Raw genomic sequence first — 54,023 nt, 5'->3', positions numbered from 1 at the left:
TCCCAGTGTGGCCGTTCACCCTCTCAGGTCGGCTACGCATCGTCGCCTTGGTGAGCCATTACCCCACCAACTAGCTAATGCGCCGCAGGCCCATCTCTCAGTGACAGCTTGCGCCGTCTTTCCTCATTCTCCGATGCCAGAAAATGATGTATCCGGTATTAGCATCCGTTTCCGGAAGTTATCCCAGGNNNGGTGCAACCTCTGTTGCACCCGCGACTCCGATTNGGATGGTCTTGAAGTTGACTTGTCAAGAAAGCACCATGTGCTCGTTAAAACGTGGCGGGAATTTACATTCCCTATATTCACTCTAAACCGTCTTGTGCTCCAAGATTCAGATCCGAAGATCAAAACCCTTCGCTAAGCGCGGTTCCTCGAATCACTTGGCCCGGCTGGGTTCCGTAATTCTCGTTACTCACTGTTCAGTTTTCAAAGAACAAACTCGTTAATCTCATGCGTGTTACTCTGTCTTACTCGTGTGCCCCGCTCGCTTGTTTCGCTCGCAGCAGCAACTCTTATATATTAGCATGTCCGTTTCCGTTTTGCAAGCCTTTTTTTGAAATCTTTTTTTCAACTTCTTGCGAAGCGTCTATTTCGATTTCAACTTTGTCCTGCTCACTTGTTCGAACCGCTCGGTCACTCTCTCAAGGCCATTCCTAGAATATATCACGCTGGAACAAGGAAGGCAAGCACTTTTTTCAAAAAACGATTATTCCTTGTATTCGCGCCGCTGATCCTCTTATAATCCGGCATTCTAAGCCCGTTTCCCCTCGGGTCTGGGCCACAGCGTATAGCTGAAGCTGATGACGAAGTCGATGCCCAGCACAATCGCCCAGCGCACGATCCACTGCTGCAGCGCTTCCGATCGCTGTGCATCCCCGATCAACAGAATCATGAGGGCAAGCAGGCCGCTGCCGATCGTCCAGGCCAACAGATGCCGATACCATCTCTGTCTCTCCATGGATGCATGAGCCGTCCCTCGCTTGGGCTTGTCTTCCGGTGCCGGACCGTTCGCGAACTTGTGCGCAAAGCGCTCGTCCGCCCATCGGATCATGCTGTGCCCGAACGCGACCGTGCACCCGAGGTAGACAGCCGCAAGCCCGTGCACGAAGCCGGCTTCGCCTCCCTGCCGGATATCGAGGATCGTAGCCGTAAGCAGCACCAGATCGACGACCGGCGTGAGCATCAGCAGCAGCGCACCCGCTTTCTTCTTCTTCAGTACGTAGCGGGTGACCAGCCCCGCCAGGATGATCACCCAAAATCCGATCTCGCACGCCACGATCAACCAACCGATCATCCTTTTTCCTCCTCTTTTTTAACACAATCGTATTATATAAATCATAGTAGCACACGCGTGTCAAAAAAGAAACCGTTAAAATACGTCTGTGTTATAATGGGGCATGCCAAAAATCGTCGATCACGAACAACAAAAAATCAAAGTCGCCGAAGCCGCTTGGAGAGTCATCCGCCGCTCAGGCATCGAACAAGCTTCCGTCCGCAACGTCGCGCAGGAAGCGGGCGTATCGCCGGGGTCGATGCGGCATTACTTCTCCACGCAGGCCGAACTCTTCTCCTTCTCCATGAATCTGGTCTCGGAACGGGTTGCCCAGCGGATCTCGGCTTACTCTTTCGATCGTCCGGTGCCCGAAGTGGCCCGAGACGTGCTGCGCGAACTGGTGCCTTACCATGAAGAAAGCCGTTCCGAAATGGAAGTATGGCTGGCTTTCGCGTCAAAAACGATGTCGGAACCTTCGCTGCGCGAACACGCGGACCGCGTCTACGAGCAGATGAAGCACGCGATAACGCTGATTCTTCAAGCGCTCGTCGATTACGAGTTTGCGTCGCAAACGCTGCGCGTCGAAGAAGAAGCGGTGAAGATGCTGACGTTCGTCGACGGGGTCGCGCTGCACGGACTGCTGTATCCCGAACGCATGCCGCCCCCTCTAATGGAGAAACTGCTGGATGAATACCTGGATGCTTTGTGCAAAAAGACCGATTAATCCGCAAAAGGAGGACAAAAAAAGGAGAAGGCGCCGGGGCGCCTTCTCCTTTTTGGTATATGCTGTTAGGCGTGACGATGCCGATTGCCGCGCCTACAGGTTCCGCATGTGCGGGAACAGAAGGACGTCGCGGATCGACGGAGCGTCGGTCAGCAGCATGACCAGACGGTCGATGCCGATGCCGAGACCGCCCGTAGGCGGCATGCCGTATTCCAGCGCGCGGATAAAGTCTTCGTCCATCTCGTGCGCTTCGTCGTTGCCGTGCTCTTTCTCTACCAGCTGCGCTTCGAAACGCTGGCGCTGGTCGATCGGGTCGTTCAGCTCGCTGAACGCATTGGCGTGCTCACGTGCTACGACGAACAACTCGAACCGGTCGGTAAAGCGCGGATCTTCGTCGTTCTTTTTCGCCAGCGGCGAAATTTCGAGCGGATGTCCGGTTACAAAGGTCGGCTGAATCAGCGTCTCTTCCACGAACTGTTCGAAGAAGGCGTTCAGGACGTGCCCGAATTTCATATGCTTCTCGACCGGAACTTTATGTTCCTTGGCCAGCGCATGCGCTTCTTCGTCGGTCATGTGCGCGCCGAAGTCCACGCCGGTCACTTCCTTGACCGCATCGACCATCGACACCCGGCGCCACTGCGGCTTGAGGTCGATCTCCTGGCCCTGGTACTGGATCGTCGTCGTGCCGAGCACTTCCTGGGCGATATGCGCGACCATGTTCTCCACCAGGCTCATGATGTCCTTGTAGTCAGCATAAGCTTCGTACAGCTCGATCATCGTGAATTCCGGGTTGTGGCGGGTCGACGTGCCTTCGTTCCGGTAGACGCGGCCGATCTCGTATACTTTCTCCAGACCGCCCACGATCAGGCGCTTCAGATGCAGCTCGATCGCGATCCGCATGTACAGTTCCATGTCGAGCGCGTTGTGATGCGTAATGAACGGACGAGCGGCCGCGCCGCCCGCGATGGAATGCAGCGTCGGCGTCTCGACTTCGAGGTAGCCGAGCGAATCCAGGTAGCGGCGCATCGACTGGATGATGCGCGAACGCAGGATAAACGTCTGCTGCACTTCCGGGTTGACGATCATGTCGACGTAACGCTGGCGGTAGCGCAGCTCTACGTCCTTGAGTCCGTGATACTTGTCGGGCAGCGGCTGCAGCGACTTGGTCAGAACGGTCAGTTCCGAGACTTTGACCGTCGTCTCGCCGGTCTTCGTCTTGAACACCGTGCCGCGGATGCCGACGATGNGGCCATGATGCGGCCGGCCAGGCGCACTTCGATCGCTTTTTCTTCCAGCTCGTCTTTGTCCATCGTGTCGTACTTGGCCATGATACCGGCTGCCGTCTCGTCGCGTTCGAACTTGGCGCCGAACGGATCGATGCCGAGCTCTTTCAGTTCACCCAGTTTTTCGCGGCGTACCTTAAGCAGTTCGCTCAATTCGACTTCCTGGTTTTCCTGGTTCGTGTTTTCTTCAGACACTTGTGTTTCAGCTCCTGTCCTTAGCGGCGGCCCGCATTGGAAATGCTTTGCCGGCCTCGCTTATCGTCAACCTATATTATCGTTGCAAATCGTCGCTTTCGTCAACCGCGAAAGCCGCAGCGCCGACGGGAAAAGGCGCCTACTGCGCAAAGCGGCACAAAAAAAGCTCCCGCTTCCGCTTGGGCAAGTGCCAAAACGGAGACGGGAAGCCCGTAGTACCGGAAAAGTGCTGCTTGATTGTCCGGAATTGAATTATTTTCTGATGCCGAGGATCGTGTATTGAAGCACGCCCGCCGGAACGCTGACGTCGACCGTCGCGCCTACGGATTTGCCCAGCAGCGCCATGCCGACCGGACTTTCGTTGGAAATGCGGTTCTCCAACGGATTCGATTCCGCGGAGCCGACGATGGTGTACTCCACTTCGTCGCCGAATTCCAGATCTTTGACCTGCACGGTCGATCCTACGCTCACGACGTCGGTCGCGATCTCGTCGCTGTTGATGATCCGCGCGTTGCGCAGCATTTTCTCCAGCGTGATGACGCGGCCTTCGATGAAAGCCTGTTCGTTTTTGGCGTCTTCGTATTCGGAGTTCTCGCTGATGTCGCCGTAGCCGATCGCCACTTTGATCCGTTCCGCGACTTCGCGGCGTTTCACGGATTTCAGGTGCTCCAATTCATCTTCCAACTTCTTCAGCCCGTCCTGGGTGAGAATGACCTCTTTATCGCTCATCTGTACCGATTCTCCTGTCATGTGAATAGTAGATTTTCGCACTCTCACATCCGGTTAATTACGAAATCCCTGTAAAGACGGCGATGGCAAAATAGAAACGATCACGCCTTTTAAGACATCGACGCACTGCGTTTCTCGACTTAAGAAAGATATTGACGGGCAGCCGGGGCCGAAGCCGTTATATCTCCAAGAACGTCGGCGCGGCACGTTGACCCGGCCCGAAGTTCCTTGCCCGCGGAAGTCCCCGAAAGGATTCGCCGGACTCAATGCCGGCAGCCGGGCAGCCAACGTACGGAGCACCGTTCGTGTCTATACAATACCGCATCCAGGCAAAGCGCGCATATTCCGCATTTTGGAAATTATGTTGGTGAGGCGAATTTATACTGACAAATTATATGGGAAGCACTACGAAAAGTCAATGTGTTTCCGGGCCCAAATGAAAACGTTTTATTTATACAAAAAAGGACCGGATTTCCGGCCCTTTTCGTCGAATGATCGCGGATTTTGACCGAAAATGTTCCACGGGGAGCACTCAGGCTTCGGCGGCGACGAGCTCCGGCAGATTGGCCAGGTATCCGTCGAGGATGTGGACCATCTGATCGCGGGTCGTGCCTTCCATGATCATGTCCTTGATGCTCGCGGAACCTTTCAGCCCTTTGAGGTACCACGACAGATGCTTGCGCATTTCGCGTACGGCGACATTCTCGCCCTTGAGCGCGATAAGGCGGTCCATATGCAGGACGGCGATACGCACCTTGTCTTCCGGCGGCGGGTCGGTAAGCAGCTCGCCGTTTTCCAGATAATGGATGGTGCTGTACAGCATCCACGGGTTGCCGAGCGCGCCGCGGCCGATCATGACGCCGTCGCAGCCCGTCGTGTCGAGCATGCGCTTGGCGTCTTCGGGCGTCAGGACGTCCCCGTTGCCGATGACCGGAATGCTGACAGAAGATTTGGCCAGCTTGATCCAGCTCCAGTCGGCCTGCCCGGTATAGAGCTGCTCGCGTGTACGCCCGTGGACGCTGATCGCGCTCGCGCCGGCCGCCTCGGCCGCTTTGGCGTTCTGCTCGATAAAAATATGCTCGCTGTCCCAGCCGATACGCATCTTGACCGTGACCGGCTTCTGGACGGCGGCGGTCACGGCGGACACCATCTCGTAAATTTTCTCGGGATTGAGCAGCCAACGGGCGCCGGCATCGCATTTGGTCACTTTGGGAACCGGGCAGCCCATGTTGATGTCGATAATGTCCGCATTGGTCTCCTGATCGACAACTTTCGCCGCTTCGACAAGCGAAGCGCGGTCGCCGCCGAAAATTTGCAGGCTGAGCGGTTTCTCGCGTTCGTCGACGAACAGCATCTCGCGCGTGCGCTTGTTGCCGTTGAGAATCGCTTTGTCGCTGACCATCTCCGCGCAGACAAGTCCCGTGCCGAACTCTTTGGCGATCAGACGGAAAGCGGGATTGCAGACGCCGGCCATCGGAGCCAGCACGACACGGTTTTTCAGTTCGATCTCGCCGATTTTCAGCATCGTAAACTCACCTCATTTATCTATTGAAGCCCTTCTTGGCGAAGCGGCGGAACGGCATTAAGGAAACAGGGGTCCGGAAAAACGGGCGATGCCCGAAGCCGGGCCGAGCTCGGCCAACGAGCGGTCGACGAGCGCGCGCAGGCCGGAAGGCTCTTCCGGCGGCACGACGTCGTCGAGCGGCACGAGCACGAAGAAGCGTTCGTGCATGCGCGGATGCGGCAGCGTCAGCTCGGTCGTCTCGACTGCGAGGCCGTTCATCCACAGCAGGTCCAGATCCGCGGTTCGCGGTCCGAAGCGGATATCGCGCACCCGGCCCAGACGGTCTTCGACCGTCTGCATGATCTCAAGCAGCCGGTGCGGCGGCATCGATGTGCCTACCGCCGCGGCCATGTTCAGAAAAGGCGGCTGGTCGGCGTAGCCGACCGGGTCGGTCTCGTACACGTCGGAGACGCGCAGCACTTCGATCTCCGGCTGTTCGTTCAACAACCGCAGCGCTTCGCGCAGCGTCTCTTCACGGCGGCCGAGATTGGCCCCCAAAGCAATATAAGCCTCTGATTGCTCAGAGGTGGAAGTTCGGGCGTGTTCGTTCATCATGCCTGCTCTCTCTTTCGGCTCCGGCGAATCTCCACGGTCACGCCTTCGAAATGGATATCGAACGGAGGATGCGGCTTGGTGACCCGTATGGTCGCCGCTTCCACCCTAGTATAAGTGCGCAGCACCGCGGATGCAATACGTTCGGCGAGCGCCTCGATCAGCTTGACGGACTCGCCTTCAACGACGCTTTTGACCGTCTCGTGCACTTCGGCGTAATTGACGGCCTGTTCCAGATCGTCGGTCTGTCCCGCCGCGGACAGGTCCATTTCAAGTTCCAAGCCTACGTAGAACCGCTGTCCGAGCCGGCGTTCTTCCTCGAATACGCCGTGGCGTCCGTAATATTCCATGCGGGAGATGATCATTTTGTCCATAATAGTTCCGCCTTTCCGCGAAAAAGATTCAGGCTGCGCGCAGAGCCGGGAACGCTTCACAAGAAGACGCCCGCGGCATTCGGTTCGCAGCCTGCCTGAAGTTATGTACGGGGTTCGTAGGAGCGGCCGGACTCCGCGTACAGCATGGCGTCGCACATGGCCACGGTCCGTTTGATCGAAGCGACGTCGTGCACCCGCACGATCTGGCAGCCTTCGGCGATGCCGAAAGCGACGGTCGCGGCGGTGCCTTCGACGACGTCGTCCGCCGGCAGGTCGAGCACTTCGCGGATAAACCGCTTGCGCGACGTGCCGAGCAGCACGGGGAATCCGAGTTCGACCAGCCGGCCGAGCTGCGTCATGATCCGCAGATTCTCTTCGCCGTTCTTGGCGAAGCCGATGCCCGGGTCCAAAATGATGTTCTCGTCCAGCACCCCGGCGGCGCGGGCGATCTGCACGCTCTCCATCAGATCGGCGGCGACGTCGCCCAGCAGGTCGTCGTAATTCGGTTCGGGACGATTATGCGTCAGCACGATCGGACAGCCCGATTCCGCGGCGACCTGCGCCATGCGCGTATCGGCTTTGCCGCCCCATACGTCGTTGATGATATGCGCGCCGGCCGCCAGCGACTGGCGGGCGACTTCGGCTTTGTACGTGTCGACGGACAGCGGAGTGCCCGGCATCTCGCGCCGCAGCGCTTCGATCACCGGCAGGATGCGCGACAGTTCCTCGTCCAGCGAGACGGGATCGGCGCCCGGACGGGTCGACTCCCCGCCGATGTCGATCAGGTCGGCTCCGGCCAGCACCATCTCGCGGGCATGGCGGACGGCCGCTTCGATGTTCACGTAACGGCCCCCGTCGGAAAAAGAATCGGGCGTGGTGTTCAGAATCCCCATGATTCGCGTGGCGCGGCCCAGGTTCAGGCGGACGTCGCCCCAGGCGTAATGACGGATATGAAGAATAGGCTTCATGTGTTAGTTCCCCGTTTCTCTCGTATAGTGGCCATACTCCTCCGTCAGGCGAAGCGTCAGCGGGCCCGGCCTGCCGGCACCGATCGCAAGTTCCGTGCCGTCGGGCTGCCGAAGCAGCCGTACCGGCACGATCCCCTGGACCGAACCGGTCAGGAAAATCTCGTCGGCTTCGGCCAGTCGGTCCAGGCCGTACCGGCCTTCCCGGACCGGAATGCCGAGACCGCGCGCTAGCTCAAGCACGAACGCCCGCGTAATGCCGGGCAGAATGCCGGTATCGACAGACGGCGTGTGCAGCGTGCCTCCGGCGGCGAAAAATACGTTCCCGACGATGCCTTCGGCGACATGCCCTTCGCCGGTAAGCATCAATCCTTCGGCGCCTTCGGCGCCGGGAATGCCGTCCAGTTCGTGCCGGCCCAAAATGCCGTTCATGTAATGGAGCGATTTGAGCCGCTCCGCCCCTTCGGGCGTATTGCGGCGCGTATGCAGCACCTGCAGCGTGCGGCCTTCCGCGTACCAGGCGGCCGGCGGCGTCGGCAGCGCCTTGACATAGACGATCCGGTTCGGCCGCTCATAGAAGCGGCTGGACGGCAGGCCCAGCTCGTCTTCGCCTGCGGTCAGCGTCAGCCGGACATAGCCTTCGGCCAGCCCGTTCGCCGCCAGCAGCGCGGCGATCTCCGCCCGCAGCGCCTGCGGATCGGCGTCCCAGCGGATCCGCAGCTCGTCGCAGCCGCGCCGCATACGCTCCAGATGGCGTTCGAACAAAAACGGCTCGCCGCCGTAGGTGCGGAACGTCTCGAACAAGCCCATCCCGTACATGAGGCCATGATCCATGACCGATACGGCGGCCTGCGCCGTATCGACGATCCGGCCGTTCAGCCCGACGTAATTCGCGGCGCCGCTCATGTCCGCACGTCCACGGCGGAAGTGCGGCCGAGAAAACGGGCCAGCATGCGGTGTCCATGCTCCGTCACGATCGACTCGGGATGGAATTGGACGCCTTCGACCGGATAGTCCCGATGGCGCAGTCCCATGATCTCGCCTTCCGCCGTCCAGGCGGTCACTTCCAGACAGTCCGGCAGCGTGGCGGCCTCGACGATCAGCGAATGATAGCGCGCGGCGGTCAGCGGCGAAGGCAGCCCTTCGAACACGGACGTGCCGCGATGCAGAATCGGCGAAGTCTTGCCGTGCATCAGGCGGTCCGCGCGAATGACGCGGCCGCCGAAAGCTTGCCCGATCGCCTGATGGCCGAGACATACGCCGAGAATCGGAATCTCCGCCTTGAACTGCCGAATGACGTCAAGCGTGATACCCGCGTCGTCCGGCGTGCACGGTCCGGGCGAGAGCAGCAGGCGATCCGGCGCCAGCTCCCGGATGCCGGCAGGATCGATCTCGTCATTGCGGCGGACGATCACCGTCTCGCCGAGCTCTCCCAAATACTGGACCAGGTTATAGGTAAACGAATCGTAATTGTCGATGACCAGAATCAATGGGATTCCCCTTTCCCGTCTTCGGCCGCCGCCCGTTCGGCGCACCAGACGGCACGGCCGACCGATCTCGCCTTGTTATGGCTCTCGCGATATTCGCGGTACGGATCGGAATCGATAACGATGCCCGCTCCCGCCTGCATATGGCCCACGCCGTTTTGCACGACGAGCGTGCGAATAATAATATTTAATTCCATATTGCCTCCGTAGTCAATCCAGCCCATCGAACCGGTATACGGTCCGCGGCGCACCGGCTCCAGCTCCTCGACGATCTGCATCGTGCGCACCTTCGGCGCACCCGTGATCGTTCCGCCGGGAAATACGCCGGCGATAACGTCGTACGCCGTTTTGCCCGGCGCAAGATCCGCTTCCACCTGCGAGACCAGGTGCATGACGTGCGCGTAGCGCTCGATCGTCATCAGTTCCGGCACGTGGACGGAACCGTAGGCGGCGACCCGCCCGAGATCGTTGCGCTGCAAATCGACGAGCATAATGTGCTCGGCCCGCTCTTTCTCGCTGCCGGCCAGTTCCTCGGCCATGCGCAGGTCTTCTTCCGGCGTCGACCCGCGCCGGCGCGTTCCGGCAATCGGCCGGGCGGCCAGGCGGCCGTCTTCGAGCCGCACAAGCAGCTCCGGCGAACCGGAGACCAGCTGGAAATCCGGAAAGCGCAGCAGGCCCATGTACGGCGACGGGTTCACGAGGCGCATCCATTCGTAGACCTGTTCGGGCGAAGCCTTGAGCTTCCGCTGCTTGCGCAGCGACAGATTGATCTGGAACACGTCTCCGCTGCGAATGTATTTCTGCACGCGGCGTACCGCCTGCTGGAACGCCTCCTGGGCAAACGACGCTTCAAATCCGTCCACGTCGCTGCGCCCGTCCATATGCCGCTCCGCTTCCGCGGCGATCTCGCCCCGGCGCTTCGCGTCCCACGGCAGTGCTTCGCGCTCGAACTCGCGCCAGCGCCGCAGCATGCGCTCCGCTTCCCGCTCCGCCTGCGCGTAGGCGGACGCAAGCGAACGCCCGGCGCCGCCTGCCTGCGCCCCGGCCCCGGCCGAAGCTTCCGTCTCGGCGGCCGGCAGGCAGACCGAGACATATACGGCCTGCTCCTGGTGATCCACGATCCACAGCTGCCGCAGCCGCATGAACGCGTAGTCCGGCAGGCCGTTCTGGGCCAGATCGTCTTCGGCCAGCGCCGGCAGCCGTTCCAGCGAACGCGCGACGTCGTACGCGAGGAAGCCGACCGCCCCGCCGCAAAATTTGGGGCCGCCAGGTACGCGCGGCGCGCGGTGCGGCTCCATCCAGGCGCGGATCACGTCGAGCGGGGTGCCCTGCACGGTCTGTTCCGCCGGCCCGACCGGCTCCGGATCGAGCCGGTCCGCAAAATCGGCAATTCGTGCCGCTTCGCCCCGTCCCTGCAGCACGGATTCGGCTTCCAGCCCGAGAAACGTATAGCGGCCTTCCTTCCCGCTCTCCAGCACGAAAGCGTAAGGTGACGCTTCGCTCCAGGCCCGCAGCCACGACTCCGGCAGCTTCTGCAAAGTGTCGCGCCGCAGATAAGGAAGCCGGGTATATCCCTGTTCTCTCCACTCCGTCCACTGCGCAAGGGATGTCATCGTCTCGCTCAACCTGACTGCACTCCTTCGGATATCGTCCAAACGATCGGATTCGATTTTTGTCCATTATACGACGAAGGGACGGCCTAAGGTAGCGGCAAAACGAAACGGGAGTTCGCGCAGGCGCAAATTCGGGACTTAAGCATGCAGGAAACCGTGAAAAACGAGCAGGAATCGGCCTTTACGCACAACACCCCCGCCTCATGCAAGCGCAAGGAGCGGGGGTGTTGGACATATTCGGTTAAAATCGTTCGGCTTCGCAGCCTTCGGTCAGTTTTCGAAATTGTACAGCGGCGTGCTGAGGTACCGTTCGCCGTTGCTCGGGATGATGACGACGATCCGTTTGCCTTTGCCGAGTTCTTTCGCCACTTTGAGCGCGGCGAATACGGCGGCACCGGACGAAATGCCGGACAGGATGCCTTCTTCCTTCGCTACGGTGCGAGCCGTCTCGAACGCTTCGTCATTTTCCACATGCAGAATCTCGTCGTAGATCTTCTGGTTGAGGATATCCGGGACGAAGTTGGCTCCGATACCCTGAATTTTGTGCGGGCCCGGCTTGCCGCCGGCCAGAATCGGCGAAGCCGCAGGCTCGACCGCGTAGATCTTCACTTCCGGGAAGTTCGTTCTCAGCACTTCGCCGGCGCCTGAGATCGTTCCGCCTGTACCGATGCCCGCCACGAATGCGTCCAGCGTGCCGCCGATCGAGTGGATGGCTTCGACGATTTCGGGTCCCGTCGTCTCGCGGTGGATCTTCACGTTCGCTTCGTTCTTGAACTGCTCGGCCATGAAGTAATCCGGATTCTCGGCCAACAGCTCTTCGGCTTTGCGTACCGCTCCGTTCATGCCTTCCGATCCCGGCGTGAGCACGAGTTCCGCTCCGTAGGCACGCAGCAGGTTGCGGCGCTCAATGCTCATCGTTTCCGGCATGACGATCACGGACTTGTATCCTTTTGCCGCCGCTACCATGGCCAGGCCGATGCCCGTGTTGCCGCTCGTCGCTTCGATGATCGTGCCGCCCGGCTTCAGGCGTCCGTCCGCTTCGGCCGCTTCCACCATGCTGATCGCGATCCGGTCTTTAACGCTGGCGCCCGGATTCTGATATTCCAGTTTCAAATAAATCTCCGCGCTGTCTTCCGGAACGATCCGGTTCAAGCGGACGAGAGGCGTATCTCCGATCAGATCCGTAATGCTGTTAACGACTTTGGCCATGGTAAATCCTCCTTCGAAAGTGGGTACACTTATATCCGATTTCCCGGACCTTAATCCGAGTGAAAAAGTAGGTTTTCAACTTCTTTTATCTTAGCAAATCCGAACGCGGCCTGTCAACGAACACCGGGCATGCGGAGGCGGTCTATTTTTCGCTATGGCCGCTGCCTCCTTTGCTTCGGCGCGTTTCGCTCGCGGGGCAGAGGGTAAATCTCGAATAAGCTTATCAAAAATCAGGATTCGCCTACGAAGGAGGACGACGACATGAAACGGAACACCCTGCTCGGAGTCGCTGTCGGTCTGGGAGCTGCCTACCTGCTGCGCAGCAAGGAATCGCGCGGCAAGCTGATGACCCAGATCCAATCGATGGGACGCAAAGACGACAAGATCAGCAACAGCACCGTCATTTGACCTTGCAGCCCCGGCGTCAGGCGATGCGGACGGAGCATTCCGCCGCGATCGAACGCCGATAGGTGCCCGCAGCTTGCGGAAGTTCGCGCGCAAGTCGCACTCGGCAAAAAGCCGTTCCCGGTCGGGAACGGCTTTTTGCTGTTCGTGTTGAGCGATTCCGACCCGGTAACGGCCGTCGATCGAAAGCTGTTCATTAAAAGCTGTTGATAGAAGGCTGTCGATCAAAGACTATTGATCGAAGACTTTTACCGGCAGCCTGGACCGGCGGCTTTGTCAGCGGAACGCTTTTAGCGGCGGGTCTGTTCCAGGATGCTTTGCAGGTCTTCGCGCTCGAACTGGTACGCTTCGTTACAAAAGTGGCAGACGACTTCCGCCACGCCCTGTTCGTCGATGATCGCCTGGATCTCTTCGGACCCGAGGCTGATCAGCGTGCGTTCCACGCGCTCGCGCGAGCATTCGCAGCGGAAATCGATGTTCAGCGATTCCTGGATCTGCACGTCCGGCAGTACCCATTTGATCAGTTCTTCCGGCGACAGCCCCTGATCGATCAATGCCGATACCGGAGGCAGCGAAGCGATGGCGCCTTCGATCGCGTCGATCTCTTCGTCGGCCAAGCCCGGCAGCAGTTGGACGATCAGGCCGCCCGCACTGATGACCTGGCCTTCCGGCGCGACGAGCACCCCGATACCGACAGCCGAAGGCGTCTGTTCGGACGCCGCGAAGTAATACGTAAAATCTTCGCCGAGTTCGCCCGACACGATCGGCACGCTGCCGCGGTAAGGTTCCTTGAGGCCCAGATCCTTGATGACGTACAGGAATCCTTCGGTTCCGACCGCGCCGGCTACATCGAGCTTGCCCATGGCGTTGCTCGGCAGGTGGACATGCGGGTTATCGACATAACCGCGCACTTCGCCTCTGGCGTTGGCATCGGCGACGATCTGGCCGAGCGGCCCGTCTCCTTTGACCTGAATCGTCAGTTTCTCTTCGCCTTTGAGCATTGCGCCCATCATGGCGGCCGTCGTCAGTGTGCGTCCCAGCGCGGCGGTAGCCGTCGGGAACGTGTCGTGACGCTTGCGCAGCTCTTCGACCAATTGGGTGCTCCGTACCGCGAATGCGCGGACTTTGCCGCCCAGTGCGGTTCCCCGCACAAGGTAATCGCGTTCTTCGGATGGTTCGGACTCTCCGTTCTGTTGATGCATAGGCTCCAGATTTTCCATGAGCAGTTTCCTCCGCTTCCGGCCGCTCGCGTGAGCGGCCTCTATAGTTGAACCCCGTTATCGGGACAAAGCTTTGTTGCGTTCGTAGATCAGGCGCAGCCCTTCGAGCGTAAGCAGCGGATTGACTTCGCGGACCGACTCGGTCTCCGCGCAGATCAACGGCGCGAGTCCGCCGGTCGCGATCACCTGCAGCTCCGTATTCATCTCCTGCCGAATCCGCTTGACGATACCGTCCACCTGTCCCGCATAGCCGTAGATAATGCCCGACTGCATCGCATGGATGGTGTTGCGTCCGATGACCTTCTTCGGCTTCTCCAGCTCGATTCTCGGCAGCTTCGAAGCTCTCTGGTACAACGCTTCGGTCGAGATGCCGATCCCGGGCACGATGGCGCCGCCCAGGTAAGTGCCCTGCGCGTCGATGCAATCGAACGTCGTCGCCGTGCCGAAGTCGACGACGACTACCGGCCCGCCGTACAGTTCCACGGCGGCGACGGCGTTGACGATCCGGTCCGCGCCGATCTCGCGCGGATTTTCGTAGCGGAGATTCAAGCCGGTCTTGATGCCGGGGCCAACGACCAAAGGCGTCTTTTTGAGATAGGTGCGGCACATCTGCTCGATCACGCCGACGATCGGGGGAACGACGGATGAGATCATGACGCCTTCGATCCGCTCCGCCTCCACGCCCGCCATGCGGAACAAATTGTAGATCATGACGCCGTACTCGTCGCTCGTCGTCTGCCGGCTGGTGCTGATTCTGAAATGGTGCAGCAGTTCGCTGCCCTCGTACATGCCGAGCACGATATTGGTGTTGCCGATGTCCACTACAAGAATCACGCGGTTGTTGTCCCCCTTTGCGTTGATCTCACGCCTCATAACAAAAGACCGGAAAACGAGGATTCGTTTTCCGGTCTCGCTTGTAAAAGGTCGACCCTGACAAAAATGGATCAGCGGATCAAGATTGCGTACCGCTGCCGCCGGAGTCGCCGCGTTTGTTCAGCGGATCGTTCGGGATGTCGCCGTCTTTGCCGAGACCCACAGGATCGGACTCGTCCAGACGAACGTTCGTATCGCCGATGCTGTCGAAAGTCGGTTCAGCCTTGGGCTCCGAACCTTCGCCGACCGGCGTGTTCGTCGAACCTTCCGGTGCTTCGAGCGTACCGGTCTCGATCAGATTGCGGATCTGGTCGAGTTCCAGCGTTTCGACTTCGAGCAGCGTGTTCGCGATCAAATGTACTTCTTTGGCATGATCGGTCAGAACCTGACGCGCTCTCTCGTACGATTCGCTGATGAAGCGCTGCATTTCCTGATCGATCTCATACGCCACGGCGTCGCTGTAGTTCGGTTCGTGTCCGAGATCGCGGCCCAGGAACACTTGACCCTGACCGGTTCCGAACTGCATCGGACCGAGCTTCTCGCTCATGCCGTATTCCATAATCATGCTGCGCACGATGCCGGTCGCCTGCTGGAAGTCGCTGTATGCGCCCGTACCGATCTCGCCGATAAACAGTTCTTCGGACACGCGTCCGCCCAGAAGGCCGGTTACGCGGTCGAGCAGTTCCTGCTTCGTGACGAGCATGCGGTCTTCCTTCGGCATCATGATCACGTATCCGCCCGCGCGACCGCGCGGAATGATCGTCACCTTATGCACCGTGTCGGCATGTTCGAGGAAGTAACCCACGATCGTATGGCCCGCTTCGTGGTAAGCCACGATGCGTTTCTCGCGATCGCTGATGACGCGGCTCTTCTTCTCCGTACCGACGATGACGCGGTCGATCGCTTCGTCGATTTCGCTCATCGAAATGTCTTTTCGATCGCGGCGTGCCGCGATCAATGCCGCTTCGTTCAGCAGGTTTTGCAGATCCGCGCCCGAGAAACCGGTAGTGCGCTTCGCGATCTTGTCGAGCTGAACGTCTTTGGTCAGCGGCTTGTTGCGTGCGTGAACGTGCAGTACCGCTTCGCGGCCTTTGACGTCCGGACGGTCGACCGTAATCTGACGGTCGAAACGTCCCGGGCGCAGCAGGGCCGGGTCGAGAATATCCGCGCGGTTCGTCGCCGCGATGATGATGATACCTTCGTTTTCGCCGAAACCGTCCATCTCGACGAGCAGCTGGTTGAGCGTCTGCTCGCGTTCGTCGTGTCCGCCGCCAAGGCCTGCGCCCCGCTGACGTCCGACAGCGTCGATTTCGTCGATGAAGATAATACAAGGCGCGCTTTTCTTCGCGTTTTCGAACAAATCCCGAACCCGCGAAGCGCCGACGCCGACGAACATTTCGACGAAGTCGGAACCGGAGATGCTGAAGAAGGCTACGCCCGCTTCGCCGGCTACCGCACGGGCCAGCAGCGTTTTACCGGTACCCGGAGGGCCAACGAGCAGGACGCCTTTTGGAATTCTTGCGCCGAGCGCCGAGAATTTGCGCGAATCCTTGAGGAATTCGACCACTTCGACGAGCTCCTGCTTCTCTTCGTCCGCACCGGCCACGTCGTTGAAGGTTACTTTTTTCTTCTCTTCGCTGTACAGTTTGGCTTTGCTCTTGCCAAAGTTCATCACTTTGCCGCCGCCGCCCTGGGACTGGTTAAAGAGGAAGAAGAACAACACGAACATCAGGATAAGCGGAATGAACGAGGTGAATAAGGTCAACCAGATGCTTTGCCCCTGCATCGGCTTCCACGTTACCTCTACGTTGTTCGCTTCCATTTTAGTCGTAAGATCGCTAACCACCGTTTCGGTGGATGGAATATACGTCGAGAACGTCTTTGGCGCGTCAGCTTCCAACGGAGCCTTGTACGTACCGGTCACCAAATAAGCGTAGTTATCGAATTGGAACGTAGCGTTGGCCACGTTGTCGTTCTGAACCTGCTCGACCAGTTCGTCGTATCTTGGAGCTTGGGCCGTATCCCGGCCGCCGTTCAAAAATTGAATGATGCCTACCACGACAAGAAAAAGGATTAAATAAAAGCCAGAATTCCGGATGAACCGATTCATCCCCAACCTCCTCTCAAGACACTGAATTTATTTTACCATAGTCCGTTCATACATCACAAATTCAGACGCGGAGCGGACTTCGAAGCGCAAATCCCGGTCTCGCCGCATCGGTCTTGCCGATCTTTCGATCCCGACCCCGCCGCGCACCCGAACCGTCTATTCCTTGGTGTAAATCTCCGGTTTGAGTACCCCGATATACGGCAGGTTGCGGTAGTGTTCCGCGTAATCCAGACCGTAACCGACGACGAATGCGTCCGGCAAAACAAAGCCCGTATAGTCCGCTTCCATGTTCACCGAGCGGCCCGACGGCTTGTCGAACAGCGTAACGACCTTGACGCTCTTGGCGTTGCGGTTCTTCAGCAGTTCGATCAGGTGGCTGAGCGTCAGCCCGCTGTCGATGATGTCTTCCACGATCAGCACGTCGCGCCCTTCCACCGTCGTGTCCAGATCCTTGATGATCTTCACGACGCCGGACGACTTCGTAGCCGCCCCGTAGCTTGATACCGCCATGAAGTCGAGTTCGATCGGTACCGTAATGCGTTTGACAAGGTCGGCCATGAAAATGAAAGCGCCTTTCAACACGCAGATGACGAGCGGATTGCGGTCCGTGTATTCGCCGCTGAGCTGCGCGCCCAGTTCCTTGATTTTGGCCTGGAGTTCCTCTTCGCTGATAAGCACTTCCTGAATGTCGTTTTGCAACGTGCATGACCCTCCCACAATTGTGATCTGATTGAGACTTGATCTTCTTTCTATCTTATAAACCAAAACCGTCAACAAAGAGCCCGATCTATCCGAATATATAGAATCTTCTCGCTCCGCCCGTCTATCCAGGCATGTCCGGAGCGCCGCAGGCCGGCCAGCCACACGATGCGCCCCTGCGCGTCGCATACGACCGGAATCAGGCCGCGCTCGGACGGAGCGATCTTTTCGTCGATCAGCAGATCTTTGACTTTCTTCGTGCCGGCTCCTCGCGGAAGCTCGATCCGATCTCCCGGAAGGCGCGAACGCAAGGTTAGCGGGTACTGCAGCCGATCCGCGTCGAACGCGACTTCCCGGCGGTCCGGATTCCTCATCGTTTCGACGTCGGGAATTTCCCGCTCCTCCCTGAAGATCATATCGAAACTTCCGAACGACAGCCTGCGCATACCCGGCTCCCTGTCGATGCTCACGGTTCGAAGAACGCCGGGCTCGGGTCTGCCGAGACGGAAAAACGCACGATCGTATTCGCGCGTGCAGGTCCGTCCGTATCCGAGGTCCAGCGTCCAGGTCGAATCTTCGGAAGAGACCAAGCGCCGGCGCACAAGCTCCACCTTGGCAAAATCGGTCTCCATGTCCGGTTCCGACAGGTAATTTAATATTAATTTAACGAGCCTGCGTTGTAAAGCGACGGGCCGGGAGGAAAAGGCCTCCGTTCGAAGCTCCGTGCCGTTCGGACCCACCGCGCAGGTCTGTTCGAACGCAAGTTCGGCCTGTTCGTTCAAAAAATCTTCTTCCGGGCCGAGCGTGTCGGCCAGCCGGTTCAGCGCCGCCGTCAGCTTTCCGTTGTAACTCTCCAGATGCGGAATCGTCTCCAGCCGAATCCGGTTTCGAACATAATCGGGCCGGGCGTTGCTGCTGTCCGTCACATAGCCGATCCTGTTTTTTTCGCAAAAAGAAACCAAATCGGCTTTGCCGAAGCCGAGCAGCGGCCGCACCAGCCGAACGCCGTCCCATTCGCGTACCCGGCGCATGCCGCCCAATCCGCCGGTTCCGCTTCCGCGCAGCAGATGCAGCAGCACCGTCTCCGCCTGGTCGTCCGCGTGATGGGCCAGCGCGATAGCTGACGCGCCGTGTCTGCGCGCCGTGTCCCGCAAAAACCGGTAGCGAAGCTCGCGCGCCGCCGCCTGGGTGCCGAGGCGCTCTGCGCGCTTGTGTCCGCTGACGTCCGGTTCGCCGAGTTCGAACGGCAGGCCGAGCCGGTCCGCGGCTTCGCGCACCCGTTCCGCTTCCGCCGCCGATTCTTCCGGCCGCAGGCCGTGGTTCACGTGCGCGCAGACGAGGCGGAGATTCCGCCGCGGCGACAAGCCGTGCAGCAGATGCAGCAGCGCCATCGAATCCGGTCCGCCGGACACGGCGACCACGATCGTGTCCCCGCCGCGCCACATGCCGTATTCGCCGGCTTCGCGGTCCAGCCCGTCCAACAATCGGTTGTCGTCCTTCACCGTCTCCCCTCCCCTTTTCTCATAGCGACAGCGCCGCGTACACGACGGCCCCGAGCAGCAGCAGGGAGCCGCAGAACGCGGCTGTCAGCATCCTGGAAGAGCCTCTCCGCGCTTTGGCGGGATGCAGGCGGCAGAGCGCCTTCCAGTAGGCGTGCGCTTCCCCCGAGCCCGTGAAGCCCCCGTGCAGCGCCCGCTCCAGCCACGGCCGGAAGACTTGCAGCGCCGGAATCCGGCCGGCCAGCTGGGCCAGGTCTTCCGCGCTGCGGGTCTGGGGCAGCAGCGCCCCGTCGAGCCGGCGCAGCCCCCGCTCGTCGAAGACGTGCAGGCAGAGCACCGCAAAAGCGAACAGGTCGTAGCCGGGGTCGGCGGTGCGGCTGCCCGCGTTCCAGTATTTGCGGTCGTACCAACCGCTGTACTGCTTCACGCTCGCGCCGATCGCGCTGGCTCCGCCGTAATCGACCAGCTCCACGGCGCCGCTCTCTTCGACCAGCACGTGGCACGGCTTGAGATCGCCGAAAATGAAGCCGGCACGGTGCAGCCCGGACAGCCGATCGAGCAGGCCAAGCCCGGCGGCCCCGATCTGACGGTATCCGTATTTGCGAATATAGGCGTCGATCGGCATGCCGCGCACGAATTTCATCACGTAAAAAGGAATAGAGCGATCCCCGGTCCGGAACCGGTCGGCGTCGAGCAGAAACGAACGATGGTCGCCGTTTTCAAGCTCGCGCTTTTTCAGCTCGGCCAGCATTTCGACTTCCGCTTTGAGTTCCGGCTTTTCCGGGCCGGCCTTGAGCGCCGCCGGATAGCCGGCCGCCGACCGCACCAGATAGACGTTGCCGTTCGCTCCGCGCCCGATCAACGACTGTATCGTGTACTGCCCGCCCTGGTTCTCTCCGGTCACGACCTTGCCCGGCGTGAATTCCGGCAAATCTGGTGCAGCCACTTGGCATCCCGTCCTTTCCGGCGCGATTGCGGCCGATATCCGATTCCGGCAGTTTGTGAACCTTTTGAAGCCAATCTTTATCTTTTATCGGATAAAAAGCGGTGTTCGTTGAACGCTGCCGCGAATCAAAGCAAAAAACCGCGAGCGGCTTGGCCATTCGCGGTGATCGCAGCTATACAAACCAAAGGATCGTCTTACGATCTCTTGGCTCCACGGCCTCCACGCTTGGATTCCGTGTTTTTCTTGATGGAAGAGATGCGCTCTTCGCTGTCTTTAAGGAAACGGGTCAATTTATCATCGAACGAAGGCTTACCGAATGCGGGCTTGCCGAATGCAGGTTTACCGCCGCCAGGAGGCCTCGAAGGTCGGCCGCCGCCACCGCCGCTGCCGCCGCGGTTAAATCCGCCACCACCGCCACCGCCGCCGCTACCGTTGTAGCGTTCGCCGCCACCGCCGCCGCTGCTCGGTCCGCGGTCGCGATCCGGTCTAGGAGGACGGGAGGAAGGAGCAGGTGCAGAACCGGCAGGTCGATCCACCGTTTGCTTGATGGACAAGCCAATCTTGCCGTCTTTGTCGACGTTGATGACTTTGACCGTCACCATATCGCCAATCTTCAGGTGATCGTTCACATCTTTTACGTAGTTGTCGGCGATTTCCGAGATATGAACAAGACCCGTGACACCTCCGGACAAATCCACGAATGCTCCGAAATGCGTAATGCCTGTCACTTTGCCCTCTAATTTGGTGCCTACTTCAATTGCCATAGAATGAAATGATCCTCCCTTAAAAATATACAGCCGAATCTGTCAAATTCCGGGCTGCGGTGATTTGATTATAACGGAAGCGGAAACGGCGGTCAACAAACAAAACCGCATAAAACCGCGGAAAACCTACTCTCCTCCGCCTTCTCCGGTGACCCGGATCGGGATTTCTTCCGGTTTGAACATGTTGTATTCCTTGCGGGCGATTTGGGCGATATATTCAGGATCCTGAAGTCGCTTGATCTCCGTTTTCACTTCGCCCAGCGCCGTCTCGCTTGACGCTTTGGCCGTCGCCCGTTCTTCGAGCTGCGCGGACTTGTCCGCGATGACCGACGATTGGCTGATCAGGGTATATCCCGACCAGAGAATCAGAACCAGCATCAGGACAGCCCATAAACGAAGACGCTTCTTGCCGCTCTGCTGCCGGTTGGACGATGTTCGCCGGACCTCGGTCCGATCGTTCTTCGGTGCTCGTTCAGGCTGTTGTCGATTGGGATTTCTTGCTGCGGAAGTCGCTCTCATGCTTATGGAACCCTCCTTCACCGGACAGATGCCGGCCGTTATTTGAATAGGAATGCAGCGTACCGATCTTCCCGTCGGAAAAGGAATCCGGCACGCGGCTTCACGCTTTGTATCGGAAGAAAAGCCGCCAGACTCGATAGAGCGGCGAAAAGATTGTCCTCTGCCTGGGCAGCGGTTCATAGTCCGCATGGCCTATCTTAAAGATCTACTTAGAACATTAACACAAAAGAAGAAGAATTGACGCGAAAACGCGCAAATTTAGCCTAAAAAGGCGTTCCCGCCGCAGCGGAAACGCCTTTTTAGGTTTGTCAAACGACTTCGTTAAAAGTTAAAACCGTCTTCACGGGGAATCGGTTCTTCCTTGACTAGGGTATACATGCCTGCCGCTTCATCTTTGCGGGTCGTATCCGCGAGGCGTTCGACCCGGACGGTGACGAGCTTCTGCCCGAACTGCACGGTAATTTCGTCGCCGACTTTCACCGAAGCGCTGGGCTTGGCCTCGCGGCCGTTGATCAGCACGCGGCCCTGCTCGGACACGTCCTTCGCTACGGTGCGCCGCTTGATGAGCCTGGACACTTTCAGGAATTTATCGACACGCATAATTACTTAACCGCGTCTTTGAGTTTGTTGCCCGCTTTGAACGCAGGAACGCTCGACTCGGGAATCGTGATCGGCTCGCCGGTCTGCGGGTTGCGACCTGTACGGCCTGCGCGCTTGCGGGTCTCGAACGTGCCGAATCCGATCAGTTGAACTTTGTCTCCGCCAGCGAGTGCTTCGGTTACGCCGTCCATGAAGCCGTTCAGTACCGCTTCGACTTCTTTTTTGCCTACTCCGCTTTTTTCCGCGATGTTGTTGATCAGTTCGGTTTTATTCATTGCATTCATTCCTCCCGGGATTTTAAGGTCGCGTCCGCCTGTCCGCCAGGCCGGCTGCCGGATACGATCCGAAAGCGGGCAATGCCGGAGACGTAACGCTCAAAATGATAAGCGAAGCACGGGCAAGCCCTGCGCTGTCGCGTTTATCCGATTTGTCGGACGGCCGTTCGCGCCGGCATGCGCCGAGTCCGCTCTTGCGGATCCGGCATGCACTTCCGGCAGCGGAAGCGGCCGCGGTGATAAGGGCGCTTCGCGTTATTCCGTCGTCTTCGCTTCGTTCCACAGTTCGTCCATTTCGGCGAGCGTGCTGCCCTGCGGGGAACTTCCCCGCTCGCGCAGCTTGCGCTCGATGTAACCGAACCGGCGGCGGAACTTGTCGTTGACGAGCGAGAGCGCTTCTTCCGGGTCGGCATCCAGAAAACGGGACGCGTTGACCGCGGAGAACAGCAAGTCGCCCAATTCGAGCTTGAGGGCGTCGGCATCGGCCCCCTCGGCCAACCCTTGGCGAAGCTCGCCCAATTCTTCTTCGATCTTGGCGAAGACGTCTTCGATGTTGTCCCAGTCGAAACCGGCCTTGGCCGCCTTCTTCTGGATCTTGTACGCCTTCATAAGCGCCGGAAGATCTCTCGGCACGCCGTCCAACAGGGAGGCTTCCGGAGCGTTCTCGCCCCGCAGCTTCTTCTCCTCCGCCTTCATGGCGTCCCAGTTCTTCAACGCTTCTTCGGCGCTGCCGGCCGCGGTATCGCCGAATACGTGCGGATGGCGGAAGATCAACTTCTCGTTCAGTCCGCGAATCACGTCGTAGACGGTGAACGTGCCGACTTCCTCTTCCATGCGGGAGTGAAGCAGAATCTGCAGCAGCAGGTCGCCCAGCTCTTCGCGCATATGGTCGGGGTCGTCGTCGTCGATCGTCTCCAGCACCTCGTACGTCTCTTCGATCAGGTTCTTGCGGATCGAAGCGTGCGTCTGCTCGATGTCCCACGGACAGCCGCCCGGGCTGCGCAGAATGCCGACGATCTCGTGCAGCCTGGCAAAACTGCCGGCCCGAAGCGCTTCGTCGTCGCTCCGGGGAACGTACACGAGCGACAGGTTGCCGTATCCTTCGAGGCGGTCCAGCTCGTACAGCGGAACGCGAAGAATTTGCTCTTCGCCTTCCACGCCGAGCGCATGGCCCACAACGACCGGATGGTCGTCGGGATAAACTTCCATCAATCCGAGTTTAACCTCGGAAGCGGTCAGCGAATCGTAAACCTGGCCAATCAGCGTATGCAGGGAAGGCCGAATCAGCTCGGCCGTCACGCCCGAGGAGTCCAGCAGCTGGAATCCTTCGATCGGATCGAAGCCGAGCCGCACGAAAGCCTGGTCGAGGAAGCTCTCCCCGCCGAGCACCTTCAGGGCGACGCCGGACTGCTCCGCATATTCGCGCAGCAGCAGCACCGTCTTCTCGGCGACCATCGGATGGCCCGGCACGGCGTAGACGATCGGTTCGTCCGCCGCCAGCTCCACGAGCCTGCGCGCGATCGTCTCGTAGACGTCTCCGAACGATTCGTTGTCTTCGTAGACCGAGTCGAACGAATCGAACGCGATGCCTTCGGCGGCGATCCGGTTCATGACCGGATGTTCCTGCGTCCGGACGTAGATCCGGCCCGCGCCCTGAAGGACTTTCCATATGCCCAGCGTCAGCTGGTCCGGATCGCCGGAACCCAGTCCGACTACCGTAATTTCCGTACTCATTGCCGATTCATCCCCTTCCGCTGCACCTCGCATTTTACCACTATATCACGGGTTCTCGCGAATTGCGAATCCTAAATGCGTACAAGCGTTCCCTTGCTCGGAAAAAGACATTTTTTCCCTCAAGCGTGTATTGCAGCCAGGGAAAAGGCGGCGAAATCGCGGCTCGACGGCCGATCGGCGCCGGTCTACGATTCGCGGCGCAGCCGCCGCGCGAAGGCGGCAAGCTTCGTGCCGCCGGGCAGTGCGGACAGCTCCGCGTCCGATACCGCGCGGGTGTAGATCAGCGCGGCGGCGAAGGCGATCACGCCTGCGGCGACGCCGGCGAGGCTGGTCAGCATCGCGCCCGCGCGTCCGTCGAGGCCCGCGGCGGTCAGCAGCCCGTCCGCCAGCAGGCGGACGGCATAGGCGGCAAGCGCCGTCAGACCCGCCAGCAGCAGGGGCTGGAGCAGCGTACGTCGCACGCCGCGGCGCAGCCCGGTCAGGCGGGCGAGCAGCAGGACGCCGAGCAGCGCGGCGACCATGTAGGACACGGCGCCGGCCAGAGCGGCGCCGGAGATGCCCATATACGGCACGAGCAGCAGGTTGAGCCCAAGCTTCAACACGGCCGAGACGAGCAGGAACAGCGCGGGCGCCCGAACGGCGCCCATGCCCTGCAGCAGCGCGGCGGACACGATGCCGAGCGTGCCGCCCGCGGCGGACAGCGCGGTCCAGCGCAGCGCGTCGGTGCCCTGGTCGTCGGCGTACAGCATGACGTTGACCGGGCCGGCCAGCACGGCCAGACCCGCGGCGGCCGTCAGGCCGAGCAGCCACAGCCAGCGCAGCGCGACCGAAGCGGATACGGCGATCCGCCCTTCTTCGCCGCGCGCTTTCGCTTCGGCGATAGCCGGCAGCAGCAGCGTGGAGAGCGAAGTCGCCAGCATGAAGACGAGCTGGACGATCGGGATGCCGCGGTTATAGACGCCGAACTGCTCCATCGCCGCAAGGTCGCCCCAACCTCCGCTTTGCAGCAGCCGGGGCACGGTAAGCGTATCGACGAGGCTCAGCAGCGGCTGGGACAGCGAGCCGACGAAGACCGGCACGGCATAGATCAGCAGCGGCTTGATCCACCGCCAGACGGAGCCGCCCTGCGGGTCGGCGGCACTCGCCACCGGGAAAGCCGGCCGCGCAGCCGGCTCTGCCGCCCGCTCCGCGAGTTCCGCCTGCTTGCGCTTGCGGTGCCGCCGCCAGAACACGAGCATGACGAGCAGTCCGGCCAGACCGCCGGCAAACGAACCGAACGCCGCTCCCGCGGCAATCCGCTCGTCGGAAGCGCCGGCCGAGTTCAGCGCCAGCAGCAGCGCGATCATAACCCCGACGCGCACGATCTGCTCGCTGACTTGCGAGACCGCGGTCGGCAGCGCCTGCTGCTGCCCCTGGAAGAAGCCGCGCAGCGCGGCCATCGGCGGCACGACGAGCAGTGCGAGCGCGACCGCGCGCAGCGGCAGCAGCGTATGCTCGCTGCCGATCCAACCGGACAGCAGCGGCGCAAGGCTCCACATGCCGAGCGCCATCAGCAGGCCGGCGGCGCAGCCGGTCAGCAGGCCCGCGCGGAGCACGGCGCGCACGCCGCGTTCGTCCGCGCCGGCGATCCGCTCGGCGACGTATTTGGAGATGGCCGCCGGCAGCGCGGCCGTGACGAACACGGCCAAAAAGGCGTAAAACGAATAAATGGTCGTGTAGATGCCGAACACGCCGTCCCCGCCCAGATTTTGCAGCGGGATCTTCTGCAGCGTGCCGATCATTTTGGACAGGATTGCCGCGGCGCCGAGAATGAAAGCGCCCCTGAGCAAGCCGGACGAGGTGGACGTCTTCACGCCGCAGCCCTCCTTCTTGCCGGAAGCCCTTCGGGCTTCCGGCCGTTTTTTTGGCTCAAAAAAATAGCGCGTGGAAGCGCGCTATTTTTGAGTTTGACTATGGCTGCCGCCCGGGGGCGGCGCATGGGTTTACTTGCCGTCCGTTTTGGTCTCGGTACCGGCATCGGTCGACGTGCCGGCAGCGCCGGATTCGTCGGTCGCTGCGCCGTCGGTCGCCGCACCATCGGTCGCGGCGCCTTGATCGGCACCTTCCGTTACGGCGCCGTCTGTTCCTTCGGCGGCTCCGGGAGCCGTACCTTCGGTTGCAGGCGGCGTTGTGCCTTCCGGTGCAGCGCCGTCGGTTCCTTCAGGCGTCGTGCCTTCGGCCGCAGGCGGCGTTACCGGATCCTTGAATTCTTCCTTGCTTTTCGTGATACCTTTCAAATCTTTTTCCATGAACGTATTCAGCTTGTTGGACGCCAGGGTACGGCGAACCGAATCCTTCACTTCGTCCGTCAGCGTGTCGGTTCTTTTCTCGACCTTGATCACGTGGTAGCCGTATTCGGTTTTGACCGGATCGCCCACTACGCCGACTTTTTGTTCCATCGCCGCTTTTTTGAACGCTTCCACCCAGTCGCCTACGGCTGCGCCTTCATACAGACCGCCGTTCGAAGCCGAACCCGGGTCTTCCGACAGTTCTTTGGCCACTTTGGCGAAATCTTCGCCGCCGTCGACTCTCGCTTTGGCTTCCTTGGCCAACTTCAGCGTTTCGGCTTCGGTACGCTTTTTGCCTTCCGCGTCCGTGAAGTTGATCAAAATATGGCGCACGTTCGCCGTGATGTAGGCTTCTTTGTTGGCGTCGTACTCTTTTTGCACTTCTTCGTCCTTGACCTGGTTGGACATGTACTGCACGGCCGTCATGACCTGCGTCATGTACGTCGTCAGGTCCGCTTCGGTAATGTTCTGTTGCTTCAGCATGGTATTGAGCTGCTCCTGGTCGACCTGGGCTTTCATCTGATCCAGCTGCTCGGTCGCCATTTCGGCACCCTTCTTCTTCTCTTCGTCCGTCGCTTTGTCTTCGAGATAGTTATAAGCAATCTGCTGGTCCAGCATATAGTTTTTGATATCGGCCGAATCCATCATCGACGCATAGGTCGGCTGCAAAAATTTCATAACGTTCAATTCTTTGTTGAACTGGTCTTCCGTGACGTTTCCCCCGTCGTAAGTGGCCAGTACCTTGCTGTCTTCGACCTTGGCCGTATCATTGCCCGGATCGGCTTTGTCGCCGCAGGCGGCCAGTACGGAAAAAGACAAGACCGCAACGGCTCCGAGCGACGCCAATTTTCCCCATTTTCTATGACTTGACTGCATCATGAAGTTCTCCCTTCGATTTGAACGCTTGTTGGAGGGCATCCAGAACCCGTTCCAGCGTCCCTAAACGCTCGGATTCCGGCAGGCTCCTGCCTTTGATTTGGAACGCAAGAGGCGTACCCTGCTTAAATTGTACACTGCTTTCGAACTGATTTCCAACTTGCGCGAGTTTGGAAGGATCGGCCGCTTTCTCCTGTCCTTCGTAGAACGTGACGAGAAGATCGTCGCCTCTTCGTGCGATGCTCTCGATGCCGTACGTGCGGCCGTAAATTTTGAAGCGCGCGACCTGCATCAGGCGCACGACCGCTTCCGGCAGTTCGCCGAACCGGTCAAGCAGCTCGTCTTCGAGTTCGAGCACTTCTTCGAAGGTGGTCGCCGCGGCAACCTTTTTGTAAATCTCGATCTTCTGGATGCTGTCGTAAATGTAATCCGAAGGCAGATACGCGTCGATCGACAGGTCGATCATCGTGCTCCAGTGCTTGTCTTCCGCCGGCGCTTCGCCGAGCATCGAAATTTTGCGCTTCTGGATTTCTTCGGCCAGCATCTGCGAGTACAAGTCGAATCCGACGGACGCGATGAAGCCGGACTGTTCCGCGCCGAGCAGATTGCCCGCGCCGCGAATCGACAAGTCGCGCATGGCGATCTTGAAGCCGGAACCGAGTTCCGTAAATTCCTTGATCGACTGCAGGCGTTTCTCGGCGACCTCGGTCAGCACCTTGTCTTTTTGGTAAGAGAAATACGCATACGCGATCCGGTTGGAACGGCCGACGCGCCCGCGCATCTGGTACAGCTGCGACAGACCCATCTTGTCCGCGTCGTGCACGATCAGCGTATTGACGTTCGGAATGTCCACGCCCGTCTCGATGATGCTCGTGCTGACGAGCACGTCCGATTCGCCTTCGAGGAAGTCGAGGATCGTCCGCTCCAGTTCCTGCTCGCTCATCTGCCCGTGGCCCACGCTGACGCGCGCGTCCGGCACGAGCTCGGAAATTTCCGCCGCCTTCTCGTGGATGCCCTGCACGCGGTTGTACAGGTAGTACACCTGTCCGCCGCGCGCAAGCTCCCGTTCGATCGCTTCGCGCACGAGCGTCGGGCTGTATTCGACCACGTACGTCTGCACCGGGAAACGGTTCTCCGGCGGCGTCTCGATAACCGACAGATCCCGTACGCCCAGCATGGACATGTGCAGCGTACGCGGAATCGGCGTCGCCGTCAGCGTCAGCACGTCCACGTTCGTCTTGAGCCGCTTGAGCTTTTCCTTGTGCGTCACGCCGAACCGCTGCTCTTCGTCGACGATCAGCAGGCCGAGATCCTTGAACACGAGATCCTGCGACAGGATGCGGTGCGTGCCGATAATGACATCGATCGTGCCCTGCTTGACGCCCTTGATCGTCTCGTTCTGTTCTTTGCGCGAGCGGAAACGGCTGAGGACGCCAATATTGAACGGATACCCTTCGAAACGTTCCCGGAACGTCTCGTAATGCTGCTGCGCCAAAATGGTCGTCGGCACGAGAATCGCGACCTGCTTGCCTTCGATCGCCGCCTTGAACGCCGCGCGGATCGCGACTTCCGTCTTGCCGTAGCCGACGTCCCCGCACAGCAGACGGTCCATCGGACGGGTCATCTCCATGTCGCCCTTGATCTCTTCGATCGCCCGCAGCTGGTCGCGCGTCTCTTCATAAGGGAACGTGTTTTCGAAATCGTTCTGGTCCGGCGTATCCTTGTCGAAGCTGTACCCGGCGGAAGCCTGTCTCTCCGCGTACAGCTTGATCAGGTCGTCGGCGATGTCCTGCACGGACGAACGGACTTTGGTCTTGACTCTCGTCCACTCGTTGCCGCCCAGCTTGTACACTTTCGGCTCTTTGTCTTCGGCGCCGACGTATTTCTGGATCAGGTCGATCTGTTCGATCGGCACGGACAGCTTGTCGCCGCCGGCATACATGATATGCATGTAGTCTTTATGGATGCCGCCGACTTCGAGCGTGCCGATGCCGAGGTATTTGCCGATACCGTGGTTTTGGTGCACGACGTAGTCGCCGACTTTCAGCTCGGTATAGCTTTTGATACGCTCGGCGTTGTCGATCTGCTTCGTGGACGTGCTTTTGCGCACTTTGCGCTGCTTCTGGGCGAACAGTTCGCCTTCCGTAATGACGACGAGATGGGCGGAGGGCAGCTCGAAGCCGCCCTGCAGATGGCCGCGCATAATCTCCGGCGTCTCGATATCGTAGTCTTCGAGCACCTGGCGGATGCGTTCGGCCCGTTCGTCGTCGCCGGCCAGCATGATGACGCGCATATTGGATTTTTTCCAGCGTTCCATCTCGGCCTTCAGCACGTTCATCTGCCCGTGGAAGTCCTGCATCGTCCGGCTGACGACGTTGACGACCTGCCCCGGATGGGTGCGCGGAATCTGGCGGACGAACAGCGACAGGAACAGCGTCTGGAACGGGCGCTGGTAGATGGCCGTGTCGCCTTCGAGCGCAAGCGGCAGGTCCGGCAGGCTTTTGCCGCTCTGCAGCAGGTGCAGGTTCCATTCGGCTTCGTCCCGTTCGAGCTGCGCGGCCGTGTCGAGCAGGCGCGAAGGCTCTTCCATCATCAGCAGCGTGTCGTCCGGCATGTAATCGTACAGCGTCCGGCGTTCCGGGTAGATCAGGGAGACGTATTTGTACATTTCCGGAAAATGGATCTGTTGGCGCAGCAGTTCGATCTCCCGGCCGATTTCTTGCTGCAGCGCCGTTTTGGCTTTGCGGTCGGTCATGCGCTCCAATTGCTTCTCCAGCAGCTCCGCCGCGGCATCGGCCGCCTGGGACATCCGCTTGCCGCTTGCGACAAGCTCGCGGCTCGGACGGATGCGGACGCTTTTGACTTTATCGATCGAACGTTGGTCTTCCGGGTCGAACGTGCGGATCGAGTCCACTTCGTCGTCGAACAGTTCGATCCGGTAGGCAAGCGCGGACGTCGTCGGGAAAAAATCGACGATTCCGCCGCGCACGCTCATCTCGCCCCGCGTTTCGACACGTTCCACGCGCGAATAGCCGAGTTCGACCATGCGCAGCAGGAAGTGTTCCAGGTCGAGCGTGCCGCCTTCTTCGATCGTGAACTGGGCGGCGCGGATCTCTTCCGGGTCCGGCACGAAACGGCGCAGGCCGGAGAACGGCACGACCAGCACGCCTTTGAACCCTTCGGCGCAGCGAGTCAGCACTTCGATACGCTGCGCGATGGTCTCCGGACTCGAGATCGCCGATTCCGCCGCGACCAGTTCGTTGGCCGGGTAGAACAGCACGCTTCCTTCGGGAAGCGCTTCCTGAAGATCATCCGCGATTTTTTGAGCCGAAAAAATATTGTGCGTGACGATCAGCAGCGGACGTTCCAGCTCCTGATGCAGGCCCGCCATCATCAGCTGGCGCGCCGAGCCCGACAAGCCCGCGACCAACTGTTCCTTCATCCCGGCCGCAGCGGCTTTTTGAATCGAGATAAAGTCCTGGTCCCGGGCAACTTCTTTGATAAGCGCGTTTAACAAGGGGGCACCTCTCTTATGCTTGTAGAGTAAAAGAATGCAAGGCAAAGGCCTTGCGATGCGCCTGGGCGCATGGCGGTAAGGCCTTCTTCGCTATCCGTTGAACCGGGCCATCGTCTGTTCGAACGTATGGTCCAGACTGTGTTCGAGCGCGTCGCACGTCTTTTCGATCATTTCGTCGAGCAGCGGCTGCTCCGCCTTGGCAAAAGGAGCCAGCACGTAATCGACGACGGCCATGCCGTTTTGCGGACGGGAAATGCCCATGCGCACCCGGTCGAACGTCTGCGTGCCGGTATGCTGAATGATCGACTTGATGCCGTTGTGGCCGCCGGCGCTGCCCTGGTAGCGCAGCCGGACGCGGCCGACTTCGGTGTCGAGATCGTCGTAGACGACGATCAGGTCTTTGAGTTCGACTTTATAATAGTCCATGTAGGCGCGAACCGATTCGCCCGACAGGTTCATGAACGTCATCGGCTTGATCAGGACGATTTTCTCGCGGCCGATCATGCCTTCGCCGATCAGCGCTTTGCACTTGCTTTGATTGATCGAAATGCCGTGCTTTTGCGCCAAGCGGTCCAACGCCATGAAGCCGACGTTATGGCGCGTCTTCTCATAATTTTTGCCGGGATTGCCCAGCCCTACGATCCATTTCATCCGTTACGACTCCTCGCCTGCAATCGTTATGGTTCTGCTGCGTATTTTTGTTACAATATAAGGATAAAGCCTATTAGGGACACAGGCACGGCCCGCCGAAGCGGGTCCTGCCGGCCCGTTCACCAAAGGAGCTGTAAAGCCACATGTACGAATTCGGAGCCCTACTCAAGGACAACCGCCATTTTCACGATCATATGAACGCCGGAGTTCCCGTCGAAGTCTATCATCAGGACGTGCCTGTCGATATCGGACGGGTCACGGGCATTCACGAAAGCTTTATCGAAATCGGCCAATCGCTGTACCACCGCGGCCGTTACGTGTTTCTGTCGCGCCCGGGCTACTAAACGCCGCTTCCCGCAAGGGAGGCCCGGGCAAAATCACGCCGAGAAGGGTTACGCCTCCTTCCAGGAAGGAGGCGTAACCCGCCGCAGGCTTTATCGCAACTCTGCCGAACCTACAGTTCGAACAGTTTGCTGATCGACAATTCTTCGTGCACGCGAATGATCGCTTCGCCCAGCAGAGGCGCGACCGACAGCACTTTCAGCTTGTTCGTCGGATTCGGATGCGTGATCGGAATCGTATCGGTCACGATCACTTCTTTGAGCGGCGAGTTCTCCAGGCGTTCCATGGCCGGTCCGGATAGCACCGGATGGGTGCAGCACGCATAGACTTCTTTGGCTCCGCCTTCGACCAGCGCGTTCGCGCCGAGCACGATCGTGCCGGCCGTGTCGATGATGTCGTCGATCAGGATCGCCGTCTTGCCTTCGATATTCCCGATGATGTTCATGACTTCGCTGACGTTCGGTTCCGGACGGCGCTTGTCGATGATCGCCAGCGGAGCGTTCAGCAGGTCCGCCAATTTGCGCGCCCGCACGACGCCGCCGTGGTCCGGCGAGACGACGATCGGATTTTCGATCTGTTTCGAACGGAAATACTGCGCCAGAATCGGCACGCCCAGCAGATGGTCGACCGGAATGTCGAAGAATCCCTGAATCTGCATGGCGTGCAGGTCCATTGCGATGACGCGGTGCGCGCCGGCTTTTTCGATCAGGTCCGCGACCAGCTTGGCCGTGATCGGATCTCGGGAACGCGCTTTGCGGTCTTGACGGGCATAGCCGTAATACGGAATGACGACGTTGATACTTTTTGCGGAAGCGCGCTTCAGCGCGTCGACCATGACCAGCAGCTCCATCAGGTTGTCGTTGACGGGCAGGCAGGTCGACTGGATGATGTAGACGTGGCTGCCGCGCACGCTCTCGGACAATTTGACCTGGATCTCTCCGTCGCTAAAGCTCGTCGTATGCGATTCGCCCATCGGAATGCCGATGTAATCGGCGATTTGGTTCGCCAGCTTGGGGTTCGAATTGCACGTGAATATTTTCAGCTTTGAATCGCAATAAGTCATAATAGTGTAAACCCTCCGTGCTGGTCATTAGTGGACAAGGCCGCCTGGGGCGGACCCTGTCTCCGGTAAAACGATGCCTCGCCCGCAAATTGCGGAGCTTCGAACTTCCCGACGTTGCCTATTTTCCCGAAAAGAGGCCCGGCTGCTGAGCCCGGCCTCCTTTTCGCCGTTTACTTATTCGAATTCGCTTCCTTTTTCGCTTTGGCGCGAGCCTTGATCTTGTCCGCATAACCCGGCTTGTTTTCCTGCCGGGCTCTGCCGATCGCCAGATCGCCGGCCGGAACTTCCTTCGTGATCGTGGAGCCCGCGACCACGTAAGCGCCCTTGCCGACGTGAACCGGAGCGATCAGGTTCACGTTGCTGCCGACGAACGCGTCGTCTTCGATCTCGGTGAGCGATTTGTTGAAGCCGTCGTAGTTGACGGTGATGGCGCCGCAGCCGATATTGACGCGGCTGCCGACTTTGGCGTCGCCGACGTAGCTCAGGTGGGACACTTTGGAGTCCTGCCCGATCTCGGCATTTTTCACTTCGACGAAGTTGCCGACTTTGACGCCGTCCGCCAGGGCGGAACCCGGACGAAGATGCGCGAACGGTCCGACCGACACATGCGCGCCGACTGTGGATTCGCGCACGACGGAATGCGAGACCGTCGCGTCGTCGCCGATGTCGGCGTTTGCGATTTCCGCGTTCGGCCCGATCGTGCAGTCTTCGCCGATCCGGGTCGATCCTGTCAGAACCGTCCCCGGATGCAGCACCGTATCCGAACCGATCGTCACGTCCGCGCCGATGTAGGTCGAAGCCGGGTCGATGACCGTGACGCCTCCGAGCATGTGCGTGCGCACGATGCGCTCGCGCATCGCCGCTTCAGCCTGGGACAGCACGACGCGGTCGTTGACGCCGATCGACTCGGCGAGGTCTTCCGTCGCGTAGGCGGCGATCTTGTCGCCTTCTCCGCGCAGGATGCCGATCACGTCGGTAATGTAATATTCGCCCTGCGCGTTCTCGTTGGTCACTTTGGACAGAGCGTCGAACAGTTTGCGGTTGTCAAAGCAGTACGTGCCCGTGTTGATCTCTCTGACCGCGTTCTCTTCCGGCGTGCAGTCTTTCTGCTCAACGATGCGCAGCACGCCGCCGTCTTCGCCGCGGATGATGCGTCCGAGCCCGGTCGGATCTTCCGGAACCGCGGTCAAAATAGTCGCCGCGGCGCCCTCGCCTTCATGCAGCGCGATCATCGCTTCGATCGTCTCCGCGCGCACGAGCGGCGTGTCGCCGCAGATCAGAATCGTCGTTCCTTCTTCCTTACCCAGAAGGGCCTCGGCCTGACGTACCGCATGCCCCGTGCCCAACTGCTCGGCCTGAAGCGCGTAATCGACCTGATCGCCCAGGTAAGCCTGGACTTCCTCCGCGCCGTGACCCACGATAATGACCGTGCGCTCGCTGTTCGTCCGGCGAACCGTATCCACCACATGACCTACCATCGGCTTGCCGCATACCGGATGCAGCACTTTGTACAGCTTCGACTTCATCCGCTTGCCCTTGCCGGCGGCAAGAACAATCGCCATCCTCTTCAATGCTCCGCCTCCTCTTTATTTACCCGGAAATAACCGTTGCCTCTGGAGGCGACGGTTATTGGGGATTCGGCCTTCGCCGTTATTTCTGCGTTTACTGCGTGCCTGTCGTTTGTCCGCGCGCGAACAAGGTTCGCTCCCGGCACAAATGCGAATTTGAGCCTCATCCCGCTATGGGCGGCGACTGCCAAAGAACGGTTCGAAATCCGTTTCCTTCGCTTCGCTTTCCGATTTCGCGATAAGTATTTACTTATACTGAATATATCGCATTCTTGGCAAAAAGAAAAGGGAACCGAATCCCCCGGTTCCCTCTCCCTTTTGAAATTATGTGTGGCTTACGCGCCTTCTTCGATGACTTCTTCCACTTCCGCGCCTTCGACGCCCGCACGTTCGTATTCTTCCAGAACGGCAGCTTGAATTTTCTCGCGGGTTCCCGAAGAGATCGGATGGGCGATATCCCGGAATTCTCCGTCCGGCGTACGCTTGCTTGGCATCGCGACGAACATTCCGTTATTCCCGTCGATCACCCGAATGTCATGCACGACAAACTCTTCGTCGATAGTAATCGAAGCGATCGCCTTCATTCTGCCTTCGGAGTTGACTCGGCGGAGTCTAACAGCCGTAATTTCCATTTCGGTTCACCACCTTTTTCGTTAGAGGACTTGTAGTTATGAATTCCACGCCGACTTCCAATATCCTTCTTTTTACGGCTAAAAATTATAAAATCGCGGAATTTTTTTTGCTTTTATTCCCGAAATCTACGGATATCTCCGTTTTCCGCTGAAATTCGTTATCATTACGAATGAGTTTAGGTAAAATACCTACTTTATAGTAATGTGTCCGCGATGTTTTGCCTCCGTTTTGAAAGAAAAGCGAAATTTAAATAAAAAAAGCATTTCCCGACGGGAAACGCTTTTCTGGCGCCGAACGATCCGCCGCGCGGTACCGGGCACTTATTTTTCGAAATAATTGCCCGGCTTCACGCCGACCGTCCGGTTTTTGGCATCGACCGTCTCCAGCGTCACCAGCGACACGTAATCTTCGAACAGCCGCTCTTCCGAATCGACCGAGCCCGAATCGAGCAGCACGCCCACGCCGGCTACCTCCGCGTTGAATTCGGCCAGCAGGTCGATCATGCCGCGCACCGTTCCGCCCGCTTTCATGAAATCGTCCACGATCAGCACGCGCGACTTTTCCTTCATCGCCCGTCTCGACAGCGTCATCGTATGGATGCTCTTGTGCGAACCCGACACGTAGTTGATGCTGACCGCCGATCCTTCCGTAACCTGATGGTCCCGGCGCACGAGCACGACCGGCAGATTCAGCTTCGCTCCTGTCGCGTACGCGATCGGAATGCCTTTGGTCTCCACCGTCATGACGACGTCGATATTTTTCCCGCCGAAAATGGTCGCGAAAATATCGCCGATCTCGTTCACCAGATGCGGCTGTCCGAGCAGGTCGGACATGTACAGGTAACCGCCCGGCAAAATGCGTCCCGGTTCTTCCAGCTTGCCGCATACTTTGTAGATAATATCGAGCGCACGCTCTTCCGAGACGCGCGGAATGTATTTCACTCCGCCCGCCGCCCCGGCCAGCGTCTGAAGCTCGCCCATGCCTTCTTCTTCGAACACTTCCTTGATGATTGCCAGATCTTCGCTGATCGAAGACTTGGCCGCGCCGTATCTTTCCGCGAACGTCGTCAACGGGATCAGGGTGTGCGGTCTTGCCAACAAAAACTGCGTTAACTCCACTAGCCTTGCACTGCGTTTTAATTTTTTCACTGGGGTTTCCTCGCTAAATCCGAATGTTTTATAAAAAATATATCATCCATGTACGTATTTGTACATGTGAATGTTTTAGAAAACGTTAAAAAAGCGAGGAAAAATTAGAGAATTTTAGGCGGAAAGCTGCCGCAGGCCGTATTCGATCATCCTGAGGTTCGCTTGAGGTTCGCCCGAGGTTCGCCTGAGACCCGAACGCAGACCCCATCCGCACCCGCTCTGTTCGGCGCCGCTGCCTGGCCTATCCCAGCGTCCTGACCGCGTATACTTCTGCGCAGAAGCCTCTCAGCCCGTTGCAGATCCGCTTCGCCTTCTCTTCCTTCAAGACGAGCCCGAATACCGTCGGCCCGCTGCCGGACATCAGCACGCCGTCCGCGCCCAGATGCTCCATGACGCCTTTGAGCCGTCCCACGTCCGGGTACAGCTTCAGCGTGACGTCTTCCAGCACGTTGCCGAGTCCGCCGCACACGTCGGCGAAAGAGCCTCGCTCCAGCGCCTGCCGCATGCTGGAGGCGGAAGGATGCACATCGATCTCCGCCGCCTTCAGATTGCCGTACACGTCCGCTGTCGAGACGTTGATCGGCGGCTTCGCCAAGATGACCCAGCAGCGCGGCGGATTCGGCAGCTCTTCCAGCCGCTCGCCCCGCCCGGTCGCCAGCGCCGTGCCTCCGCGCACGCAGAACGGCACGTCGGAGCCGAGCTCCGCGCCCAGCTCTTCCAGCTCGGCCATGGACAGCCCGAGCTCCCACAGCCGGTTGAGGCCGCGCAGGGCCGCGGCAGCGTCGCTGCTGCCGCCCGCAAGGCCCGCCGCGACCGGAATCCGCTTCTCCAGGTGCATATGCACGCCGCGGCTGACGCCGAAGCGCTGGCGCAGCAGACGGGCCGCCCGCACCGCGAGGTTCTTGTCGTCCAGCGGAATGTAGCCCGATTGGCTCGACAGCGAGATCCGGCTGCTGCCGGGATCGCTCAGCGTCAGCCGATCCGCCAGGTCGACCATCGTCATGATCATTTCCACTTCGTGAAATCCGTCGTTTCTTTTATGTAAAACGTCCAGCATCAGATTGATCTTCGCCGGCGCTTTTTCGTAAATATACACGCTCTCCACCGCCCCTGCATTCTGACCGGAATCCCGGTTTCCCTCTCGAATTGAACTTTAGCTATTATATGCAAAATCGGACACGAAGTCTATTGACCGAACATGCCGCCGCCGTCTCCAAGACGAACAAAGGCGGTTTTCGCATAAGCGAAAACCGCCTTTCTAAAAACCCGGGCGAATCAGACGCTGGCGTAGGCGATCGGCGTAGCCGAATCGTCTTTCATCAGGGAAAGTTCAACCGTCTCGGTCAGAACATCTGCATAACTATAAGAAACGCGGCCCGAAGCGTGTTCGGCTTCTTCTTCAAGCATAACTGTAAATACCGCCGGATAAGTTCCTTCAAGGACTCCGGTTTGCTCAACCGTCTTGCGTCTGCCTCCGTTTGCGCGAAGCATGATACGGTGTCCTACGTGAGCGTCGAGACTGCGTTTGATATCCGATAGCGTTTGGTGTGCCATTCTTCTCAACCACCTCTCTCAATACACTCAATTGTAACATTTTGAGAGAAGCATGTCAAGCTAAATTAATCATTATATCAGGATCATTTCTACCTTGTCAACGGGGTATTTTTGGCAATTTATTGCTGCCTTTTCGCCTTCGTCAACGCAGTCCTTCCCGAAGGAAAATCCCGCTCAACCGGGCATATTCTTCGATCGAGACGGTCTCCGCGCGCCGGGTCGGCGCGATCTCGGCTTCCTGCAGCAGCTGCTCCATCCGCTCGCGGCCTTCTCCGGGGAAGTAGCGGGCGCGCAAATTGTTGGCGATCGTTTTGCGGCGCTGCGTGAAGGAAGCCTGCACGAGCGTGAAGAAATGCTCCTCGTCTTCCAGCTCCACGGGAGGCTTCTCGCGCACCTTGAGCCGGATCACGGCGGATTCGACGTTAGGCTGCGGAATGAACACCGTGCGCGGCACGATGCAGACCAGTTCCGGCTCGCTGTAATACTGCACGGCGATGCTGAGGCTGCCGTATTCCTTGCCTCCCGGCGAAGCGGACATCCGCTCGGCAACTTCTTTCTGGATCATGACGACGATATTTTCGAGCGGCAGCTTTTCTTCGAGCAGCTTCATGAGGATCGGAGTCGTCACGTAATACGGCAGGTTGGCGACGACGCTGACTTTCTCGCTGCGCGCGAACGATTCCTCGAACAGCGCCTTCAGGTCCACTTTGAGCACGTCCGCCTGGCGGATCGTCACGTTGCCGTAGGGCCCCAGCACGTCCTGGAGAATCGGGATCAGCCTGCGGTCGATCTCGACGGCCGTCACTTCCCCCGCGTTCAGGGCAAGCTTCTCCGTCAGCGCACCGATGCCGGGTCCGATCTCAAGCGCTCCCTTGGTCGCGTCCAGATCGGCCGCGCCCACGATTTTGGCGAGAATATTTTGATCGATCAGAAAGTTCTGACCGAGACTTTTTTTGAATGAAAACCGGTGCTTGTCGATAATTTCCTTGGTCCGCTTCGGCGAAGCGATGCCTTCTCTTTCGTTCATGAACTCACGATCCTTCGTTTTCGATTTGGGACAGCGCGTCCACGAACTCCTGGCGGGAGATCTGGAACATGCGCAGCCGGTTATGGAATTGCTTGCCGTTGCAGTAGCCGATGCCGAGCAGGTTGCCCATCGCCATCCGCCTTGCCGCCGCGTTCGGGTGCACGATCAGCCCGGTCTCGATCAGGTCCTGCCAGTCGATCTGGCTCTCCCCGCCCGGCATCTCCGTATGCACCCGCTCCAGCGCGCGGCGAATCGCTTCCGGCGAAGCGTTCTCGACGCCGATATCGCCTTTGCGCGTGGCATCGGCTTCGGGGATAAAAGCGTGCTTGCAGCCCGGCACTTTCTGCGCCACGATTTTGCGTATCCGTTCTCCCGCAAAATCCGGATCGGTCAAAATGATCACGCCCCGCCGCTCCATCGCCAGCTTGACGCGGCGAATTACCGCCGCCCCGATCGCCGACCCTCCGGTCTCGATCGTGTCCGCGTCGACCGCCCGCTTGATCGCGACCGTATCGTCGCGCCCTTCCACGACAATCATTTCTCTGATCATGTGTCCGCTCCTTTGGCTCTCATAACAAAAAGAAGAGGAGAACCTCCTCTTCTTCGGTTTCGTTTCCTATACGGTTGATTATAGCATCCGGCGGCCGTCAGCGTAAACGCCCGCTTCGGAAACAAACTTCGTTACGGCTTGTTCGGTCCGATTACGTAAATCGTCAGACCGGATTTGCGGCCGAAGTTCAGCGCAGCTCCGAGGCTGTCGTAGTACATGTCGATTTTCTTGCCTTTGATCGCGCTGCCGGTGTCTTCCGCTTTGCGGTATCCGTATCCTTCGATATAGACCCACCATCCGAGCGGAATCACGTTCGGATCGACGGCGATCGTACGACCTTCGGTCACGGTCGTGCCCGTTGCGGTGCGTGTTCCGATTCCCGGTTCTTCCGAAGAATAAGCGGTAGCGGCCACACCGGTCAGCACGGTTTTATATTCGAATCCTTTGGCGGACGAGGAAGACTTGACGGAGGCCGCTTTGGCCGACGGTTTGGCGGCGGCTGCCGGCTCAAACGTCTTCTCGACGACCGGCTCTTTCGTGCCGACGGCGATGATCTTGTCCTGCTTTTCGGTTTTGACTTTTTTGTCGACGACGTACTTGGTTACGAATTCTCCGTCTTGATATACCTTTTCGACCTTGTGGACCACGACGCCTTCGACGCCGGCCTGGACCGTTTTGGTTTTGCCTTTCAGCAGCGAGGAGTCTTCTTTTTCGATCGTCTTGTACGGAACTTTAACTTCCTGATCGGCCGTAAACTTGTTGATGCGATACACGGATACGTCGGCGTTCTCCGTCAATGGAGCCGTAGCGCCCGGATACACTTTGTCGTGTTCGCCTAGCTCGATGTCCATCGCGGACAGCGCGCCTTCAACCGTTCTTTCGGTCGTCAGGGTCTTTTGCGATTCTCCGCCTACCGTCAGGTTGATCGGAATGGCGGTCGTGATCGCGATCTTGCTGTCCGCTTCGACGGCGGCGCTCAGCGGTACGGAGATCTTGTCGTGCGTGCTGAACGGGATTTCCCATCCTTCAAGCGCGGCGGCTACCGTTTTCTCGGCGGTATAGGCCTGCTTGCTTTTGCCGTCGACAGATACGGTGACCGGTACGGCCGTGGTGATGTTCACCGCTCCGCCGTTTTGGACGGGGGAGCTGACCGGTACCGAGATTTTATCGAATTGGCCGAGCTCGACGTCCCAGCTTGCGAGCGCCGCGGCTACCGTTTTCTCGGTCGTGAAGCGCTTCTGGCTTTTCTCGTCGATCGTCAAGGTGACGGGTACGGCCGTCGTGATCGCAATGCGATCGCCGTCCTGAACCGAAGCGCCGAGCGCCATCGATACGTCGTCTTGAGGCTTCAGGCTGAGCGAATGCTCGTCCAGCAGTTCCTGAAGGCTGCCTTTATGCGTGCTTACCGCTTGTTCTTTTCCGTCTACGATCAGCACAATATGCTTCTCGGCCTGTGCATACAGTCCGAGCAGTACCATCGTCACGACTGCGACGACGAATAGTGCGACACCCAAAATTTGAAGCCCGTTCTGGCGTTTCCAACGCCAAGCGTAAGTCATGCTGGATGATCGTGAACCATGGGTGTCTTCTTTGGTGAAAATTCCCACTCTTCCGTCCTCCTCCATAGCCCCGCCGTCAAGTGCATACATAGAAAAATTGACGCGACTACTTGCTATTTTTTCGTAGAAACGGGCAGCGCAAAAAGCGTGCTTCCCGTATGTTCCTCCCGATTCCGATCGGAGAACACGTCTCTACGTTCATCCCAGTCTAAAAGCTCAGCCTTGAATCCCACACTTATGTACGCTGTTCCCTCCGGCAGAACTGCCATAAAACAAAAGAAGCCTGTGGAAAGAGCGGCTCAAGAAAACTTAAGAGGACTCTTCCGCGGGCTTCCCTCTTATAAAATCGACAAGTTGACGATCTGAGGAAAACATAAGGCGCGTGGCTGCCTCTCTCTTATTGTGCGCTTACGAGGTTAGCTGTCGGGTTCGGACGAAGAGAGTCGTCCTATGTCGGTTCTTCCGCTCATGGCGAGAAGACCTCCAATTCACCCCGTAGACCCAGTTGAAAAGGAATCGACCACGGGCTGCTTTCACCGAACGGTAAGTTCGGAAATCATAATCGGCAGACCGCTTCGGGTTCCCCCGTTCTTCGTCATTCCTGACGAAGATTCAGCGAGACGGTACATGAATTTGTCGGATTAACCGAACATACGGCCGGATTAATCACTGACAAGATAATAGCTTTTTTCGCAGGCGTTTGTAAAGCCGCTCGTTTTGACGTATTTCAGAGTAAAAGGTTAAAAGTTTGTAATCTTCTGCCCTTTTTTGGACCTAAGAGATTAATATCTCGTAAATACTCTTCTTTTCACTGCATTTGCTCTCTTTAAGAACCGATACCAAAAAGTTTATTCGCATTTTTCATTGTCTGTTCGGCAATTTCTTCCAGAGAAATTCCTTTTAGCTGGGCAGCCGTCTCTGCGACGAGACGAACGTAAGCCGTCTCGTTGCGTTTTCCGCGGTACGGATGCGGCGTCAAATACGGCGCATCCGTCTCGATCAGCAGCCGGTCCATCGGCGTCTTCTCGAGCACCTCTTTAGGCTGCTTGGCGTTCTTGAAAGTGACCGGCCCGCCGAACGAGAGATGGAAGCCCAGATCGAGGCAGATTTTGGCTGTTTCCCAGCTGCCGGAGAACGCATGCATGATGCCGCCGACTTCCGAAGCGTTTTCTTCCTTGAGGATTCGGAGCGTGTCTTCGTGGGCTTCACGGTTATGGATCACGATCGGCAGCTTGACCCGTTTCGCCAGCGCGATTTGCTCCCGCAGCACCCGCTGCTGAACGTCTTTGGGCGATTTGTCCCAGTGGTAATCGAGCCCGATCTCGCCGATCGCCACCACTTTCTCGTGAGCGCACAGCGATTCGATCCATTCCAGGTCGCCTTCCCGCATATCGATCGCATCGACGGGATGCCAGCCGATCGCCGCGTAGACGAACGGGTACTTGTCGGCCAGCGCAAGCGTCGTCGGAATGGTCTCGCGGTTGAAGCCGATATTGACCATCCGGGTCACGCCCGCTTCGACGGCCCGAGCCATCGCTTCGTCCCGGTCCGCTTCGAATTCCGGCGCGTCCATATGAGTATGAGTATCAAATAACATAATGATCTCTCCTTTTCATAAAAATAGGCTGCCGAGACTCGGCCGCCCAATGTTTTTCACCAAGTTAAGACTGTTTTTCAAACAGAAAAAATTCGCGACTTCTGGCTCGTTTTCGGCAAAAATGCGCTTAATCCGGCGAAATCGGGAAAATCGACGCGATTTTTGACGGTAGCTTCGAGATGACTTCAGCGAGTTTGTGATGGGGGTAATACAAATGGTTTTTGCCCCGCTGCAGCCCGCTGATCGATCTAATAATATCGGAAACTTCGGAAATTTCTCTCAATTTATCCTGCTTGCCAAGCAAAAGGATCTGGCTGCCCCGATTGGAATCGTTCGGCCGGAATACGTCGTACGGCAGGTCGGTCGGAAAGTCAATTTCGAAATCGTATTCCGGATGCAGACCGACTTCGGCGAAGCTGCTTCGGATCTCTGCGATCGTCTCGTTGTCGATATGATCGACCTCTACATATTTATACAGCCTGCGATGCAGGAATCGGCAGCAGAGCTCGCTCAGTATAGGATCGGACTCTTCGCTCCACTGCATAAACGTCGTCTGGATCAGCGACTCGTCGAGCTTGAGATACTGCTTGACGGTCAGATTGTCTTCGAAAAGAGCGGGCAGCGGCTGCGGCAAAAATTGGAACGCGTAGCCTTCCCGGTACAGCTCTCCCGCCCGGCGGAAAATCTGGCGCAGGATAATCTCCGAGCTGCGCGTCACCGGATGGAAATAGACCTGCCAATACATCTGGTAGCGCGCCATCAGGTAATCTTCCACGGCGTGCATGCCGGACTCCTTCACCACGATTCTTCCATTATAGGGACGCAGCATGCGCAGGATGCGATCAATATCGATCGTTCCGTAATTGACCCCCGTGAAATAGGCGTCGCGCAGCAGGTAATCCATCCGGTCCGCATCGAGCGGGCTCGTGATCAGGTTGACGACGATCTTCTTCTCGTAGTCTTTGCGAATGACCGACGCGACGCGCTCCGGCAGATCCGGCGACACTTCGCGCAGCACCCGGTTGACGTCGGTATCGCCGAGAATGATTTTGCAGGTCCAATCTTCGTGGTCCATATGGAAAGCTTCTTCGATCGAATGGGAAAAAGGTCCGTGTCCCAGGTCATGCAGCAGGGCGGCGCACATCGCGACCAGATTTTCTTCGACCGGCCAATCCGGGTAATTGTTGCGTTCGAATTGGGAGATGATGCGCCGGGTAATCTCGTAGACGCCGAGCGAATGCGAGAAGCGGCTGTGCTCGGCTCCGTGGAAAGTCAGATACGTCGTCCCCAGCTGCCGGATTCGGCGCAGCCGCTGGAATTCAGGCGTGTTGATCAGCGACCAGATCGTCCGATTCTGTACGTGCACGTAATTGTGAACCGGATCTTTGAAAACTTTCTCTTCCCGCAGCGGCTTGATGTCGTTCGGCATTTTTTCACTCCTTTGAATCGGAATAGGAAATGTAGTTCCAATGTCGCATTTTGTCGTCGCAATGATGCCTGGATCTGCTGCAAAATATCGCCGGAAATCGATTATTTCTTTCTTTTTTAGTCGATTTTTAGACAATTTTCTGCCGAACTTGATTTTTTATCAAATTTTAAGGAAATATTCAGCGTTCTCGGGTTGACTGTTCTGGGAAACATTGTTATTATGAGGATCATAAAAGCTAGAACAATGTCGAAAAATGACATTGGATGGACGCATAAGCCCAGCACTCCTTCAAAAGACGGAATGATTCGCTGTTTGCGCAACCTTCCGCTATCCTTTTAAACTTATACTTCTTGGGAGGCAATATATCATGATGAAATCGACTGGCATTGTAAGAAAAGTAGACGAACTGGGACGGGTCGTCATCCCGATCGAACTGCGCCGCACCCTCGGAATCGGCGAGAAGGACGCGCTGGAAATTTACGTCGACGGCGAACGCATTATGCTCAAAAAATACGAACCGGCCTGCATTTTCTGCGGCAACGCCGACAACGTGACTTATTTCAGAGGCAAGATCGTGTGTTACGACTGCGTTTCCGAAATCCCTGCTCCAATAGCAAAATAAAAAGTCTGCAAAGACTTTTTAGAAATGCTGGGTTACGAAATAAAAGTCTCGATCCACTTTTTATCCCATCCCCATCAATTCTAACTTCTTTTGCTTCTCCTTGCACGTTTACGCCTCCGAACCGCCGATCTTCGGCTCCGGAGGCGTTTTTTTATGCACTTTTCCACTTTTGCAATTTTCCCGTGCGTTGTTCTAATCCAGCAAAGCGTTATAGACGTCCCGCTTGGACAGTCCCCGGTCCGCGGCCACTTTTTTCATGGCGTCTTTGCGATTCAGGTTGTCCTGCGCTTCGTAATGGGCTACATGCTCTTCGAGCTCCAGCTCCTGCCACCAGGCATCTTTGCGTTCCTGGGCTTCCTGCGCGCTTTCGCCTTCGACCGCAATGCAGTATTCGCCAAGCGGCGGATGATCCTTCATATGCTGCAGCAGTTCGTCCAGCGTGCCGCGGGCCACTTCTTCATGGCGCTTGGTCAGCTCGCGCGCGAGCGCCGCCCGTCTCGGGCCCCAGGCTTCCAGCATCGCTTCGACCGCCTTGATCACCCGATGGGGCGATTCGTAGAACAGCAGCGTGCCTTCGAGGCGTCCCAGCGCGTCCAGCGCTTCGCGCCGGTCTTTGTTGTCGCGGGGCAGGAACCCGGCAAACGTGAAGCGTTCCGTGGACAAGCCCGACACGATCAGCGCCGACAGCGCGGCGTTCGCTCCGGGGATCGGAACGACGGCAATTCCGGCTTCGATCGCCAGCTTGACCAGGTCCGCTCCGGGGTCGGAAACGGCCGGCAGACCGGCGTCGCTGACGAGGGCCAGATTTTTTCCTTCTATTATATACCGAATTAATTCGGGGCCGCTTGCAGCCTTGTTATGCTCGTGGTAGCTGAACAATTTCTGGGGCACGATCTCGAAGTGGGTCAGCAGTTTGCGCGTCTGCCGCGTATCTTCCGCCGCGATCAGCTCGCACTCTTTGAGCGTGCGGATCGCGCGGTACGTCATGTCTTCCAGATTGCCGATCGGCGTCGCGACCAGATACAGCGTACCCGCTCCGCTTCCGCCGGGTTCGAAGCTTTTTTGAACCTGCATGTCAGACCTCCTTCTGCCCTCCGTAGTAGATGTCCATAATCTCGTCGCCGTACACGCCCTCTTCGTTGTACACGATCAGGGGCGGCAGGATGCGCATCTCCGGCTTGCCGTCGCGCAGCCCTTCGACGAGCACCATATTCGCTTCCATGCCCGCGCGCGGATGCACGAAGCGCACCCGTTTGGGCTCGATCTTGTACTGGCGCATCAGCGTCAGAATATCCGCCAGCCGATGCGGCCGATGAACCATCGACACTTTGCCGCCCTGCTTCACGAGCCGGCCGCAGGCCTGCACCACGTCTTCCAGCGTACAGTGGATCTCGTGCCGGGCGATCGCTTCGTGCAGATTGGCTTTGATATCGCTGCCCGTCAGCGCCGTATACGGCGGATTGACCGTGACCGCGTCGTACATGCCGTGTCCGGCCGTCTGATGGAACGTCTTCAGGTCGGCATTGTGAATCGCGATCCGCTGCTGCAGACCGTTCATCGCCACGCTGCGCTCCGCCATATCGGCCAGACGTTCCTGAATCTCCACGCCTTCGATCTGCGCTTTCGTCCGGGTGGACAGCAGCAGCGGAATGACGCCGTTGCCCGTGCACAGATCGAGCACGCGCCCGCGCGCCGGCACCGAAGCGAATCTCCCCAGCAGCACCGCATCCATCGAGAAGCTGAATACGTCCGGGCTCTGGATAATATGCAAATTTTGCGTCAGCAGGTCGTCGACCCGTTCGCCTTCGCGCAGCGGAATATCGTCGTAACTTTTTTCCATCTTTCAACGCTCCTCTTTAAAAAAAAAGCCGCCGGCAAAAAACGCCGCGGCTCTCAGGCTGATTCCGGATCATTTATTCAAAAAAGACAGGCAGAACAAGCAGTCGCCTTCCGTACGCAAATGACCGTAGTACACGTTGCAGATATGGAATCCTTCGTGGTACAGGCGGGCCAGATTGTCGTAGCCTTCTCCGACCGTGTCGCTGACGTCCTCGCTTTTCTTTTTCGGTTCGCTGAGGACGTTGAACGGTTGGGAACGGGCGCCGGAGTTCGCTTCTCCCTGGGCTTCCCTTTTCAAAATTTTCCGCAGACGTTCGTTTTCGGTAAGCAATCGATGGTTATCTTCCATCAATTCCTTGACCGCCTGCTTCATCGTGCCGAGTTCGTCTCTGAAGCTTTCCACTTGCGTTTCCATCTCGTGTATTTGCGAGAAAACATTTTTCTTCTCCAAGTAAACTCCACCCCAGAGCGGTTCCGATTGACTTACTTGACGACGATGTCGTCCATGGACAATTCTTTAACCTTGCTGACCTCGAACAACTGCACATGCACCATGCGCTTACCGGCATTGATGCCAACGACCTTGCCTTCTCCGAGCGAAGTGACGACCAGCTTGCCGACGGCAGGCATTTCTTCCTTCGTGGCCTCGTAGTTATCGTGCTCAAACTTCAGACAGCACATCAGCCTTCCGCACAGACCCGAGATTTTGGTCGGATTCAGCGACAGATTCTGATCTTTGGCCATCTTGATCGATACCGGTTCGAAATCGCCCAGCCACGACGAGCAGCATAGTACCCGCCCGCACGGCCCGATTCCTCCGAGCATCTTCGCTTCGTCGCGTACCCCGATCTGCCGAAGCTCGATCCGGGTCCGGAAAATACTGGCCAGATCTTTGACCAGCTCGCGGAAGTCGACCCGGCCTTCGGCCGTGAAGTAGAAAATGATCTTGTTACGGTCAAACGTATATTCCACGTCGACCAGCTTCATTTTCAATCCGTGATCCTTGATTTTATTTATACAGGTGGCAAAAGCTTTGCGGGCGGCGTCCTTGTTCTCTTCCACCACGTGTGCGTCCGTATCGCCGGCGATGCGGATGACCCGCTTCAGCGGCAGCACGACGTCGCTCTCCTGCACCTGCTTCTTTCCTACAACGACCTTGCCGTATTCGACGCCCCGCGCCGTCTCCACGATCACGCATTGTTCCTGCTCGACGGGAAACTCCAGGGGGTCGAAATAATACACTTTGCCCGCTTTCTTGAAACGGACTCCGACTACACTGTACAAAGCTAAACCTCCCTTGCGCGCATTCAAAACGTTCGGCTGCCGGAACGTCCGCCCGGACTTGAAGCTTGACGTTCCGGCTGCTCCGGTCCATCGACCGTGCCGCAGCTTCCGTAAAGGCCGCGACGGATCGAAGGCCCGTTCCCTGCCCGCGTCACGGGATCAGGGAACCAGATTGACCAAAAACTGCTCAAGACAAAGCTGGTTGTTCATGTTGGACTTGAGCTTCTTTTTGCTATCGGCGGTCATGGACATACACGCTATCCAGTATTCCGCACTGCGGGAACCTGCCACTTGGGAGATAAACTCCGACTGATCTATGAAAACGATGTGCTCGCGCCGTTCGGATTGAACGTAAATCATATCTCTGAACCACAAATGGAAAAGATCGAACAGGCTGTCGAGGTGCTCGCCGAGTCCCGCCTTGAACACTTGCTGTTGGGCGGTAACGAGGCTTGCGCCGCTTCGGCCGATCGACTCCTTCCCTAATTGTATCACTACATTTCTTGTTTCTGCAAACCAATTCTCTGCCGCAAGCGCTTTGCATTCCTCGGCTCCCGGCGTCAGGTAAGCCGCGCAGCGCGCAGCCGGAGTCGCCAGCCCTTCGGCCGCCAGCTCGCGGAGGATCGACTCCGCCCCGAGCGCCGTGAACGGGACGAGCTGAACCCGCGAGCGGATGGTCGGCAGCAGCGTCTGGGCATTTTCCGCCAGCAGGATCGCCACGGCCGGAGCCGGAGGTTCCTCAAGGAACTTGAGCAGGCTGTTGGAAGCCTGGACGGTCATCTTGTCGGCTTCGTCGATGATGTACACTTTGCGCCCGCTCGATTCCGAGCGGTAAGCGAACATTTTCTGCAGTTCGCGGATCTGCTCGATCTTGATCGAAGCTCCGTCGGGGCCGATCGCTTTCAGGTCGGGATGATTACCGTGCTCCACTTTGCGGCAGCTCAGGCACTCGCCGCAGGCATCGCCGAGCTCCGAAGCCCGCTCGCACAGCAGCGCCTGGGCGAACGCATCCGCTGCCCGGCGCCGCGAGCTTCCGCCGGGACCGCTGAACAGGTAGGCATGCGAGATCCGCCCGCTGCGCAGGCTGACGCCGAGCATGCGTTTGGCGGTCTCCTGGCCGCTGATCGTTTGTAAAGACATGGGATGGAGGTCTCCTTTGTGGCACTTCGCGATATGAAGATGCGGATAAGTAAAAGAATGACGCCGCAGAGCGGCGTCGAAAGATCGAATGCACTTGGGTCGATATGCCTTAGAACAAGAGGTTCATCAGCAGGCCGCGAACTTCGCCCATCTGCTCCAGCAGGGCGATGCGGCCTTCTTCGCTGGCCAGCAGTTCGTCGGCCATCGCGAGCAGCTTGCCGTCGATCTCGTCGATCAGTTTGTAGCGCTTGGTCCGGCCGAGACGATCCCAGCCTTTGGTATCTTTCATGCCGACCCCGCGGCGTACCGTGTCTTCGAGGAACCGCTTGACCATCGTGCGGTAAGACTTCAGTTCGCGAATGGTCATGGAACGGGCCAGACGGTCGCCCTGGCGATTGATTTCCTGCATGCGGCGGCCGAGTTCGTCCTGCGTCGACTGCGCTTCCTGATGCCGGATCGTATCGGCGAAGCTGCGCTGCTCGACCGGACGCGCGCCGCTATCCGGCGTAATCGGCGTATTGTTGAGGGGTCGGAACCCCGGATTGATTTTCATCGTTTATCCCTGCCTTTTTATCCGTGAAGACGAGCGGTCCCCCTGGGGAGACCTTACCCTTCTTCAGGCCGGCTGTCCGCCGGTGTAATGGGTCGTTCCAACAGTCTCTTCTGCGGTTTTTCCGACGTCCGGCAGGACAGCCTCGCGCTTGCGTTCCCGTGGGGAACCTGCGGCTTAGAAGTGTTCGAAACGGTCGACCGGAAGCACGAATACCGTCGCGCCGCCAACCTGCACTTCGACCGGAAGCGGCAGATACGAATCCGTCGTTCCGCTCATCGGCGTTACCGGCGTCACGAGCTGCTCACGAACTTTACAGCTGTTGCGAATAACGTTCATGACCGATTCGACTTGGCTGTCGTCCACCCCGATCAGAAACGTCGTATTTCCCGCTCGCAGGAAGCCGCCCGTACTGGCCAGTTTCGTTGCCCGGAAATTCGATTTTACCAGCTCGCCCGACAGACGGTTGCTGTCTTTATCCTGCACGATCGCGATAATCAGTTTCATCCGTGTTCCCTCCCTTTCGATTGGACTTTCCGCTGGAAGACGGAAAAAGTCGTATGTTCCATATTCGACGCGGCTGCCGCCAAATCCTGCCCGGGGGAAGGGGATCGGCATCTTTTTTTATAGAAATCGTTGTAGAAAAAAGCGCGAGCGCTTCAGTTGGCTTCCCGCTTGAACAGGAGAGCGTTCAGCACTTCTTTTATATCGGCAAAAACGTCGTCTTCGTTTTGCGAAGCGTCGACGGTCGTAAATTGGGACTCGTATTCGCGCACCAGCCGCAAATACCCTTCGCGGACTTTCCGGTGAAATCCTTCCGCTTCCAGGTCCAGCCGGTTGATCTCGCGCCCGTCGTTCTTCTCGTGAATGCGCTGCAGCCCGATCTCCGGCGTGACGTCCAGATAAATATTCATGTCCGGCCAATATTCGAAACCGTCCACGTTGATCGCGCGCTTGTTGATGTCCAGCACGGCGTCCCCCAGTTCGCGGCCGTACCCCTGATAGCTGAGCGACGACATGACGTAACGGTCGCAGATGACGATCCTGCCCGCTTCGAGCGCCGGAATGACCTTTTGCAGCAGATGCTCCCGCCGGGCCGCCGCGTACAGCAGACATTCGGTCAGCCCGCTCATCGCGTGGTCCACGCCGAGAATGACGCTGCGGATCTTCTCCGCCACGAGCACGCCGCCGGGTTCGCGCGTGGAGACAAAGTCGGCTCCGCGCTCGCGCAAATAAGTTTCGATTCTGCCGATCTGCGTCGTTTTCCCGCTGCCGTCCGGCCCTTCCAACACTATAAATGTACCCGAATGCTCCATGTTTGGTTACCTGCCTCTTTTATTTTGTGCTCCATCGGCGATTGCTTCTCCCTCGACGTTCTTCTATCCCTGCACGTCCGAACGCACGCGTACCGTCGCAAGCGACGTATCGGCGGCGCCCTGGAAACGGGCTCCCGCTTCGCGCAGCCGCAGCAGATGCGCCGCGGCCGCCTCCGTAATCCGTTCCCCCGCGTAGACCAGCGGAATGCCGGGCGGATACGGCACGATCATCTCCGCCGCGATCCGTCCGGCCGAATTCTCCAGCCGAACGGCTGCCGAAGCCCCTTCCGGCCGCAGATCGAACGCAACCGGTTCGGACACCGCAGGCGCGCCTGCCGCTTCGGCTCCCGGCCGATACGGCTCCGGTCCGGCGTCCGGTAAGCCGGCCGCCTCTGCCGGCCGCTGCCCGCCTTCCGCCGCCTGCGCCTCTTCGGCTTCGGCTTCGTCAGCTTCAAGTTCGCGCTGCAGCTCCCGCAGCGCGGCGATGAGCCGCCCCGCGTCGTCCGCGTCCGACCCCGGCCCGAACGCCAGCACCGTGCGGCGTTCGTCGCTCATCTCCGCGATGCACCCCGCTTGCGCCAGCTTCCGCTGCAGCGCATAGCCGCTCAAGCGCTGACGATTGTCGGATACGACAATCTTGAGCGGGTCCTGCTCGGCGTAGACGCGCGGCTCATCGCCGCGCGGTACGCCTGCCCGCTCCCCCGCGGCGGACGCCGATCCCGCCGCGGGGCGGGGCGCAGCCTCCCCGCCTTCAAGGGCACCGTCCGGCATCTCCGGCCGAACGGTGCCGAACCGGGGCAGCCGCTCCAGCTCGCGGCGAACCTGCGCCGCGGCGTCCAGCGCGCCGGCGAACGCCGACATTCCCCGGCGCTGCATTTCGCTGCGCGCCAGATCGAGCGAAGCCATGATTGGGTACGACGGGCTGGAGCTCTGCACCATCGCCAGACGCCGGCGCAGCAGTTCGCGGTCGATTCGGCCGCCCTGCACGTGCAGCATCGCGCCCATCGTCAGGGCGGCGAGCATCTTGTGCGTCGACTGCACGACGCCGTCGGCCCCTTCCGCCAAAGCGGACGCCGGCAGCTCCGGATGCAGCCCGTAATGCGCTCCGTGCGCTTCGTCGACGAGCAGCGGAACGCCGTGCCGATGACAAGTCGCGGCCGTCTCCCGGATGCTGCGGCCCATTCCGTAATAATTCGGCCGGGTCAGCAGCACGCCGCGCGCCTGCGGGTAACGCGCCAGCGCCGTCTCCAGCGCAGCGTCTCCCGGCAGCACCGCCAGTCCGCTGACCGGGTCGTGATCCGGCGCGACGAACACCGCCTGCGCGCCGGCCAGCATCAATCCGTTCAGCACCGACTTGTGCACGTTGCGCTGGACGATCAGCACGTCTCCCGGCTCCCGGCATACGGTCAGGATAAGCGCCAGATTGCCGACGGTGCTTCCGCCCACGAGCAAAAATGATTCCTCCGCGCCAAAAAAAGCGGCCGCTTTCTCCTGCGCTTCCCGGATCACGCCTTCCGGATCGTGCAGATCGTCCGTTCCTTCGATTTCCGTTGCGTCGATCTCCCAAATATCGGCCAACCCTTTCGGCAGGCCGCCTTCGCTATTTCGGTAAAAGCGCCCGTCCTTGTGGCCCGGCACATGAAAAGAAGCCTCTTTACGCGCGGCATAACGAAGCAGCTCCGCATAAAGGGGCGCATCGTTCGGCTCGAATTCGTTCATGCCGCACCTCCTGTCCCTGCATTTTCACTCTATCTATTGTACCTGATTTTACGACGCGTTCCCAGAAATCAAAAGGATTTTCAATCTTCCGCTTACCGCTCCGATACGTTATGATATAGACAGCAAGTTTCCCAATTTCGGGAAACGGTGATGAGAACGAGGAAGGAAGGTCGAACATGCTTGAGCAACCGCGCGAGAACGGCAACGCGACGATTTACCAATACCAGCTTATCCGCAAAATTCATATTTCCCGGGCGCTGCTGCTGTTATATTTATTAGTTCCTCTTCCGGTTCTTGCTGCCGGCGTCGTGTGGTATTCCTGGCCTGCTCTCCTGTATATGCCGATCGCTTTTTTGCTGGTGCTGTGGATTCATTTTGTCGTCTCGCACTCGGTTCTGCTGATCCGGGGCCCGCTGTATCGAAAAAAATGGCGTCTGCGCTTCTCCGGCGTCTGGTTCGGCTTCCTGCCGGAACAGCATACGGCGTACTCCGTGATCCAACAGGTCATGCTGCAAAGTTTGTGGATCGGATTCGTATTTATCGGCATTCTCGTCGCCTGGATTCCGCTTCCGCTGACGCTGTCCCTGCTGTTCTGGCATTTTTGGCTGATGGTTCCCCGCCTTATGGTCCTGCTCAGCATGCGCAAGCAGCGCAAGGATGTCATCATCAAGCTCAACTCGCAGGATATTTCGTATTACGTCCAATAACAGCCGTTTCGGCGCAGCCAAAGAAAGACCGGACTTCGACTCATGAGTCGGAAGCACCGGTCTTTTTATTCGACTTGTCTATTTCTGTTTCGAATTTGAGTCCTGCTGTCCTCAGTTTCCTTTGGGTACAAGAACCGTCAAATAGTCCCCTTCCAGAGATAAATGCACAGTCGTTTTGCCTTTGGAAAAAATGAGGATTGGATTCGGTTCTTCGAGATTTTCCAGATCTGTTTGTTCCGTCCAGCCCCAGGCTTTGATGACGTCCAAATAGGCTTCCGGAATCTGGCTCAGGCTATCGAGTCCCGGTACCGAGTAGCGTACATAGCTCATTTTGGTATTGTCGGCCGTTACATCCGTTTTACTTGCTTCTTTGGGCACGGGAAAGCTTTCTTCAATCGTCGCACCGTCATAGACCGCCCAAGACGAAGGCTCCTCCGACGTGCACCCCGCTAGAAGAAGAAGTGAACTGCAGAATAGGCAAAAGGCCAAAGATTCCACCTTCCGCTTCATATTCAATTCCCCCTTACATGGCTCTGCGCAAGCTTGATGAATCGTATATAGTTCTTCTCTCCCGGTTCCTGATTCCTTGCAAGTCACCGTGAGTCCCCTAGAAAAACCAGTGATTTCTGTGCAGACTCTGTCTTTTTTTCCCCGGATTAAAAGACTGCAAATGCCTTTTCATCCATTTCTCTATTATACCTACTGTGCAAAAGTGAACGGTTACAAAAATGTAATCATGAGGGGAGCGTGCCTTTTTCGACCTGCGCTTCGTTGCCCTCCCCCTTTTCTCGATTGAAATAAGAGCATCTGGCGGAAAAAGGGGCAGGACAAAGGCGCTCCGGTTCGAAAAAGGCGCGCTCCCAAGCGAGGAAGAGGAAGGCCTCTCAAGCCTCTAGGCGCTTGAGAGGGTTAAGAGCGGGAAGGGCGGGCGGCTGCAGCGAGCCGCCTAGAAGAGGCAGCGGCTTTGCCGGCTGCAAGGGCACAAAATTAAGGGCAACAGCAAGGTACAAGTACAAGATCAACGGTAAAAATAACGATGAACAACAAAAAAAGCCTTTACCGATTAAACGGTAAAGGCTCTTTCTTTTTGGCTTGGCANAGGTTTCCCTTTCAAATCCCTTATCCCGTTGGGCCAGGGGAATTGAAATCAAAGCTCTGTCTTGTACAAGGTTTGCACCTTGAAAACCGGATCCGAAACGATCCACTTCGCGTCATGAAGTGTTTGCTTACGCCGAAGTCTCAACCGAAGCGGATGCTTCCGAAGGAACTTGCTGCGCAAGTCTGTAGGATAAGCCCTCGACCGATTAGTACAGGTCAGCTACACGTATTGCTACGCTTCGACCTCCTGCCTATCTACCTCGTCGTCTCCAAGGGGTCTTACCACTTGCGTGTG

The 54,023-nt window shown here is 58.5% G+C and carries 51 protein-coding genes, 2 rRNA genes, 1 pseudogene and 1 riboswitch; of the genes and pseudogenes, 5 read left to right on the top strand and 49 right to left on the bottom strand.

Annotation, left to right across the window (positions count from 1 at the left end; genetic code table 11):
• Together FTE24_RS02100 and FTE24_RS02095 are read right to left on the bottom strand one after the other, a co-directional pair.
• A 16S ribosomal RNA gene (locus FTE24_RS02100) occupies positions 1-213 on the bottom strand; the annotation flags it as partial.
• A gap of 538 nt (positions 214-751) precedes the next feature.
• Positions 752-1,294, bottom strand: a complete 543-nt coding sequence (locus FTE24_RS02095) for a hypothetical protein (protein WP_150235589.1) — start codon at positions 1,292-1,294, stop codon at positions 752-754.
• Between the two features lie 103 nt (positions 1,295-1,397).
• On the opposite strand from FTE24_RS02095, the gene FTE24_RS02090 reads away from it, so the two are divergent.
• Positions 1,398-1,997 (top strand): TetR/AcrR family transcriptional regulator, encoded by a 600-nt coding sequence (locus FTE24_RS02090; RefSeq protein WP_150235587.1) that lies wholly within the window; start codon positions 1,398-1,400, stop codon positions 1,995-1,997.
• A 93-nt stretch (positions 1,998-2,090) separates the two neighbouring features.
• On the opposite strand, the pseudogene lysS reads toward FTE24_RS02090, so the two are convergent.
• From lysS to cysK, 10 genes and pseudogenes are all read right to left on the bottom strand, one after another.
• Positions 2,091-3,475, bottom strand: a pseudogene (gene lysS / locus FTE24_RS02085) (lysine--tRNA ligase).
• 252 nt (positions 3,476-3,727) lie between these two features.
• A complete protein-coding gene (greA, locus tag FTE24_RS02080) occupies positions 3,728-4,204 on the bottom strand; it encodes a transcription elongation factor GreA (protein WP_141447861.1) in 477 nt (158 codons plus the stop codon).
• A 532-nt stretch (positions 4,205-4,736) separates the two neighbouring features.
• A complete protein-coding gene (gene dusB, locus FTE24_RS02075; protein ID WP_150235583.1) occupies positions 4,737-5,729 on the bottom strand; it encodes a tRNA dihydrouridine synthase DusB in 993 nt (330 codons plus the stop codon).
• Positions 5,730-5,786: 57 nt separating this feature from the next.
• Positions 5,787-6,320, bottom strand: a complete 534-nt coding sequence (gene folK / locus FTE24_RS02070; RefSeq protein ID WP_150235595.1) for a 2-amino-4-hydroxy-6-hydroxymethyldihydropteridine diphosphokinase — start codon at positions 6,318-6,320, stop codon at positions 5,787-5,789.
• Entirely contained in the window at positions 6,320-6,694 is a 375-nt protein-coding gene (folB, locus tag FTE24_RS02065) for a dihydroneopterin aldolase (RefSeq protein ID WP_150235581.1), read from the bottom strand. The genes folK and folB overlap by 1 nt, the downstream gene beginning before the upstream one ends.
• A gap of 101 nt (positions 6,695-6,795) precedes the next feature.
• Positions 6,796-7,662: a dihydropteroate synthase gene (gene folP, locus FTE24_RS02060; protein ID WP_150235579.1), complete on the bottom strand. Its 867-nt coding sequence runs from the start codon at positions 7,660-7,662 to the stop codon at positions 6,796-6,798.
• 3 nt (positions 7,663-7,665) lie between these two features.
• Positions 7,666-8,565 carry an aminotransferase class IV gene (locus FTE24_RS02055; RefSeq protein WP_150235577.1) on the bottom strand — a complete coding sequence of 300 codons (900 nt, stop codon included), beginning with the start codon at positions 8,563-8,565 and terminating at the stop codon, positions 7,666-7,668.
• On the bottom strand, positions 8,562-9,149 hold the full coding sequence (locus FTE24_RS02050; protein ID WP_150235576.1) for an anthranilate synthase component II: 588 nt from the start codon (positions 9,147-9,149) through the stop codon (positions 8,562-8,564). The genes FTE24_RS02055 and FTE24_RS02050 overlap by 4 nt, the downstream gene beginning before the upstream one ends.
• Positions 9,146-10,759: an anthranilate synthase component I family protein gene (locus tag FTE24_RS02045; RefSeq protein ID WP_150235593.1), complete on the bottom strand. Its 1,614-nt coding sequence runs from the start codon at positions 10,757-10,759 to the stop codon at positions 9,146-9,148. Before FTE24_RS02045 ends, FTE24_RS02050 begins: the two co-directional genes overlap by 4 nt.
• Before the next feature lie 270 nt (positions 10,760-11,029).
• A complete protein-coding gene (cysK, locus tag FTE24_RS02040) occupies positions 11,030-11,968 on the bottom strand; it encodes a cysteine synthase A (protein WP_150235574.1) in 939 nt (312 codons plus the stop codon).
• A 261-nt stretch (positions 11,969-12,229) separates the two neighbouring features.
• Between cysK and FTE24_RS22905 the strand changes: the two genes are divergently transcribed.
• Complete coding sequence (locus tag FTE24_RS22905) at positions 12,230-12,376, top strand: hypothetical protein (RefSeq protein ID WP_170314997.1); 147 nt, start codon at positions 12,230-12,232, stop codon at positions 12,374-12,376.
• Positions 12,377-12,663: 287 nt separating this feature from the next.
• Here FTE24_RS22905 and hslO read toward each other — a convergent pair whose 3' ends face one another.
• The 15 genes from hslO to pth all read right to left on the bottom strand — a co-directional run bounded on the left by hslO (position 12,664) and on the right by pth (position 30,983).
• A complete protein-coding gene (gene hslO / locus FTE24_RS02035) occupies positions 12,664-13,593 on the bottom strand; it encodes an Hsp33 family molecular chaperone HslO (protein ID WP_150235572.1) in 930 nt (309 codons plus the stop codon).
• A 57-nt stretch (positions 13,594-13,650) separates the two neighbouring features.
• Positions 13,651-14,427, bottom strand: coding sequence for a type III pantothenate kinase (locus FTE24_RS02030; RefSeq protein WP_150235570.1), 777 nt, complete (start codon positions 14,425-14,427; stop codon positions 13,651-13,653).
• 118 nt (positions 14,428-14,545) lie between these two features.
• Positions 14,546-16,576, bottom strand: a complete 2,031-nt coding sequence (ftsH, locus tag FTE24_RS02025) for an ATP-dependent zinc metalloprotease FtsH (protein ID WP_150235567.1) — start codon at positions 16,574-16,576, stop codon at positions 14,546-14,548.
• A 156-nt stretch (positions 16,577-16,732) separates the two neighbouring features.
• A complete protein-coding gene (hpt, locus tag FTE24_RS02020) occupies positions 16,733-17,275 on the bottom strand; it encodes a hypoxanthine phosphoribosyltransferase (protein WP_150235565.1) in 543 nt (180 codons plus the stop codon).
• A 71-nt stretch (positions 17,276-17,346) separates the two neighbouring features.
• Positions 17,347-18,777, bottom strand: coding sequence for a tRNA lysidine(34) synthetase TilS (gene tilS / locus FTE24_RS02015; RefSeq protein ID WP_337190002.1), 1,431 nt, complete (start codon positions 18,775-18,777; stop codon positions 17,347-17,349).
• 19 nt (positions 18,778-18,796) lie between these two features.
• Positions 18,797-19,720, bottom strand: a complete 924-nt coding sequence (locus tag FTE24_RS02010) for a protein kinase domain-containing protein (protein WP_160441618.1) — start codon at positions 19,718-19,720, stop codon at positions 18,797-18,799.
• 194 nt (positions 19,721-19,914) lie between these two features.
• The gene (locus tag FTE24_RS02005) at positions 19,915-20,484 is read right to left on the bottom strand and encodes a S1 domain-containing RNA-binding protein (protein WP_141447849.1); all 570 of its coding nucleotides are present in this window, start codon (positions 20,482-20,484) and stop codon (positions 19,915-19,917) included.
• Between the two features lie 126 nt (positions 20,485-20,610).
• Positions 20,611-21,003 carry an FtsB family cell division protein gene (locus FTE24_RS02000; RefSeq protein ID WP_141447848.1) on the bottom strand — a complete coding sequence of 131 codons (393 nt, stop codon included), beginning with the start codon at positions 21,001-21,003 and terminating at the stop codon, positions 20,611-20,613.
• 321 nt (positions 21,004-21,324) lie between these two features.
• Positions 21,325-21,603, bottom strand: coding sequence for an RNA-binding S4 domain-containing protein (locus FTE24_RS01995; RefSeq protein WP_141447847.1), 279 nt, complete (start codon positions 21,601-21,603; stop codon positions 21,325-21,327).
• A 2-nt stretch (positions 21,604-21,605) separates the two neighbouring features.
• On the bottom strand, positions 21,606-21,878 hold the full coding sequence (locus FTE24_RS01990) for an HU family DNA-binding protein (RefSeq protein ID WP_141447846.1): 273 nt from the start codon (positions 21,876-21,878) through the stop codon (positions 21,606-21,608).
• A gap of 255 nt (positions 21,879-22,133) precedes the next feature.
• The gene (mazG, locus tag FTE24_RS01985) at positions 22,134-23,612 is read right to left on the bottom strand and encodes a nucleoside triphosphate pyrophosphohydrolase (protein WP_150235562.1); all 1,479 of its coding nucleotides are present in this window, start codon (positions 23,610-23,612) and stop codon (positions 22,134-22,136) included.
• Positions 23,613-23,797: 185 nt separating this feature from the next.
• Complete coding sequence (locus FTE24_RS01980; RefSeq protein WP_150235560.1) at positions 23,798-25,465, bottom strand: oligosaccharide flippase family protein; 1,668 nt, start codon at positions 25,463-25,465, stop codon at positions 23,798-23,800.
• Between the two features lie 129 nt (positions 25,466-25,594).
• Entirely contained in the window at positions 25,595-26,815 is a 1,221-nt protein-coding gene (locus FTE24_RS23415) for a peptidylprolyl isomerase (protein ID WP_160441617.1), read from the bottom strand.
• Entirely contained in the window at positions 26,799-30,332 is a 3,534-nt protein-coding gene (gene mfd, locus FTE24_RS01970; protein ID WP_150235556.1) for a transcription-repair coupling factor, read from the bottom strand. Before mfd ends, FTE24_RS23415 begins: the two co-directional genes overlap by 17 nt.
• Positions 30,333-30,422: 90 nt before the next feature.
• Positions 30,423-30,983 carry an aminoacyl-tRNA hydrolase gene (gene pth, locus FTE24_RS01965; RefSeq protein WP_141447841.1) on the bottom strand — a complete coding sequence of 187 codons (561 nt, stop codon included), beginning with the start codon at positions 30,981-30,983 and terminating at the stop codon, positions 30,423-30,425.
• 143 nt (positions 30,984-31,126) lie between these two features.
• Between pth and FTE24_RS01960 the strand changes: the two genes are divergently transcribed.
• Positions 31,127-31,327 (top strand): hypothetical protein, encoded by a 201-nt coding sequence (locus tag FTE24_RS01960; RefSeq protein WP_141447840.1) that lies wholly within the window; start codon positions 31,127-31,129, stop codon positions 31,325-31,327.
• Between the two features lie 110 nt (positions 31,328-31,437).
• Here FTE24_RS01960 and FTE24_RS01955 read toward each other — a convergent pair whose 3' ends face one another.
• The 11 genes from FTE24_RS01955 to FTE24_RS01905 all read right to left on the bottom strand — a co-directional run bounded on the left by FTE24_RS01955 (position 31,438) and on the right by FTE24_RS01905 (position 43,453).
• Entirely contained in the window at positions 31,438-32,388 is a 951-nt protein-coding gene (locus FTE24_RS01955; protein WP_141447839.1) for a ribose-phosphate diphosphokinase, read from the bottom strand.
• Positions 32,389-32,558: 170 nt separating this feature from the next.
• A complete protein-coding gene (gene glmU / locus FTE24_RS01950; protein ID WP_150235554.1) occupies positions 32,559-33,950 on the bottom strand; it encodes a bifunctional UDP-N-acetylglucosamine diphosphorylase/glucosamine-1-phosphate N-acetyltransferase GlmU in 1,392 nt (463 codons plus the stop codon).
• Between the two features lie 341 nt (positions 33,951-34,291).
• Entirely contained in the window at positions 34,292-34,588 is a 297-nt protein-coding gene (gene spoVG, locus FTE24_RS01945) for a septation regulator SpoVG (RefSeq protein WP_150235552.1), read from the bottom strand.
• Positions 34,589-34,909: 321 nt separating this feature from the next.
• Positions 34,910-35,737: a pur operon repressor gene (gene purR, locus FTE24_RS01940; RefSeq protein WP_150235550.1), complete on the bottom strand. Its 828-nt coding sequence runs from the start codon at positions 35,735-35,737 to the stop codon at positions 34,910-34,912.
• Positions 35,738-35,978: 241 nt separating this feature from the next.
• Entirely contained in the window at positions 35,979-36,833 is an 855-nt protein-coding gene (ispE, locus tag FTE24_RS01935; protein WP_150235549.1) for a 4-(cytidine 5'-diphospho)-2-C-methyl-D-erythritol kinase, read from the bottom strand.
• A 179-nt stretch (positions 36,834-37,012) separates the two neighbouring features.
• Entirely contained in the window at positions 37,013-37,291 is a 279-nt protein-coding gene (locus FTE24_RS01930) for a Veg family protein (RefSeq protein ID WP_150235547.1), read from the bottom strand.
• Positions 37,292-37,433: 142 nt separating this feature from the next.
• A complete protein-coding gene (rsmA, locus tag FTE24_RS01925; RefSeq protein ID WP_150235545.1) occupies positions 37,434-38,318 on the bottom strand; it encodes a 16S rRNA (adenine(1518)-N(6)/adenine(1519)-N(6))-dimethyltransferase RsmA in 885 nt (294 codons plus the stop codon).
• Positions 38,319-38,322: 4 nt separating this feature from the next.
• Entirely contained in the window at positions 38,323-38,868 is a 546-nt protein-coding gene (rnmV, locus tag FTE24_RS01920; protein ID WP_141447832.1) for a ribonuclease M5, read from the bottom strand.
• 131 nt (positions 38,869-38,999) lie between these two features.
• Positions 39,000-40,427 (bottom strand): ubiquitin-like domain-containing protein, encoded by a 1,428-nt coding sequence (locus tag FTE24_RS01915; protein ID WP_160441616.1) that lies wholly within the window; start codon positions 40,425-40,427, stop codon positions 39,000-39,002.
• Positions 40,428-40,816: 389 nt separating this feature from the next.
• A riboswitch (cyclic di-AMP (ydaO/yuaA leader) is annotated at positions 40,817-41,055 on the bottom strand.
• A gap of 198 nt (positions 41,056-41,253) precedes the next feature.
• Positions 41,254-42,024, bottom strand: coding sequence for a TatD family hydrolase (locus tag FTE24_RS01910; protein WP_150235540.1), 771 nt, complete (start codon positions 42,022-42,024; stop codon positions 41,254-41,256).
• Positions 42,025-42,151: 127 nt separating this feature from the next.
• Positions 42,152-43,453, bottom strand: coding sequence for an HD domain-containing protein (locus tag FTE24_RS01905; protein ID WP_150235538.1), 1,302 nt, complete (start codon positions 43,451-43,453; stop codon positions 42,152-42,154).
• Positions 43,454-43,820: 367 nt separating this feature from the next.
• Between FTE24_RS01905 and FTE24_RS01900 the strand changes: the two genes are divergently transcribed.
• A complete protein-coding gene (locus FTE24_RS01900; RefSeq protein WP_150235536.1) occupies positions 43,821-44,075 on the top strand; it encodes an AbrB/MazE/SpoVT family DNA-binding domain-containing protein in 255 nt (84 codons plus the stop codon).
• A 192-nt stretch (positions 44,076-44,267) separates the two neighbouring features.
• Here the strand turns inward: FTE24_RS01900 and rsmI are convergent, their stop codons facing one another.
• From rsmI to FTE24_RS01855, 9 genes are all read right to left on the bottom strand, one after another.
• Entirely contained in the window at positions 44,268-45,149 is an 882-nt protein-coding gene (rsmI, locus tag FTE24_RS01895; RefSeq protein ID WP_150235534.1) for a 16S rRNA (cytidine(1402)-2'-O)-methyltransferase, read from the bottom strand.
• 1 nt (position 45,150) lies between these two features.
• Positions 45,151-45,915, bottom strand: coding sequence for a tRNA1(Val) (adenine(37)-N6)-methyltransferase (locus FTE24_RS01890; RefSeq protein WP_150235532.1), 765 nt, complete (start codon positions 45,913-45,915; stop codon positions 45,151-45,153).
• A 69-nt stretch (positions 45,916-45,984) separates the two neighbouring features.
• Positions 45,985-46,365 carry a DNA replication initiation control protein YabA gene (yabA, locus tag FTE24_RS01885; protein WP_141447825.1) on the bottom strand — a complete coding sequence of 127 codons (381 nt, stop codon included), beginning with the start codon at positions 46,363-46,365 and terminating at the stop codon, positions 45,985-45,987.
• Between the two features lie 32 nt (positions 46,366-46,397).
• The gene (locus tag FTE24_RS01880) at positions 46,398-47,198 is read right to left on the bottom strand and encodes a PSP1 domain-containing protein (protein ID WP_150235529.1); all 801 of its coding nucleotides are present in this window, start codon (positions 47,196-47,198) and stop codon (positions 46,398-46,400) included.
• Positions 47,199-47,357: 159 nt separating this feature from the next.
• The gene (holB, locus tag FTE24_RS01875; RefSeq protein WP_150235527.1) at positions 47,358-48,338 is read right to left on the bottom strand and encodes a DNA polymerase III subunit delta'; all 981 of its coding nucleotides are present in this window, start codon (positions 48,336-48,338) and stop codon (positions 47,358-47,360) included.
• A gap of 109 nt (positions 48,339-48,447) precedes the next feature.
• A complete protein-coding gene (locus FTE24_RS01870; protein WP_150235525.1) occupies positions 48,448-48,891 on the bottom strand; it encodes a YaaR family protein in 444 nt (147 codons plus the stop codon).
• Between the two features lie 174 nt (positions 48,892-49,065).
• The gene (locus tag FTE24_RS01865; protein ID WP_141447821.1) at positions 49,066-49,395 is read right to left on the bottom strand and encodes a cyclic-di-AMP receptor; all 330 of its coding nucleotides are present in this window, start codon (positions 49,393-49,395) and stop codon (positions 49,066-49,068) included.
• Between the two features lie 152 nt (positions 49,396-49,547).
• Positions 49,548-50,204 carry a dTMP kinase gene (gene tmk, locus FTE24_RS01860; protein WP_150235523.1) on the bottom strand — a complete coding sequence of 219 codons (657 nt, stop codon included), beginning with the start codon at positions 50,202-50,204 and terminating at the stop codon, positions 49,548-49,550.
• A gap of 63 nt (positions 50,205-50,267) precedes the next feature.
• Positions 50,268-51,923 carry an aminotransferase class I/II-fold pyridoxal phosphate-dependent enzyme gene (locus tag FTE24_RS01855; protein WP_150235521.1) on the bottom strand — a complete coding sequence of 552 codons (1,656 nt, stop codon included), beginning with the start codon at positions 51,921-51,923 and terminating at the stop codon, positions 50,268-50,270.
• 176 nt (positions 51,924-52,099) lie between these two features.
• Here FTE24_RS01855 and FTE24_RS01850 point away from each other — a divergent pair, with 176 nt between their 5' ends.
• Positions 52,100-52,630 carry a hypothetical protein gene (locus FTE24_RS01850; protein ID WP_141447818.1) on the top strand — a complete coding sequence of 177 codons (531 nt, stop codon included), beginning with the start codon at positions 52,100-52,102 and terminating at the stop codon, positions 52,628-52,630.
• A gap of 111 nt (positions 52,631-52,741) precedes the next feature.
• On the opposite strand, the gene FTE24_RS01845 is transcribed toward FTE24_RS01850, so the two are convergent.
• Both FTE24_RS01845 and FTE24_RS01840 read right to left on the bottom strand, forming a co-directional pair.
• Positions 52,742-53,140, bottom strand: coding sequence for a hypothetical protein (locus FTE24_RS01845; RefSeq protein ID WP_141447817.1), 399 nt, complete (start codon positions 53,138-53,140; stop codon positions 52,742-52,744).
• 774 nt (positions 53,141-53,914) lie between these two features.
• Positions 53,915-54,023: ribosomal RNA gene (locus tag FTE24_RS01840) — 23S ribosomal RNA — on the bottom strand; the annotation flags it as partial.

This window comes from Saccharibacillus sp. WB 17, from assembly GCF_008634075.2.
Taxonomy (GTDB): domain Bacteria; phylum Bacillota; class Bacilli; order Paenibacillales; family Paenibacillaceae; genus Saccharibacillus; species Saccharibacillus brassicae.
This window is presented reverse-complemented; position numbering and strand designations above follow the sequence as displayed.

Excerpts from the sequence above, each read along its gene's own strand:
- FTE24_RS02095 (WP_150235589.1), bottom strand. The coding sequence starts at position 1,294 with ATGATCGGTTGGTTGATCGTGGCGTGCGAGATCGGATTTTGGGTGATC.
- FTE24_RS02090 (WP_150235587.1), top strand. The coding sequence starts at position 1,398 with ATGCCAAAAATCGTCGATCACGAACAACAAAAAATCAAAGTCGCCGAA.
- greA (WP_141447861.1), bottom strand. The coding sequence starts at position 4,204 with ATGAGCGATAAAGAGGTCATTCTCACCCAGGACGGGCTGAAGAAGTTG.
- dusB (WP_150235583.1), bottom strand. The coding sequence starts at position 5,729 with ATGCTGAAAATCGGCGAGATCGAACTGAAAAACCGTGTCGTGCTGGCT.
- folK (WP_150235595.1), bottom strand. The coding sequence starts at position 6,320 with ATGAACGAACACGCCCGAACTTCCACCTCTGAGCAATCAGAGGCTTAT.
- folB (WP_150235581.1), bottom strand. The coding sequence starts at position 6,694 with ATGGACAAAATGATCATCTCCCGCATGGAATATTACGGACGCCACGGC.
- folP (WP_150235579.1), bottom strand. The coding sequence starts at position 7,662 with ATGAAGCCTATTCTTCATATCCGTCATTACGCCTGGGGCGACGTCCGC.
- FTE24_RS02055 (WP_150235577.1), bottom strand. The coding sequence starts at position 8,565 with ATGAGCGGCGCCGCGAATTACGTCGGGCTGAACGGCCGGATCGTCGAT.
- FTE24_RS02045 (WP_150235593.1), bottom strand. The coding sequence starts at position 10,759 with ATGACATCCCTTGCGCAGTGGACGGAGTGGAGAGAACAGGGATATACC.
- cysK (WP_150235574.1), bottom strand. The coding sequence starts at position 11,968 with ATGGCCAAAGTCGTTAACAGCATTACGGATCTGATCGGAGATACGCCT.
- FTE24_RS22905 (WP_170314997.1), top strand. The coding sequence starts at position 12,230 with ATGAAACGGAACACCCTGCTCGGAGTCGCTGTCGGTCTGGGAGCTGCC.
- hslO (WP_150235572.1), bottom strand. The coding sequence starts at position 13,593 with ATGGAAAATCTGGAGCCTATGCATCAACAGAACGGAGAGTCCGAACCA.
- ftsH (WP_150235567.1), bottom strand. The coding sequence starts at position 16,576 with ATGAATCGGTTCATCCGGAATTCTGGCTTTTATTTAATCCTTTTTCTT.
- FTE24_RS02005 (WP_141447849.1), bottom strand. The coding sequence starts at position 20,484 with ATGGCAATTGAAGTAGGCACCAAATTAGAGGGCAAAGTGACAGGCATT.
- FTE24_RS02000 (WP_141447848.1), bottom strand. The coding sequence starts at position 21,003 with ATGAGAGCGACTTCCGCAGCAAGAAATCCCAATCGACAACAGCCTGAA.
- FTE24_RS01995 (WP_141447847.1), bottom strand. The coding sequence starts at position 21,603 with ATGCGTGTCGATAAATTCCTGAAAGTGTCCAGGCTCATCAAGCGGCGC.
- FTE24_RS01990 (WP_141447846.1), bottom strand. The coding sequence starts at position 21,878 with ATGAATAAAACCGAACTGATCAACAACATCGCGGAAAAAAGCGGAGTA.
- mazG (WP_150235562.1), bottom strand. The coding sequence starts at position 23,612 with ATGAGTACGGAAATTACGGTAGTCGGACTGGGTTCCGGCGATCCGGAC.
- FTE24_RS23415 (WP_160441617.1), bottom strand. The coding sequence starts at position 26,815 with ATGCAGTCAAGTCATAGAAAATGGGGAAAATTGGCGTCGCTCGGAGCC.
- pth (WP_141447841.1), bottom strand. The coding sequence starts at position 30,983 with ATGAAATGGATCGTAGGGCTGGGCAATCCCGGCAAAAATTATGAGAAG.
- FTE24_RS01960 (WP_141447840.1), top strand. The coding sequence starts at position 31,127 with ATGTACGAATTCGGAGCCCTACTCAAGGACAACCGCCATTTTCACGAT.
- FTE24_RS01955 (WP_141447839.1), bottom strand. The coding sequence starts at position 32,388 with ATGACTTATTGCGATTCAAAGCTGAAAATATTCACGTGCAATTCGAAC.
- glmU (WP_150235554.1), bottom strand. The coding sequence starts at position 33,950 with ATGGCGATTGTTCTTGCCGCCGGCAAGGGCAAGCGGATGAAGTCGAAG.
- spoVG (WP_150235552.1), bottom strand. The coding sequence starts at position 34,588 with ATGGAAATTACGGCTGTTAGACTCCGCCGAGTCAACTCCGAAGGCAGA.
- FTE24_RS01930 (WP_150235547.1), bottom strand. The coding sequence starts at position 37,291 with ATGGCACACCAAACGCTATCGGATATCAAACGCAGTCTCGACGCTCAC.
- rsmA (WP_150235545.1), bottom strand. The coding sequence starts at position 38,318 with ATGAACGAAAGAGAAGGCATCGCTTCGCCGAAGCGGACCAAGGAAATT.
- rnmV (WP_141447832.1), bottom strand. The coding sequence starts at position 38,868 with ATGATCAGAGAAATGATTGTCGTGGAAGGGCGCGACGATACGGTCGCG.
- FTE24_RS01915 (WP_160441616.1), bottom strand. The coding sequence starts at position 40,427 with ATGACTTACGCTTGGCGTTGGAAACGCCAGAACGGGCTTCAAATTTTG.
- FTE24_RS01910 (WP_150235540.1), bottom strand. The coding sequence starts at position 42,024 with ATGTTATTTGATACTCATACTCATATGGACGCGCCGGAATTCGAAGCG.
- FTE24_RS01905 (WP_150235538.1), bottom strand. The coding sequence starts at position 43,453 with ATGCCGAACGACATCAAGCCGCTGCGGGAAGAGAAAGTTTTCAAAGAT.
- FTE24_RS01900 (WP_150235536.1), top strand. The coding sequence starts at position 43,821 with ATGATGAAATCGACTGGCATTGTAAGAAAAGTAGACGAACTGGGACGG.
- rsmI (WP_150235534.1), bottom strand. The coding sequence starts at position 45,149 with ATGCAGGTTCAAAAAAGCTTCGAACCCGGCGGAAGCGGAGCGGGTACG.
- FTE24_RS01890 (WP_150235532.1), bottom strand. The coding sequence starts at position 45,915 with ATGGAAAAAAGTTACGACGATATTCCGCTGCGCGAAGGCGAACGGGTC.
- holB (WP_150235527.1), bottom strand. The coding sequence starts at position 48,338 with ATGTCTTTACAAACGATCAGCGGCCAGGAGACCGCCAAACGCATGCTC.
- FTE24_RS01870 (WP_150235525.1), bottom strand. The coding sequence starts at position 48,891 with ATGAAAATCAATCCGGGGTTCCGACCCCTCAACAATACGCCGATTACG.
- FTE24_RS01865 (WP_141447821.1), bottom strand. The coding sequence starts at position 49,395 with ATGAAACTGATTATCGCGATCGTGCAGGATAAAGACAGCAACCGTCTG.
- tmk (WP_150235523.1), bottom strand. The coding sequence starts at position 50,204 with ATGGAGCATTCGGGTACATTTATAGTGTTGGAAGGGCCGGACGGCAGC.
- FTE24_RS01855 (WP_150235521.1), bottom strand. The coding sequence starts at position 51,923 with ATGAACGAATTCGAGCCGAACGATGCGCCCCTTTATGCGGAGCTGCTT.
- FTE24_RS01850 (WP_141447818.1), top strand. The coding sequence starts at position 52,100 with ATGCTTGAGCAACCGCGCGAGAACGGCAACGCGACGATTTACCAATAC.
- FTE24_RS01845 (WP_141447817.1), bottom strand. The coding sequence starts at position 53,140 with ATGAAGCGGAAGGTGGAATCTTTGGCCTTTTGCCTATTCTGCAGTTCA.